Source organism: Trichocoleus sp. DQ-A3 (genome assembly GCF_039961975.1).
Classification (GTDB): domain Bacteria; phylum Cyanobacteriota; class Cyanobacteriia; order Cyanobacteriales; family FACHB-T130; genus FACHB-T130.
On the sequence record NZ_JAMPKC010000031.1, the window covers coordinates 1 to 53,127 of the forward strand.

A 53,127-nucleotide genomic window follows, 5' to 3' on the forward strand; every position below is an offset into this window, starting at 1 on the left:
ATCACCCTACTCTCCAGATTTCAACCCGATTGAGCTTTGGTGGTCACACCTTAAGTCTTTTTTACGACAGTTCTCTCCAACCACAACAAAAATGGTTGATACTTTGCTTGCTAGTGCACTTGATTTAGTCAATCCAAAACACCTACGCAACTGGTTCACAAACTGCTGCTACTGTACTTCATGAACTTGCAATCTGCTGTATAAAAATTTATACTGTCTCAGGAGAACGCTGAATGAATTTACCAGGAACCTCCGTCTCTGTTTGGCTCGACACTACAGAAGGGACAAAATACCCGCAATTGACCAGTGATATTACCGTAGATGTTGCCATTGTAGGCGGCGGCATTACTGGCTTAACCGCTGCGTTGCTATTGAAACGCGCTGGATTAAGGGTTGCAGTAATCGAGGGATCGCAAATTGGCAGTGGTGTCACCGGCTATACGACTGCCCACCTCACCGAAGCTGCTGACGAACGCTACCAAGACCTGATTTCCTCCTTGGGCGACACGGATGCGAAGCTGGTAGCAGAATCCAGTCGTGCGGCGATTGAACGCATTGCTAAGTTTGTGGCAGAAGAGAAGATTGATTGTGATTTTCAGCGAGTGCCGGGATATCTTTACACTGAAAAATCCCAGGATGTGTCTGAAATTGAGTCAGAGGCGGAAGCGGTTAGCAAGTTAGTGATTCCGGCTGCTTTGACCAAGGATGTGCCACTGCCATTTCCGGTAGAAGCGGCGGTGATGTTCCCCAATCAAGCGCAGTTTAACCCGATTCCCTATCTCCAAAGGCTTGCGAAGGCGATTGACGGTGGTGGCAGTTTTATTTTTGAGCAGTCATCTGTTGTCGATATCACCGGAGACAAGCCGAGTCGAGTTTCTACCGAACAGGGGACGGTAACGGCGCTAGATGTGATTATTGCTACTCATACGCCGATTCACAATCTGAACAGTCTCCCGGACTTGTATGTAATGACCACGAAAATTGCCCCGTATCGCTCTTACGTTATTGGAGTGAGATTGCGATCGCCATTACCGCCAGGACTGTTTTGGGATACCGAGGAGCCGTATCACTATACACGCAGCTACAAAGACCTGCTGATTATTGGCGGTGAAGACCACAAGACGGGTGAGGATGTGGATAATGAGGCGTGTTTCGAGCGCTTGGAAGCGTATGCGCGATCGCTCTATGATGTCGCCTCTATCGATTATCGCTGGTCAGCTCAATTGTATGAGCCGGTCGATGGTCTACCCTATATCGGGAAAACCGCAGCGAATTCTAATATCTACGTTGCTACCGGCTATTCTGGCAACGGCATGACCTTCGGCACCGTTGGCGGGATGCTGACAAGCGACTTGATTTTGGGACGGACGAATCCCTGGAGCGACCTTTACGACCCCAATCGCGCGAATATCCTCGCCAGCGCCCAGCGGTTTGTGACGGAGAATCTGGGCGTCGCCAAGCACTTTGTAGCGGATCGGCTTTTTAAATCAGAGGGCAACGAACCCTCGGACGTAGCACCAGGCGAAGGCAAAATTCTTGACATCAACGGGAAGAAATATGCCGTCTACCGCGACGAGACGGATTATCTCTGTTCGCTTTCTCCAGTGTGTACTCACGCTGGATGCATTGTTGACTGGAATAACGCCGAAAAAACTTGGGATTGCCCTTGCCACGGTGGACGTTTCAGCCCTACGGGTGAGGTACTCAATGGCCCACCGATTACGGATCTCGATCAAAAAGAATTGCCCAGTGAATTTACAACGAAAAGTTAACTCCATTCACTTTTCTTTTCCCTCTCCAGATTGATTAAGTCAATCTGGAGGGTTGCTAGCGTGTTGGGTGAATAGAAACCAGAAATCCTCTCTGGATTTCATTTTTTTAGACACAGTTTAAGGACACACTAATGCCAGCAGAACAACAGCTACAACCACCCCAACATCAAGACCATCGACCGGGTAGTGAATCAGAAATGACGCCTAGCCCCAAGGCGGATGATAGTAAATATCAAGGTAGCAACAAATTACGCGATAAAGTGGCACTGATTACCGGCGGTGATAGTGGCATTGGTCGCGCAGTTTCTATCTTTTTTGCCAAAGAAGGCGCTGACGTGGCAATCATGTATCTGAACGAACACGATGATGCCCAAGAAACGAAACGGCTGGTAGAAGAACAAGGGCGCAAATGTATTACGATTCCTGGCGACATTGGTGACGAAAAATTCTGTCAGCAGGCTGTAGAAAATACGGTTGCGGAGCTTGGGAAACTCGATATTCTTGTTAACAACGCTGCCGAACAGCATCCTCAAGAAAGCATCGAAGACATCACTGCCGAACAGCTTGAGCGCACGTTCCGGACTAACATTTTCTCAATGTTTTTCTTGACGAAAGCTGCACTCAAGCACCTCAAAGAAGGCAGCGCGATTATCAACACCACTTCGGTGACAGCTTATAAAGGGAATCAGCAGCTGCTCGATTATTCGTCTACTAAAGGGGCTATTGTTGCCTTTACGCGATCGCTCTCAAAATCTCTGGTGGAAAAGGGAATTCGCGTGAATGGCGTCGCCCCAGGTCCCATCTGGACGCCGCTCATTCCCTCAACTTTCCCAGAGGAAAAAGTTGCCTCTTTTGGTAAACAAGTGCCGATGCAACGGGCTGGACAGCCAGAAGAAGTTGCGCCTAGTTACGTCTTTTTGGCGTCAGACGACTCTTCTTATATGTCCGGTCAGATTTTGCATCCCAACGGTGGCGATGTTGTCAATGCTTAACGCTGAGATGACTACCGATTTTTCTTGAAAGAATAGAAACCCGTTTTCTGGTTAGAGAACGGGTTTTTTGATAGATGTTAGGAGTTAGCAATGGGATGCATCCTAGTGCATGCGCCTATACCTTGAAAGGTGGGTCTTGTGCGTACAAAAGCTGCTCCCCGTAGGCTGAAGAATTTTTAGTTGAGTCTGCGTAGGCAGGCTTTGTTTATGTACACCTACGCTTCTAGTGCGGGGGCGTGTATTTACCTAGTGAAACAAAAAAACTCCCACCACGTAAGTAGTAGGAGTGCAAACGTCAGTTAAGTTTAGAGAGGTATGGCTTTAGAGGTTGAACGTGCTTCCGATTACTTCATCGAAGCTGCCATTTCTTGCTGAATTTTGCTCTTGGCAGCTTTGAATTCGCTAGACATTTGCTCTTTTTGCTCGGTGCTGCAATTGTTGTCAATGGCTGCAAACATCGTGCTTTCTTCTTGACGAATATGATCGCCAACCGCATCCATCAACTGCTTAATTTTTGATTTGAATTCGTCTTTGGAAGAAGCAGGGTTGATCGCTTTAATTTCATCCAACATCCGCTTCATCTCGGCTTGCTCATTGTACAGCTCTTGAGTATTGTCGTCCCCGTAGAAAGAGCGAACTCTGGGATAAACGATTTCTTCTTCGGCTTGAGCGTGTGCCAATAAATCTTTGTAGAGCTGCCCAAAATACTCTTGGAGTTTTTGAGGATCGTCAGTAGCCCCAATTTCTGTAAAGATGGTGTTGGTCTTATTGTGATCCAGGCGGATGAGCGTCTGGATGTTCATATCTTGCTTATCGGTGTTTTGGGTGACGGCGCTACCAAACACACCAGACAAGGCTGCAACAGCGTCTTGAACTCGTGCCCACAGTCCCTGATCTGCGTCTTTTCCAGTCAGTTCGCGGACACCCACGAGTTCTAGCAGTCCTTTGAGTTGTTCCTGGTGAGCGCGGTTCTCAAAGTTAACAGCATTTAAAGGTCCAATCGCCAGTTCAATATCAGCACCCACGACTTGAGCAGCTTTGTGAACTACAATACCGCTCATCGCCTGAGCGTGCTTCAGGAGTTCGTGTTGAACTAATTTCTGGTAGAGAGACAGCTTATCACCAGACATTAATTCTTGGGTCTTCTGAACAAATTCCTGAACTGTCTCGTGGGGTTCAGAGGGAACGCCGTACTGAACAATTACCGTTTCTAGAACACCCAGGTTTTTCTGGTCGTCCTGGAGCATATTCTGCAAGCGATCGCGCACATCTTGATCGGGAGTGGCACCGAGCAGTGTTTGCTCGTTAGAGATGATTAAATTTTGCGTCGCTTTCATGTCTGCCAATTTTTGTGCGATCGCAATGCGCTTTGTATCGTCCAGTGTTGATACCATTTTTGTTCCTTCTTTGAAATATTATGATTTTTGAATCTTTATGAATAATCTCACAATCTCTTAAGGCAATTCATCTTTCCCGCGACTGAATCCAAAAGTATGGTTTATAGAGGAGATAAATACTTTTAACTTATAGATTTTTATTTGGAATTCAAATTATTAAAACTTCTACTTTTGATAGTTTGCAAAATTAGGGTTCTTGAGTATGGTAATGATTCATCTAAATAAGTTTCAAGAATATATCGCTGTAAATGATTTGTGAACGGGAGCTCTCCGGCTTCTCTAAAAAGCTGGAGAGCTGAACCAATGGTATCTCATACCTAAAAGAGGATAGATATACTTTATTCCTTCAATAGAAAACGTAAAGTTACGCGCTCAAGAAAAATTAACTCGTCAATAAAATAAATCTAGGAGGATAGCTTATAGACCCTCCTAGATTTAATTGCTTTATTCCAGCGATGGCAGTTAGCGATCGCACTTATTAACTATAGGGAAGCTACGTTCCAAACCTCCCTACAGAGTTAATTCTGTTCGCGCGCACTACTACTTGCTAGAAGCTGCCATCTGGTCTTGTAGCTTGCTCTTAACAGATTTGAACTCGGTTGCCATTTGTTGTTGCTGCTCGCTGCTGAAATTATCGCGCAGCTTAGCGAACATCTCGTTCTCTTCTTGATTAATGTGATGGTTGGTAGCGTCGCTTAGCTGACGAACTTTCGCTTTGAACTCAGAAGAAGAAGGACTCATCGCCTTAATTTCATCCAGCATCCGAGCTTGCTCAGCTTGCTCATTATACAGATCCTGCGTGTCCTGATAATAGGAGCGCACTGCTGGATAAACAACTTGCTCTTCGGCTTTAGCGTGAGCCATCAAGTCTTTGTAAAGCTGACCGAAGTATTCTTGGATCTTTTGAGCGTCGTTGGAATTCTCAATTTCCATAAACAAGGTCTTCGCCTTGCTGTGATCCATGCGAAGAATTTCACCGATAGTCATATCAGAACGGTCGGAGGTTTGGGTGACAGCACTACCAAATACCCCTGATAATGCGGCAACGGCGTCTTGAACCCGTCCCCACAGTCCTTGATCGGCTTCTTGTCCGGTTAGTTCGCGAACACCCAGAATTTCCAGAATACCTTTCAGTTGCTCTTGGTGAGCGCGGTTCTCAAAGTTAACGGTATTCAAGGGAGTAATGGCAGCTTCAACATCAGCACCAACTACTTGAGCTGCTTTGTGAATCAGTAGACCCGTCATGGTTTGCTTATGCTTAAGCAATTCATGCTGAGATACTTTTTCAAACAAAGTCAGTTCAGAACTTTCCATTAGTTTCTGAGCTTCACCAATTATCTTGGTTGTGGATTCCTTGGGTTCGGCTTTGACACCGTACTGAATAATTACAGTATCGAGAACACCGAGGTTTTTCTGATCGTCATCAAGCATATCTTGTATGCGCTTGCGAAGATCATCATCGGCGAGCGCAGAGATGAACTTTTGCTCGTTAGCAATTAGCAAGTTTTGCAGCGCTTTCATATCTGCCAACTTCATGCCAATCGCTATGCGCTTGGTATCATCTAGTGTCGTTACCATTCTTTTGTTCTCCACTCAATAATCATAGGATCGGAATCTATCTCGAAGATAGTCATCTCTGTCGAGTAGATTCATCTCTCTTTTGAGAGATCCCCCTTATTTATCCTTTTTATAACGTCCAATTTTTATTGGCTCTATCCAAAGATAGAAAAGATTCAAAACATTAGGACTTTTCTTTTTTTTGGTTGGATTAGTATATTCTTATTTTGGTTATTCGGCATCTATCGTAAATCATATTTGAAAAGTTAAAATAGCCTGAACTTTGATGACGGAGATTTGACAAGCTAGTTATTATAAAAACAGCTTCGTGCCACTATCTTAAGAATGAAATATTGAGTTTAAATTTGTGTATAGCCGATCACTTTGTCACCATTCCACCATCAGGCAGATACACTTCTTAATACGGGTCGCTAGATTGACTCAATAACAGACTCAATTAAGACAAGGGCAGGAGACAGGGCGTGACGACGAATAAGGATGCTTCTCTGGGGCAGCAGGCACTTAACAAAGCAGCGGAAATAGGATTATCTAGCCAACTCGATGAAGTAGAAGAATTAGCGGTAGATATCCAGAGCGATCCACTGAAAATGGTTCAGGGACAGGTGGATTCAGTCACCGTTGAAGGTGAAGGTTTGGTGATGAACAAAGACCTCCGGATGGAGGAAATGAAAATGGAAATGCGTGGCATCTCCATCAATCCCCTCAGCGCTGCTTTTGGCAAAATTGAATTAACCAAACCTACTGATGCAACGACCCATGTTGTGTTGACGGAAGCAGACATCAACCGGGCATTCAACTCGGAATTTGTCGGTAGTAAGCTGCAAAGTATGCAGGTATCAGTCAATGGACAACCGATGACTATTGACACTAAAAAGGTAGATTTTCGCCTACCTGGTGAGAACAAAATTGCATTGAGTGCCGACGTGCTGCTACGCGAATCTGGAGAAACCACGCAAATTGCCTTTACAGCAGTGCCCCGAGTTGGTGCAAATGGGCAGAAGGTCAATCTGGAAGACGTTGAGTATACCGAAGGCAAGGAACTCTCCCCGGAACTGACGGCGGCGCTATTAGAAAAATCGAGCGAACTATTGAACCTGAGCAACTTCGATTTGCAAGGAATGTCGCTTCGCATCAAACAATTAAATCTAGAATCGGGAAAAATGACGCTTTTGGCGGAAGCGCGCGTGGAGCAAATTCCTTCAGGCTAGTGATGAACTGTTTGCGGTTCGCTGTTTGCCGTTAATCGAGGGGGTTAAGATCGGCAACCCAAAGCTAATAGCCAACAGCGATCGCTTGCTTTCACTCGTCTAACTCCTAGAATCCATAGAGAAGAACATGACACAAACTCCCAATATCCCGCCGCTGATTGAAAGTGATGAGACCGATTATCAAGATAGCGGGGTGACGAGCACAGTCGCGATCGCAGGACATCCCCTGCATCCACTGATCGTCACCTTTCCCATTGCTTTTTTGACTACACCAGCAGCAGCGGATCTCGCCTACTGGTGGACAAAAGATCTCTTCTGGGCACAAGCCTCCTTTTGGCTAATCGGCATTGGCTTGGCAAGCGGGGTGCTTGCAGCCCTAAGCGGCATGATGGACTTTCTGAGAATTGAACGAGTTCGCAAGCGCAGTGCTGGCTGGGCACACATGGTACTGAATGTCGCCGCCCTAGGGCTGACAATTGCCAACTTTGCACTCCGTTGGGGCAATACCTCTGGAGCCATATTGCCTACGGGGCTTACAATCTCAATTATTGTGGCAACCCTTCTCGGTTTGTCGGGTTGGTACGGAGCCGAGCTAGTCTATCGGCATAAAGTTGCTGTGATCGGCTACGGCGATTCAAATAGATAGAAAAAATAAGCAGGCGACATCCACGTCGCCTGCCAATTAATTTAAAAATTTCCTCTACACTTGTTTAGCATCGCTAAAAGGTAGAAGCCGCAAAAGCTAAATTTTTCTGCGTTATATCAATCCTGGCCCTTGATGACGCTTGTCACCTTCCATCGTCAGCTTCCCTTCTTCATCGTCCTGTAATTCTGAGACAGTTTCAGCGCGTTCGGCAGCCTCGGCTTCTTCTTTGGCTTTTAAGTCTCCAGGTTCGTTCACATACATTTCGGGTTCGATGGCATAGTTATTTAAAAGACCCTCTTTGTCTACCGTGTAGCCATCTGTAGTATCGATACTTCCATCATTTGTTTGATCGTTAGTAGGGGATTTTTCCTCATCATCTTTTCCGGGAGTTGTTTTAAATGCATTCCCCTCTCTTTCTCTACGTGCTGCGGTTTCAGCAGGTACAATCCCCCGATCGTAGTTATCTTCACCAACTCGTTGACTGCTGTCTACGTTATCTGTTTGATTATTCATGACTATTATTCTCCCAACAATATTCAGCTTTAGAAACTAAGAATATAATTTTTGGTATACCTTTATACTCTACCTTGAGTATTAGATCGTCAAAGTATAAAAAATTTATATAAGATTGCGTAATTAATAACAACTAGGATATAAATTAATCTCCTACTTAAGAAGGAAATATTGAACTCTTCTGTGTGCTATGAAGCTCAGTTGGATGCAGAAGCCTGCTCGTTGGCGCGGCTTTAGTCTAAATGTATAGAATACAGAACTGAGAACTGCTTGGAAGTGTAGCCAATGCTTCGAGACGCCAAATATATCAAGCGGATTATCCTCTCGCTGCTGATTATTGTGCCCCTGGGATTGCTCTCCAAGAGATACACTGGGTTCGGTCGCGGCTGGGTCAACGATTTCTCAGGTGATATCTTATACGAAATATTTTGGTGTTTGTTCGGGTTTTTCCTGTTTCCGAGTCGCAAAGCAATCAACCAAATTCCAATTTGGGTATTCGGTATCACCTGTACGATCGAATTTCTGCAACTGTGGCACCAACCTGTTTTAGACTCGATTCGCTCGACTTTTCTGGGCAAACTGTTGCTTGGAACCACCTTTTCTTGGTGGGATTTCCCCCATTATCTGCTCGGTTGCATCATTGGGTGGCTATGGTTACAGCAAATTGTTAGAGGTTACAAAGATAAAACCCCGATTCGCTCGGATAAATAGATAGGATGATTAGATAGGGAGAATTTTCAGTAGTTTTTAGCCTGTGTTTGATGGTTAATCAGAGGTAACTGAATTAACCCGAACGGGATGGCCTAACCTTGATTTAACTTTTGATCTTTCTCGCCAGCTTTTCAGCATCAAGCTGTTTTCTTTCAGCATCAAGCTTAGGGTAATTAGCTGTTCGGATAGTAATATCAGCTCTTGGCTCGTGGCGATTAGCTCCTGACTTTCGCAGATAAGCTCAGACGATCTGCTGAGCAGATAGTCTGTTCTGGTTGTTATATTTTGCTGGGATATCTCAGAATCTTGCTGTTTAGATTCTGCCAAATCTAAAGGATATGGGGGAACTTCAAAACAAGTTGATTTTTGCCACTTCCTGTTGCTCAGTTTGTGTTTTGTCATGCTCTGAATCCAGTTAACGGAGATGTTAGCAGGTATTGTAAAAGACAAAATTTGAACTTACTAGTAGATTTTAAAGGTGAAAGCGATCGCGTAGCACCTGCGTAGCAGGTGCTACGCGATCGCTCGAATTTTTGGACGGGTTGTAGTATCTACTTATCTATATATTAGTTGCTTGGATTGTACCAGCAGCTTTTTCCTTGTGGCGATTAGCGCTTCACTTGTAGCGATTAGCGCTTCACTTGTGGCGATTAGATCCTGACTTTCGCCGATCAGCCTAGATGATTTGCTGAGCAGATAATCTGTTTTAGTTATTATATTTGGCTGATATATTTCAGAATCTTGCTGTCCAGATTCAGCTAAATATAAATTATCTTGATGAATTTTACAGCAAGATAGTTTTTGCCACTTCCTATTGCTAACGTTATATTTTGTCATGTTAGGAATCCAGTTGATGAAGATGCTGGTGTGGTTTTGTAAAAGAGTGAAGTTGGTTCAGTGGATGCCAAAAATCGAGCGCTCGTGTGGCAACCGCGTAGCGGTTGCCACACGAGCATTTAAAATTTAGAATATCGTCGTACTATCTACTCATCTAGCAATTTTAGATCAATTTTTCTGGATGAATTTTTTTCGTCAAAACTTATTGACAATGGATTAAATTCGTAGATTTAGCTTTGCCCTTTCAAATAAAACATATTAGAGACTAATCCAACTAAACTTCTATCTCCAGGCAGAAGTTAATACTAACGATATTTGTATACTACACTACACGAAAACCTGTGTTGAGCGATCGCTATGGTTATGAAATTTATCGTTAACTCGCATGATAGCTACAACCAGATTACCATCACCCCAGCCAGATGAAGAAGCAAGTAAAGGTTAAACCCAATTCAAAAAACTAAAGCATTGAGGAGGCTGAGGACGGTAGCCTCACGGTTCATTTAAAATCGCCACCTGTAGATGGTAAGGCAAATGAAGAGTTAATTCAAATACTCTCTAAAAAATTTAACATATCAAAATCAAGAATTTTTATCAAATCGGGTTTATCGTCAAGAAATAAGCTAGTCGAAATAGACGACGGTTGAACCTAACTAGAAAATCTAGCAATCTTATTGAAGTTGTGAGCCAGCCCTTCAGATACCTGACTGCTCTAAAAAAAGTCGGGTACCTGACCTTCCCGAACCATTCAGTAAGATTCTATAGCAGTTGCTCGGTAAAGGTGTTGTTCTGACTGCACGCGATCGCTATTTTCATTTTCCGTTTAAACTCATCCCCGTTAGCTTTAAATTAACAAAAGATTAATTTTAGAAACTATCTATTGGTAGATTTCAAAAGCTCAAAGTCAAAATCTAAAATTCAAAAGGGAATAACTCAACCTGGTACACTTGAACGAAGAGGTCAACTCAGCATGCCACACGTCTTACTGATCGATGATGAAGAGGCATTACGTGCCAGTCTCAGCTACGCCTTAATTAAAGAAGGCTATCAAGTGACAACCGCAGGGGATGGACAGACTGCACTCAAGTTGTTCCACAAGCAAGTGCCGGATGTGATTATTTTAGACTTGATGCTACCAGGCATTGATGGGATGGAACTCTGCTGGCGCATCCGAGCATTTTCTAATATCCCGATTTTGATGCTGACAGCTAAAGACCAAGATATTGACAAAGTTTGGGGATTAGAAGCGGGTGCAGATGACTATATCACCAAACCCTTCAACACTCGCGAACTTCTGGCACGCATAAAAGCTGTTCTCCGGGGTCGCGCTGTGGGTCAACAGTCTCTACAGGGAGATTAAAAAAATTGAAGTTGCACCTTTGAAAAATTCAAGGAGCTGGTTAGCAATTCATATCCGATGGAATTCAATTTACCGGAAACTGTTAGTTACCTATTTAGCACTCACCGCATTAGGAACTTCTATTCTGGCAAGCTATATTCTGTTCTCTTTCCATGCCTATTTCATGAGGACGAGACAGGCTGATTTAGATGCCTGGACAACAGCCCTCAGCGAGAGTGTTGCTGACGCTTTAGAGGAAAATGATCTTGAGCGGGTAAGAGTGCTAGTGCAACGCTACGGTTCACCGGAAGCAGTCACCCTGCGCGTCTTTGCACCTGATGGTCGCCTGCTATTCACCTCCGCCCCCCAGCTAGATCGGCAAGTCCCTAACTGGTTAGCTGTTGCTGGCGTGAGAGAAGCGCTACAAAATCAGCCGACGCAAGGGGTAGCAAAAGGGATTCTATCCAACGATGACCGAGTGTATGCAGTGCGACCGATATTTCGGAAGGGTCGTCTGCTCGGTGCGCTGCGGATGTCGATCACTTTAGAACAGTTTCAGCGTCAGTTTCGCCGCGTCATTTTCACCGTTCTTGGAACGCTCTTCTTGACGCTCTTGCTTTGTGCGCTGATTAGCGAAAGCCTTGCCCGTAATATTGCCAGACCGATTCAGGCGATGTGCCACTTTGCAATTGAGGTGGGTGGGGGTCATTTAGGTGAGAAGCTGAACATTCATCAAGATGATGAAGTGGGTCAATTAGCCAGTGAATTGAATCGCATGAGCGAACGGCTGGCTTCCTTAGATAAAGAGCGGCGGGCATTCCTCGCAAATGTGTCCCACGAACTGCGGACTCCTGTTAGCAACGTCTATGTCACCCTAGAAGCACTCGCCAATGGAGCGGCTGAGGAGCCGGAGTTACGCGATCGCTTCATCCAGACTGCACAGGATGAAACCCTGCGCCTGTCCAGGCTAATTAAGGATCTGCTGGATTTAGGACGACTCGAAGCTGGCGTAACGCCACTAGAACAGCAACCGCTAAAGCTGCGAGACTTAATCGAACGGGCGGTGCGAGCAATGGAGTCCCGCATGATAGCCAAGGAAGTTGGCATCAGCGTGGAGGTTGCGGATGTTCAAATCCAAGGCGATCCAGAACGACTATTGCAAGCTTTTCTAAATATATTGGACAACGCGATTAAGTTCTCAGTACCAGAGTCTAAAGTGTCTGTCTCAAGCAATACAGAGGGTGCCCAGGTTTCAGTAAAAATTCGCGATCGGGGAACCGGAATCACAGAGAGCGATTTGCCCCGCATTTTTGAACAATTTTATACAGCAGATCCCTCGCGCAAAGGCAGCGGAACGGGTTTGGGGTTAGCGATCGCGCGACGAATTGTGGAAGCACACGGCGGCACGATTACGGCTACTAGCACTCTAGGTCAAGGCGCAACTTTCAGCATTCGCCTTCCCCTCGACACCGCCGCAGAGAAACGAAAGAGTTAATATCCTGTCCGGCTTATCGCTTTATTTATAGTCGGCTTATAGTCGCTTGGAAATTGGGGCGTTGTTCTGTTGGACAAGGGCAACCTGATGCAGGAGTACACCTCATTCTGCTCCCCCTACAAATTGCACTGTCGTGGCGAGGGAGTCTCCTGGACTGGGATTTCCTCCGGAAACTCGATCCGCTTGATCAGCCGTATTGATTCAACAACGTTGAGCGTTATAGCTGATCGTGGGAATTGATAAAAACCAGGTTGAATCGGCGTCGCGACACATAGCCAGCATCTTAAAAGGTGCTTCCCTCCACCGCGAGTTTCCAAATCTGGCAGCTTCAATTCAAAAAATCTATCTATAAATACGAAAAGTCTATCGATAAACCGGGGATTACATCTTGTCTTCGGTGTTTGACTATGGCATTCTGTTAAAACAGTCGTATTCCGACCGATAAACCGGAGATTAAACTAGCTACTGCTCCAACATGATTTGCGTGAAACAAGTGGGGCAGTAGATTCAATGCGGGAATGGAGCCGTATGCATATCAAACTATTGTCTTTAAAGAGTGTTCTTTTTTCTCTGCTAGTTGTTTCCTTAACCTTTACCAGCGCTTGTAGTAACACTTCTGCAAATACTTCAGCAAATACTTCTGCAAATACTTCAGGTAGTTCCTCTGGCAAAAAGGTGATTCGGATTGCGATTGGTACCCAAGACCAAACCATTAACACCGTGACAGGTGGTGCAGTCATCCGAGAAGAAAAGCTGCTGGAGAAGTACCTGCCAAAAACAGGGAAATATCAAAATGTTGAGTACAAAATTGAGTGGTCTAGCTCCACATCAGCCCCACCAATTACCAACAAAATGTTGGCGAATCAAATTGATATCGGCAGCATGGCAGACTTTCCGGCAACGATCAACCTGACGACGTTTCAGAAGAAAGGCAATGGCGTTAAGACTGTTTTAATCTCATCCCTTGCCTACAGCCCTAATGGAGCCGGAAATGCGGTTGTTGTTCCAACCGACACACCTTATAAAAAACTAGCAGACTTGAAGGGGAAAACCATTTCAGTTCCCTTTGGAACCTCGGCGCATGGGATGCTGCTGCGGGCGCTGAAGAATGAGGGCATTGATGCACAGAAAGAAGTGACGTTAGTGAGTCAATCACCAGAAGTAGGTGGCACGAGCCTGAGAAGCCGTCAGATCGATGCTCATGCGGATTTTGTGCCCTATGGTGAGTTATTTCCCTTTAGAGGCTTTGCTCGCAAGATTTACGATGGTGCACAAACAGAAACTCCTACCTTTCATGGAGTTGTAGTGCGATCGGACTTTGCGAAAGAAAATCCCGAAATTGTGGTGGCTTATCTAAAAGCGATGTTGGAGGCGAATCAGCGTTTCCGGGAACAACCAGAAGCCCTTAGTGCGAAGTTAGAAAAGTGGACAGGGGTTGAGAAAGAAATCTTTTATATGTTCCTCGGTCCATCGGGTATTCAAAAGCTCGATCCGAGAATTCAGCCCTACCAAATCACTGCGCTCAAAAATAGCGTAACGACGTTGAAGCAGATTGGAAAATTAGATGCCAGCGTGAACCCAGATGATATTGTAAGTTGGACGGACGATAGTTACCTGAAACAAGCGCTCAATGAGAGCAACATTAGCGAACAGGATGTGGCTAAGTCGGCAGATAATTTGATTCGTGGCAATGATGCACTCACTCAAGAATCGATTCAAGATCCAAAACTAGCAGCTCAGATTTGGGTAGAAGGAGAAGATAAAGTTCTCAGTTTTGCCTCCATCAAGAATATGCTGACAAAGCTGCAACAGCTCAAGTCTGAGGGCAAGACAGCAGCTGTAGCCTTCGTACACGATCGCGACAAAGGTTGGAAATTATTCGCCCAAAATTCTTTCTATGTTCGGAATGGCGACCAGGTATCTGCGTTCTTACTAGAAAAAGATGCACAAACATTTGCTGGTAAAGCTGGAGCAAAGGTTGCAAGCTTCCAGGAGTTGCAACAGCTTTATGCCAAAAATACGCAGTCAAAGGATTTAGCGGTTGCGCGATGAATGAAGGGGAGCGATCGCAACGATAGAACTATGTTGATTCAAATGAGAGGTTTGTAATGGCTGTATCTCCAAAATCAGCACGAAAGACAAAAGGAGAGAAGTACAGTGTACTGAGTAGCAAATTTTTGCAGCAGCGCTCCTTGTCAAAATTAGCGCTTATAAGTCTGGCACTGCTCAAAAGTCGCAATTTAAAGCGAGCCATTTCCATTGTTTTATTCTTTGGGATCTGGCAGCTTTTGTGCGTCACTCAATTCAATTTCTTCATCAATTTTACCTTTTTACCCTCTCCAGTTGAAGTTTGGAATGCAACGGTTGAATTCTTTTCTGGCAATGCGGCTGTGCATATTACTGCCAGTCTTCAACGAGTTTTGCTGGGATTTGGAATTGCGGCTATTCTGGCCGTTAGCTTGGGCATCATGATTGGCTGGTTTCGGCAAATTGAAGATTTGCTTTTCATTCCGTTGGAGTTGCTCAGACCAATTCCCGCCGTCGCCTGGATACCGCTGGCAATTCTCATGTTTCCCAATGCAGAGTCAGGGATGGTATACATCACATTTCTAGGCGCATTCTTCCCAATTTTGATCAGCACAATTCGGGGAGTAGAAAGTACCGATATAGTGCTGCTGCGAGTAGGGCAGTGTTTGGGGGCTAAACAGTGGCACATTTTTAAGGATATTGTGGTGCCAGGAGCGATGCCCAACATTGCCAGCGGTTTGGTTATTGGTATGGGAAATGCCTGGTTTTGTTTGGTAACATCTGAAATTCTGGCGGGTCGGTTTGGGGTGGGTTATCTAACCTGGGAGTCTTATGTTACATCAAATTATCCACCGATCGTGATGGGAATGCTGCTGATTGGTTTGATGGGTTTGGTAAGCACGCTGATTGTCGATCTATTGACGAAGTTGCTGATGCCTTGGCGAGTAACGAAAAAGCAGGGCGTCTAATTGTATCAATGAAAATGAATATTCAAGTTGCCTATTTTTGGAGGTTTAGACGCTGTGGCAACCCTAGCAGAAAAGCATATTAGCGGCTTGGTGAAAGGGTCAGTTGAGGTTAAAGATTTATCCGTTTCCTTCAAGCGACGAGACCAGTACGGGCCTTTGCTGGTTTTAGAATCGACGAGCTTTAAGATTAATCCTGGTGAATTTATCTGCTTGTTGGGACCATCGGGCTGTGGCAAGTCAACGATTCTAAACTTGATTGCGGGTTTTCTGAAGCCAACGAGGGGACAGGTATTGGTAGATGGGAAACCCGTCGAAAGACCGGGCGCAGATCGCGGATTTGTCTTTCAGCAATACTCGCTTTTACCGTGGAAGACTACCTTTCAAAACGTGGAATTTGGTTTGAAAATTCGGGGTATTTCCAGAGTAGAGCGGACTGAATTGGTAAATGATTACTTAAACCGAGTCGGGCTGTATAAGCATCGTCATTCTTATCCTCATCAGCTATCAGGAGGAATGCAACAACGTGCAAGCATTGTGCGGGCGCTTGTAAACTCACCCTCAGTATTGTTGATGGATGAACCGTTTGCAGCCTTGGATGCCCAGACTCGGCACATGATGCAAGAGTTGCTGTTAAACATTTGGAGTGATTTGAAATCTACGGTTATTTTTGTCACCCACGATATTGAAGAAGCTATCTTTTTAAGCGATCGCATTCTGGTTATGGGCGTTCGTCCAGGGCATATCAAAGAAACAGTTGTGGTGAATCTCGATCGACCCCGCCATATAGATACGATGCTTTCACCAGATTTTGTAAATCTCAATCGGCAAGTCTTTGAATTGATTCGCGAAGAAACTCTCAAGAGTATGGAGTTGGGTTGATTGAAGCAAACAGTATTTGTACTGTTAGTACAGCCCAAGTGTGTTGCTTTCGATAGCGGCTTGGCGTGTTTTTTGTTGTCCCTTTTACTAACTGCTTAAGTTCTGAGATTGATGGAGAAATTCGGTTTGAATCCAGCGATCGAGGTTAATTGTCTCTAGTCCTTCATTTCCGGGAACTAGACGCAGTTGGGCAATGTGTTGAGTAATCCAGTCGGGACGAATCATCATCTCGCAGAAAAAACGCCCAGGTTGATTCTGGTGATAGACATTGCTGAGAATTTGGGAGACGATTTCGGCATCCAGGTTTGTCCACTGGCTGATCAGAGAAAGCGCTGAGGGCGTAATAGTATACCAATATTGGGCGGCGCTTAAGGCTTTTAAGTAAGCGATTACAACTTCCGGATACTGTTCTGCTAACTCTGCACTCACCACTACACCATGAAAAGCCGGTAACACATTCAAATTGTCACCTGGTAAATAACGAAACTTGCCTTGACGATAGGCAATATCGTGAAAGGGAGCAAAATGAGCATACCCATCTGCTTGAATGGAATAACCAAAGGGCTGAGTAATGTTGGAGTTCTCTAAGGAAGCAAGCTTAACCTCGTTAAGTAAGTTCGCAGAATTGAGCGATCGCATCACCATCCCATGTGCCGAAGAACTGAAAGGAACCGCAATCACACCTCCTCGTAAGTCTTCGATACTTTGCAGTTTGGACTTATTGGGAACAATTACGGCATTACAGGAACCATCGGGATTCGTTGAAACAAAGCTAACCAGGCGCGTCTGTCGAGTTTCACTACCGGAATTATTTTGCTGGATAGCACTCAGTAACAAGGGATAATCCCCTAAAACGCCAATATCTAATTTTCCGGCGTGCAATCCTTGAATAATCGGCGCTCCTGTGGAAAAATCGCACCAATGAATGCGATACTGCGTGGAACTGTATCGCCCTTCTCTGGGTAAGAAGTGTTCTAGCAAGCCTAAGCGCTGAATCACTAAGCCCGCCGTTACTGTTGGAATCGTGCTGTTTTGAATCCCGATCGCTAGATCAATTGTCTCAGGATGTTGCAGGGAGTTGGAACGAATGATTAGGTTAGGCGATCGCAAACGCACTGGGGTTGAATGAGGGCGAACAGAGGCGTGCTGTTGCTCTTGACCATTCTCAACCAGAGCAATAAATTTTTGCATCGGGTTTGAGTTGCGCGAGCGCCGATTTTGCGATGATGAGTCTGCGATCGCAGATTGGCTTAATCGTTTGGGTAACACTAGGAAAACATTACCGGATAAGGCAAATTCTTGCAGGGGAATTGCAACAAGCATTCCCGATTGACATTCAGACTTAAATTCAAAGTTAGAAGCAAATCCTAAATAATCACCCTGCATCATATAGGTTCGCATCAAACTGAGAGTATCAACAGTTTCAACTTGAGCGAAATCCGAAAAATTTATCCCTAATTCAGTTAGCCGAGATTCAAACACTAAACGGCTAGGGGAGCCAGTATTTAGCATCACCCATCGCTCTTTTTGCAGTTCTTTTAAGCTCAACCAGCTTTGATTCGCTAAAGGATGGTTCGCCGCAACCACTAAAGAATAGTGAATGGGAGCAATTGGGGTTGCTGAAATTTCAGAAAATTCTGCAAAACTAATATCTGAAAATCCTATATCAATCTGACTGCTGGTAATAGCTCGATAGAGAAATTCAGCCGAATCAAATACGACACACTGAGTTTGAATCCCAGGATACTGCTGACGGTACTGGAAGAGAATTTCAGGTAGCCATCCATTAGCGATCGCGGCTGTGCAGCCGATTTTGAGATTGCCAAACTTGCCTTTTTTGATTTCTTCGACTTTGGCAAACAATTGATTTTCAACATCAATCAGTCTTGGCCCTTCCTCCAATAAAAACTGTCCCACCTCGGTTAGCTGAATCTTACGACCAAGACGATAAAACAGGTCAGTTCCTAGTTCAGTTTCCAGGGATTTTATTTTGGCGCTGACCGCAGGCTGAGTCAGATTTAGAGCATCAGCGGCTTCAGTAAAACTGAGATGCCTAGCTACCTCCAGAAATACTTTAACTTGATAAACCTCCACGTTCTCTAATCCCCCAAATTGAAATTTTCATTTTACAGCTTAATGAATGAATAAAGCTAATTTATAAGATCATAAAAAACGCGAATGAATAGATGGTATTTTTGGTTACAAAAAAGCTTGTAACTTTTAATTCTCTTCTCTAATATAAAAAAAGGTAAAAAAGCAGACTTAGTGAATTTATTCGTACAAAGTTATAAAAGTTTTTGCTAACTGAAGAGGAGTCAAGAGTGGATACTCAATGGATGAAGACCGATGTTCTTGTCATCGGTGGTGGTACTGCGGGAACGATGGCAGCCATCAAAGCAAAACAGGCAAATCCTGACGCAGAAGTGCTGATTTTAGAAAAAGCGAATATCCGTCGCAGTGGAGCGATCGCAATGGGTATGGATGGGGTCAATACAGCCGTCATTCCTGGTAATTCTACCCCAGAGCAATATGTTCGCGAAATTACGATTTCCAACGATGGCATTCTCAATCAAAAAGCGGTCTACCAAACTGGGAAATTAGGCTTTGAAGTCATTCAAGAACTGGAAAGCTGGGGCGTCAAGTTCCAAAAAGACATTCACGGTAATTACGACCTGAAGCAAGTGCATCGCGTAGGTAAATATGTGCTACCGATGCCAGAAGGAAAAGACCTCAAACAAATTTTGACCCGACAGGTAAAGCGCCACAAAGCCAAAGTCACAAATCGGGTAATGGCGACTCGCGTTCTAGTCAGGAATGGACGCGCCATTGGAGCGGTAGGCTTTGACGTGCGAAATGGCGATTTTGTCGTAATTCAGGCAAAAGCAGTCGTTCTGTGTACAGGAGCCTGCGGACGCTTAGGTTTACCCGCCTCCGGCTATCTCTACGGCACTTATGAAAACCCCACCAACGCGGGTGACGGCTATTCAATGGCGTATCACGCAGGCGCAGAACTCACCAATATTGAGTGTTTTCAAATTAACCCTCTGATGAAGGACTATAACGGTCCCGCCTGCGCCTATGTCGCCAGTCCGTTTGGAGCTTACACCGCCAATGCTGAAGGACACCGCTTTATCAGTTGCGACTACTGGAGTGGTCAGATGATGCTGGAAATCTGGAAGGAGTTGAATTCTGGTAAAGGCCCAGTTCAACTGAAGATGACCCACTTAGATGAAGACACGATTTCAGAAATTGAGTCGATTCTGTGGTCGAATGAACGACCCAGCCGAGGGCGATTCCACGAAGGGAGAGGGGAAAATTACCGCACGAATGGTGTGGAGATGAATATCTCAGAAATCGGTTTGTGTAGCGGTCACAGTGCTTCTGGAGTCTGGGTTAACGAGAAAGCGGAGACGACTGTCCCAGGATTATATGCAGCGGGAGATATGGCAAGCGTCCCCCACAACTACATGATTGGGGCGTTTGTATTTGGTCGGTTGGCAGGTACAAATGCGGTGGATTATATCGAAGGGTTAGAGCATATTGAACCAGATCCTGACGTTTTAGAGGCAGAAAAACAACGAATTTATGCTCCGTTGAACAACCCGAATGGTGTACCGCACACTCAGGTGGAGTATAAATTACGACGGTTGGTTAATGACTACTTACAGCCGCCCAAAGTAGACCACAAGATGGAAATTGGCTTAAGAAACTTTGTGCGCTATCACGAAAGCTTAGAAATGATGGGCGCACACGATCCACATGAACTAATGCGCTGCATGGAGGTTCACTTTATTCGCGATTGTGCTGAGATGGCAGCACGCGCCTCATTGTATCGAAAAGAAAGCCGTTGGGGACTGTACCATTACCGAGTGGACTACCCTGAAAAGAACAATGAAGAATGGTTCTGCCACGTCAATCTTAAAAAAGAAGAATCAGGCGAGATGGTTTTGTTCAAGCGTCCGGTTGAGCCTTATGTTGTGGACGTTGATATTGAACGAGAAGTTTATGATGTGGCGGTGCGGTAAGTTTGTCGGTTTTTAACAATTAGAGAGAGAGTTATGGCTTTAACAACGCAACGAGTTGACGTACCCGTAATCGTTGATGAATCAAAATGCTTAGAAAAGTGTACAGCTTGCATTGAAGTGTGTCCGCTAGATGTGTTAGCGAAGAACCCAGAAACAGGCAAAGCCTATATGAAATATGACGAGTGCTGGTTTTGCTTGCCTTGTGAGAAAGAGTGTCCCACTAACGCGATTACGGTTAAAATTCCCTTTTTGTTGCGATAGAGGAATAATGATGTCTGCTGATACTGAATTGAACGAATGGTTGGAAATGCTGCGATCGCCCGATGTTAGCGATCGCTTAGTTGCCATCAAAATGCTGCAACATTTGGGTGATGAAGATGCTCTGGAACCGTTAATTATAGCCCTGCAAGATGAGAGCCTTGCTGTGCAAAAGCTAGCAGTGACAGCACTGTGGGAGCTTGCCAATCCCAAGGCAGTTCCGGCTTTAGTGGAATGTCTGGCTTCAACTGATGAGGAGATTCGGGAAGAAGCGCTATCTGCCTTGGGTGAATTAGTCACTCCCGATCATTTGTTGCTGCTGCTAGATGCCCTGCATCAAGATGACGCAAATATGCAACTGAATGTGTTAATTCTGTTGCGGAAGATTCACGATGCTCAATCTTTGCCCTACGTGCTACCGTTCTTCGAGTCGGAAAATCCTGAGTTACGGGAAGCAGCAGTGACAACGCTACGCTATCTCAATCAGGTGGAACGCTGTCAAGAAGCGATCGCCCTGATGTCCGACCCCGATGAGAACGTGCGTCGTTCTGCTGCCCTGACTTTAGGACACTTAGCAGATGCAGAAGTGGTTCCCAGTCTGTGTCAAGCACTCACTACCGATGCAGATTGGCAGGTGCGGCGCAATGCGGCAAAATCGTTGGCACTCCATGCTGATTCTGTGGCAGTTCCATCCTTAGAAACGGCTTTGGCAGATGAGCATTGGCAGGTGCGGAAGTTTACACTTCAGGCTTTGCAGAAAACACCAACTGACCAAACCCTACCTGCTTTAGTTAAAGCACTGGCAGATGAGTATTCGGATGTGCGTCGAGATGCAGCGATCGCACTTGGTATCCTGAAGAACCCAACTGCCCTCAATGCACTCCAGCAATCCCTAGACGATCCAGACAAAGACGTGTGTATTTTCGCACAACGAGCGATTCAGAAAATCCAGGAGTCCACACCACAGACATCCAATGCCTAGCCATCAATCTCCCTTCCGGCAAACTCATTCAATAGACCCAGAAATTGTCACTCCTCCTGACCCAGTGACTGAATCTCGGCAACGAGAAGTTGTCCAGTCTCTCAAACAGGTGATTGAACCCATCCTCAAAAACGACATTGTTAGCTTAGGAATGGTACGAAATCTGCGGGTTGTGGATGACTATATTTATCTACGTCTTTATGTTGGTAAACATCAGCATCAGTTGCAAGCAGACATTCAATCAGCACTTTCGCACCTTACTTGGTGTAAGAAAACTTATATCCAACTCTGCACCATTCCTGGTGTAAGAACGACGCTGGCAATTTCTAGTGGTAAGGGAGGAGTAGGCAAATCCACAACATCTGTTAATTTAGCCGTTGCCTTGAGTTTGCAGGGAGCGAAGGTGGGTTTACTTGATGCTGATGTCTATGGCCCCAACGTTCCCCAGATGTTGGGATTGGGGAAAACAGATGTAAAGGTTATTGATACACCCGACGGTCAAAAGTTTCTTCCCCTAGAAGCACACGGCATCAAAGTCATGTCAGTAGGACTGCTGGCAGAACCCGATCATCCCCTAGCTTGGCGAGGGCCTGTCCTACACAAAATCGTCACTCAGTTCATTCAGGAGGTGGAATGGGGAGAATTGGATTACCTGCTGATTGATTTGCCTCCTGGTACAGGTGATGCTCAAATCACGATTGTGCAAGAAAGTCCGATTTGCGGGGTAATTTTGGTGACGACTCCTCAACAAGTCGCTGTTTCCGATGTACGTCGCAGCGTCCATATGTTTCGTAGTGTCGGCATTCCCGTGCTTGGCATTATCGAGAATATGAGTTATTTAATCTGCGGTCACTGTGGCGATCGCACTCCGATTTTTGGGAGTGGTGGAGGGCAGCAGCTATCGGCAGAACTCCATGCCCCTTTACTAGGACAGGTTCCGATTGACCCTAGTATTTGCATGGGCGGAGATACGGGAACGCCTTTGACGCTGACTCACCCAGATTCCACTGTAGGACAAGTATTTGTACAAATGGCTGGGGCGATCGAGACGACTTTTCGCCCTTGTGAAGTTCTGACTGGATAATTGATTTGGGCATTGCACAATTGAAGCACGATGCAATGTCCACATTGTCAAGCAAACTAAACCCTCAAGAACGAACGACACAACCGTAAACAGAGCGATTGATGATGCAGTTGCGATCATCAATTTTGCGAAATTTCCACGCAACGCTGGCTACCCCGAAAAAGTTGAAGAACACGGCTTAAAACTCTATCGTTCTTCCATCATTATTCTCAGATGAAAAAATGTAACCCTTCCCACACAAGCATTTTAGTTTTACGCAACAACTATATCTAGAATATTAGAAAATAAAGCGATAAACCCAATTCCAGTCAGAGTTAAAAAATCGTCTTAAATTTTTGTTTTCAGAGAGTGACAAGACAGGGATAGCGGCGAGTAAGCTTGTGTTTCGTTTCTTTATTTTTATTTCTCTTGCCGAAGTAGAATTGCAAACAGCCAATCAATGTACATCCATCCTTCAGGTTTAAATGAACGGAATAATGTACATTGACCTTTCCCTAACAACTATTCTCTAGTTACCAAGAGCATCCTTGATGCTATCAACAGCCTTTTCAACAAGACCTTTTGTGTTGTCTACTGCTTCCTTAGTCCGAGCCGCATCTTCATCTGCTCTTTTCTCAATTCGCGCTGCATCTCTGTTGGCTTTACGCTCAATGAGATTCCCATGCCCATCCGTTCCTTCCTCGACTCGGTCGGCATTCTTATTGGCAGTTGCTTTTACCTTGTCTTTGACATCGTCAATGAAATTCTTGCTTCGGTTCAAATCTTCATTGGCTTTTCCTTTAACCTGGTCGCTCGTATCTACAGATGCGATTAGGTTTGCGCTAGGAGCAGCCATTGCTGCGCTGGTCGAGAAAAAGGCACCCTGCCAAACAAACGCGATCGCTGACACGCAAAACAGCGTTGTAGCCAGCCAACGTCCTACAGTTGAAAGTCCTTTCGTAAAATAATTTGGTTGCATAGAACACAATCTCATTAGGTTTAGCAATCCTATATTTACTTCATTTGGCTTATCAGCTAAACCGCTCTCTAGACAGATGTTGCCTTATTACAAATTGTTCAAATAATTCACTCTTCCGATAGATTGAACAAATATCATCCAGCCTGCATACGTTTAAACTTAATATATTAACAACCTAATAATTCTATTTCTATTAGACTACAATACCCCTACTGGTTAACTAACAAAACTCAAGAGATCGAACGACAAGATTTTACTGTAAAGTTTTATTACAAGTAGTGTTAATTCTGTTTTTTCAAGGCAACTGCATCTGGCAGGATTAGCTTATCCGTGTGCTTGAATTTATTTCAGTTGTGAGAAGAAGTACTGCCTTCTGCGGGTGGCGTCGGCTTAGATGCTAATTCAGCAGTGCTATCATTTGCGGATGTAGTCGTTTCCGTGTCTTTTTTAGCTTGCCACAAAAGTGTTTTTATCTTCTGTAAATGCTCAAATGGTAAAACGGTACCCTTCGTAATCTTTAGTTTAGTAGTCCCGCTAGGACTTTCGGAGTGCTTTCGCACTTCCTCCACCAGCTCTTTAAAAATCTCAATCGCCTCGTCAACTTTAGGATTTACTCCTTGAATTTGATTCAAATGTTGGCTGACTTCCTCGAAGTCGCTGGGGTCTAAAGTCGCGTCTCTGGTAAACTTTAGCTCAGTCAATCCTCTGGGACTTTCTGAATGCTTTCTCACTTCTTGTACTAGCTTGTCAAAATCTTTAATTGCTTCATCGATTGGTTGTTGCGGTTTAATACTTCTTGCAGTGACCTCGTTTATCCCAGTTTGAAGTACCGCGACCAATAACCGATCCTGTAGAGCGCGAAAGATCAAAGTACCTGCGGAACCAGCAACTGCGGAGGTTGCTAACAGGATAAAAGCCGTTTCTGGTCGGACAATCGCGATAGCTGGAGGTGCAGCAAGGGCACCAATGAGTAACCGTGCCACTACCCCTAAATCAATCACATTTGTAGAATGAGCATAGGCAAACTTTACTGCTAAATCATCATCGGTCGGCTTATGAGGTAACTCAATATTTCCCTGGAGATTGAGCAGTTCGTAGACTAACCCACCCAGGCTTCCAGCAGCGAGGATTACCCCAAGCATCATCCAAAATTTGCAGTCAGCCAAATTAGGAGTTTCTAAAATTTCTTTTACATTTATCTCCCAGTTGTTGGGTTTAATTTGATTTGAATTTGGAATAGGGCTGGATGTGGGAAGTAGAGTTGGGCGTGGGGAAACGCTTTGACTGTAGGCTGCTGTAGCCGTCAGGCTCGTAGTTAGAAGAATGCTAGAAATAATAATGTTTATGTGCTTCATCTTTTAGTTATTTGCTTCTAATTTGATATGGTTATAGTTAAAAAATGCTATAGCAATCGTATTTGAATTGCGATATGCCAGCGGGTCAGAATCCCTCACCTCTTGCAGGGATGGTTGAAACCGCACCTACACAAATGAAACCTGCCTACGCAAGTTACAAGACTAAATCTTGTCTGTTGTTTTAGAAATCACGAGAGCAGCAGTATAAGCTGATTTTTGAGTTTCTGATCCACTAATGGGAGCTGGCTGAAGGTCTACAAACTTAATATTATAGTTGCTGTCAAAGTTTTGAACTGCTAATGCTGGATTTCCGCCACCAGTGGTCAAAACAAAATCTCCTGTATTTTGACTGTCTTTCCAAATATTTACCACGATTTTTGCTCGTCCCGCCCAAAAACACTGGACATTAATAGGACAGCGCGAATCTTCTGTGATGTCAGTAAATTTCACCCAAATATTTTCATCAGGTAAAATAGCGGTTTCGTTTAAATTTATCTGAAACTCACGATTTACTTGAGTAATAATTAACTGCCCGTTTTGTTGAGCGAGTAATTGGGACGCAGGTGAAGTAATCGGTTCGGTGGCTAGTTGAGCATCTTTTTGTGCTAAAGATAAGGATTGAATACTGAAAATAATTGCACAAGCTAAGACGAGAAGGAATAATCTAATTTTGGGATTCTGCAATTTCATGATTATTGTTCCTTTTCATCTTTTTTAAGAAAATAAAATATTTCGTCTTATTCGGAGGCAAAAAAGTTAGTGACTCGCAGTGAAATAGGTGGATGAACTAGATGCGATCGCGTATTTCCTCCTATCCATTAATCTAGCTCAATATTAAGGATAGTATGCCTTAAAGATATAAGCGATCGCATCACAATAAAGGCTCTGTTGCCCATCGACATCTAGCTGCTCATATATGACAAGATTGGGAAAGTAGTACACAACAGGTATTTTACTTTCAAGCGCTTGACTTTCATAGTTTGAATCAGGCTGAGTGCAGAGGAATGATGCCTTGGTCGAAAATACGGTTATCGGTGCCGATACCGCTAATGATTATTCTGTCTGGATATACATTAAATGCTGCAAAACTTAATTGACTGGCAGAATGCGCCGTCCATTCTGAACGTTCCACCGGGCGGAGTCCTGCCCCTGCCCCACAGATGAGGTAGGTAGTACCATTGATGGGCTGAGTGCGCTCATAATGGTGGTCGTGACCGTTGATGTAAAGTTGCACTCCGTACTTTTTAAATAGTGGCGTCAAGGTTTGTATAAAGGGTTGATTAACCCCGTATGCACCCGATGAATAAATTTGGTGATGACCAACAACTACTTTCCAAGGGGCATTACTGCGAGTGAGTTCTTTTTCTAACCATTTTAGTTGAGTTTCCCAGTCAGCATTCTCATTAGTATCTAAAGCAAAAAATTGTACGGGGTTGCGGCGGAATGTGTAGTAGCGTTGTCCCTGCATATTAAAGCCTGGATAGCGCACTTGGGGTTCTCCGTTATCGGTGCGGATGTCGTGATTGCCAAGAACCGCCTGAAATTTTACTCCGCGCCGCAATAAAGCTTGATAGGGGCGCTCAAAGACATCGACAATTTTCTCGATTTCACCGTTGTTGTAAATATTGTCACCCGCAAGAATTGCTAAATCAAAGGGCTTTAGCGCGTGGTAACGAGCCATTGACGCTGCTACAGCATACTGGCTTGCCGAACCAGTGCCGGTGTCAGCGACGGAGACAAACCGCAGGAGAGGGGATTGTGATGAACTAACGGTTGTCGATTTGGAGCCTAAGTTGGAGGAAGGGGAGGTTTTTGACGTCTCTCCTGGGTTGATATCTTGACTCTGAGCGATTTGGCTGCGGAATTTTCTGACCAAAAAAGCTAAGCCGAAGCCACTGAGGCTACTTAAAATTAGAAAGTCACGGCGTTTAAGGGGCATGGATTACTTGATTAAGAGTTACGTAAGTTGGGCGCAAGTCGATTAAAGCAGAATAGCAAAGTGGTAGATTAGGGCTGTGAAGGCAGCATTCGGTAAAAATTTACCGTAATTGCACCTATTTGCACTGCCCTCAGGGGAAATTCGATGCCAGAAGATCAACCGAAACAGCCAACTTCTTCAGCTAAACCGGCACCCCAAACGCCGACGCCCACGGGGGCAAAAAGCCAATCGGGAAAAGCCCTCCAGCAAATTTGGGCTAGATTCCAACCCGTTCTGAAAGTGCAAAGCCTTAAAACTCTGCGTGGCACAATTCAGCTACTGGAAGGGGTTGTCGAAAAACTGGAGGCAGAACCTACCGAACAGTTACCCTCAAGGACTCCTTCTCCTCCGGAAAAGGTGGTATTTCAACCTACTGAGGGGGTGACAGAGCTGACGCCAGAAGTAACGCCAGAAGTGACGCCAGAAGCACCAGCATTGGCTACAGAGACGTCAGCCCTGGAAACCTCTGCCGACACGCCAGCACCAGAGACACCCCCTGCTGAGGTGGTGCCTTTGCCACCGACGCCGAGTCCTCTAGAGAGGTTCCGTCAGAGTTGGATGCGCTTTGTGATGTTGTGGAATGCGACGCTGGCGAGAATCCGCTCAATTCTGCCGGAATCAATCAGTCAAAAGCTGTCGAATACGGCTTTGTCGGGCGCGATCGCAGGCGTTCTTCTCGTAGTACTCTGGACAACAGCCCCCCTGATACCTGGGAAGCCTCCGACTGACGTGGCGAATCTTCCGCCTTCACAAATCACCACTCCACCGGAATTAAAAGCGCCTGAAGCACCGGAACCCGTGGAAACGGTGACGCCGCCTCCCCCAGTGCTGACTCCAGAGCAAAACCTGATTGCCTCTATCCAAAATCGAGTCACTGAAATTACCAGCCAATATGAAAATGGGCTGATTCAGTCGATTGAAGCTAACTTTCCAGGCAGTTTGCTAATCGTGAAGGTAGGAGATGCTTGGTACAATCTCTCTGTCTCTAAGCAGGACAAATTAGCTTCTGAAATGCTGCAACGTGCTAGAGAACTCGACTTCAGCAAGCTACAACTCGCCGATTCTCAAGGCGACGTGCTAGCCCGTAGTCCAGTCGTGGGAAACACGATGGTGATTGTGAAGCGGCGTCAACTGGCGGCGGGTTAGTTGTTGCGCGGGTGCCGCCAAATCTACCTAAAATACTTTTTCTGGTTATACCTTCGAGGCATCGAGGGTATTTTTGTTTTTGCACTTAACTACCGATTTCCCGCACGCACCGATTGGGGCGGATTGTTAAAGTTCAAACTTTGGGTTGGCAGCATCCAGGTAATCAGCAATCCCTGAAATGCACCTACTGCAACCAACGCCCATAAAAAGCCGGTTTTCCTGATAACTCGTGGTAAAGCGTGCATAAAAATTACCCTAGGTAGCGCCCTGGCACATTCACAATTTTTTAGACCACAAAGATAACTAGAGCAATCTTTGTATGCCTCTACCTAAAGAAGTATATCCCAATAATTACCTACGTGCTGAGACTAAATCTAGAGAGAAACTGCTATTTCACGAGAAATACTGATAATTAAGTAGCCAAAGTTTTAATTATTACAATCATTTTTAGCTAAAAATTATGATTTTTGGGAACTTGGGAAAGCAGCACGGTACACCTTTACGTTGTAATCTATACCTGTAATTGCGGTACCGACGACAACAGCATAAGCTCCTAATTCCAAGGCGTGTTTAGCTTGCTGCGGTGAGGCAATGCCGCCTTCACAAATTGCTGGAACGCTTAGCTGTTCGACTATTTGGGCGAGAAGATCGAAGCCGGGAGGAGCCAGATTTTTCGTTTGGGCAGTGTAACCATAGAGCGTGGTACCGACAATGTCTGCACCAGCCGCAGCAGCAGCGATCGCGCTCTCTATCGTATCCACATCAGCCATCACCGGCTTGCCTAATTCATCGTGAATCCGGGTAATGAGTGTTTCTACTGTTTCCGCGTCTGGGCGATCGCGTAAAGTAGCGTCAATGGCAATAATGTCCGCACCGGCTTGAGCGATCGCTTCCGCGTGTTCAAACTGCGGCGTAATATAGACTTCGTACCCCGGTATCTGTTGTTTCCACAGCCCGATAATCGGTGATTTTAGCCGTTCCCGGACTGCTTTTACATGAGCGGGTGTATCAATTCTGACACCGACAGCTCCGTTGAGGATCGCCGCTTGCGCGATCGCGGCAATTACCGATGGCTCATGTAAAGGCGAGTCAACCGGAGCCTGACAAGATACAATCAGACCTTGACTCAGCGCGTTTAATCCTTGGGAATTTTGGTTCATGGTTTATCGTCAAATGCCATGAACATTGAACAACGAACCATGAGCTTTGAGCAATCCACTTTCAGCCAAGTATGAGAAAGTCATACCTTGGCAAGAGCGAATCTCAAGAGCCAATCTAAAATCTAAAATCGCTATTATGCATCGTCTAGCCGCTACTCCTGGGGGATGGAATCCTGACGCTGAAGGCGTCATTTTTATCGAACAAACCCCTGCCCCGATCGTCCTTCTCACCGCAGCTGACACCGATATTCAAACTCTCGCCGCAGCAGTATCCAAATTGCCAGAGGGATTTCCAGCGCTACGAGTCGTCAATCTCTTGCAGTTGCAGCAACAGCTCAGTATTGATACTTACGCTGAGGAAGTGCTAGAGCAGGCACAGGTAATTATTCTACGGCTACTGGGAGGACGTTCTTACTGGTCTTACGGGTTAGAAGTAGTACGCGAGACAGTGCAGCGAACGGGTGCAGCATTGATTGTCTTGCCAGGAGACGATCGCCCAGATCCTGATTTAATCAGTCATTCTACTGTTTCTCTATCAGTTGTTAACCAGTTGTGGCGCTACCTCATCGAAGGGGGCGGGGAAAATTTCGCCAACGCCCTAAAATTTATTGCTGATGTTTGTCTAGAAGGTCGTTACAATCCACTCCCACCCCAACAAGTTCCTCGCGTGGGGCTTTATCAATGGGAAATGAGGGATGAGGAAGACAATCAGAAAAACCTAACTTCCCAGCCCCCTTCCCTACGAGGGCAGGGGGAGAATGACGCCTCTCTCCTTGCTGGAGAGGGGTTGAAGGAGAAATTAAAGCCAAAAGTTGGAATTTTGTTCTATCGCGCTCATTATTTAGCTGGAAATACAGCAGTCATTGATGCTCTTTGCCAAGCTTTAGCTGCTCGAAAATTAGAACCCGTCCCCGTTTTTGTCTCTTCCCTGCGAGATCCGGATGTCCAGGTAGAGGCGTTGCAATACTTCCAACCCAAAGATGCAGAACCCATACAAGTTTTGCTCAGTACTACCAGCTTTGCGATTAGCTCATTGCCAAGCGCGAATGGTCAAAAATTAACGATTAGCGATGAGCCATTAGCACTCAGCACCTTAGATGTACCAGTGTTGCAGGTAATCCTCAGCGGTGGCACGGTGGAACAGTGGGAATCTGGGTTTCAGGGGCTATCGCCACGGGATATGGCGATGAATGTAGCGCTACCAGAAGTGGATGGGCGGATTATTAGCCGTGCGGTTTCGTTTAAGGCGGTGCAAACCCGGAATCCTCAGTTGGAAACGGATGTGGTGGTTTATGAGCCAGTACGCGATCGCATTGAGTTCGTTGCTGACTTAGCCTCTAATTGGGTAAAACTACGCCAAACGCCACCATCTGAGCGGCGAATTGCCCTAATTTTGGCTAATTATCCCAACCGAGATGGGCGTCTTGCCAATGGTGTTGGGTTGGATACCCCAGCAAGTTGTGTAGAAATCCTCAAGGCGTTGCAGTTGGCTGGGTATCAGGTTGAAGATATCCCAGCAACGGGAGATGAATTGATTGGGCGTTTAACGGCTGGGGTGACGAACGATCCGGAGGGGCGATCGCGCCCAGTCGGGCAATTTGTCTGCGGGGAAGAGTATCAGGAGTATTTTGCGACGTTGCCTGTGGGAGTGCAGAAGGGAATTTGCGATCGCTGGAGTTCGGTTTTGGAGATGAACCGCACTAGCAAAGCCATGCGCGTTAGCGCTTTAGACGCGAAGGGCGCAAAGGAAGAGAGGGAAGAGAGATTTATCGATCTAACGGGTTCCGTTTCAGAATTCCCAATTCCTGGTATTTATCTAGGTAATGTGTTTGTGGGGATTCAACCAGCGCGGGGTTACGATATTGACCCTAGTTTGAATTATCACGCTCCGGATTTGGAACCGCCTCATAGTTATCTCGCTTTCTACTATTGGGTGCGACAACATTTTGGGGCTGATGCAATCGTTCATGTGGGGAAACATGGGAATTTGGAATGGTTGCCGGGGAAAAGTGTTGCTCTGTCTGAAAATTGTTATCCAGAGGTGGCGTTTGGGGCGTTGCCTCATCTTTATCCTTTTATTGTCAATGACCCTGGCGAAGGTTCGCAAGCTAAACGTCGCGCCCAAGCGGTAATTATTGACCATTTAACGCCGCCGATGACTCGCGCTGAACTTTATGGTTCTTTGCAGCAATTGGAAGGATTAATTGACGAGTATTATGAAGCCCAGAGTTTAGATCCGTCGCGCCTGCCAGTGATAAGCGATCGCATCACTCAGCTAATCCTTGAAGAAAACCTCCATCAGGATTTAGGGCTAGAAACTCTTAACAACAGAAGTGAGGAAATCCAAAATTTCCTTACCCGCGCTGATGGGTATCTGTGCGAATTAAAAGAGGCTCAAATTCGAGATGGTTTGCACATTTTTGGGCAATGTCCGCAGGGGCGACAACTCAGAGATTTAATAGTAGCGATCGCTCGTCATCCCGGTACTCATCGTATCGGTTTAACTCGCGCGATCGCCCAAGATTGGGGTTTAGATTTCGACCCCCTGACAGCCGATCCCGCTCAACCGCTTCCTAGCAGCGCGGAACCCCCCCCTGTGAACAGTAGGGGGGGCAACGAGCATACAATTGCAGCCTATCGAACTGTCGGTGACGCAGTTGAAGCATTAGAACAACAAGCAGCTAACTTGGTGGAATATCTATTTACCGCCCCCTCCGTTTCCGCCCCCTCTTGCCCCCTCCCCGTTAACCAACCGGGTTGGGGTGGGGTAGGCACTGCCACGCAAAAAGAACTGGAGTGGATACGCAACTCCCTCCTCCCTTCCCTGCAACAAACCACCCAAGAAATCGCCAACCTATTGCGAGGTTTAGATGGGCGTTTTGTCCCCAGCGGGGCATCTGGCGCACCAACACGAGGACGCCCAGACGTTCTGCCTACGGGTCGCAATTTTTACTCAGTTGATATTCGGGCAATTCCCACAGAAACCGCTTGGCTGGTCGGGCGGAAAGCAGCAGAAGCCTTAATTGAACGATATACGCAAGAAAACGGCGAGTATCCCAAAACACTCGGATTATCCGTATGGGGAACTTCCACGATGCGGACTGGCGGCGATGATTTGGCAGAAGCACTGGCATTGTTAGGAGTACAACCCGTGTGGGATAGTCCGTCGCGGCGGGTGGTGGATTTTGAAATTTTGCCAATTTCTGTCTTAAAGCGTCCTCGCGTCGATGTCACGCTGCGAATCTCTGGCTTTTTCCGCGATGCTTTTCCAAACTTAATCGATCTATTCGATCAAGCAGTGGCAGCAGTCGCAGCGTTGGATGAACCGCCAGAACAAAACCCCTTAGCCGCGCAAGTTAAACAAGAAACCAAGTTATGGGAAGCGGCGGGGTTAAATCAGGAACAAGCAGAAATGCGATCGCGCTATCGCATCTTTGGTTCTAAACCTGGTGCCTACGGTGCGGGATTGCAAGGCTTAATCGAAGCCCAAAACTGGACAGATGACGAAGATTTAGCCCGTGCCTACATCAACTGGAGTAGTTACGCCTACACTAGCACCGCAGATTCCTCGCCTCCCTCGTCAAAAGGAGTTCCAGGAGCTGTTTCTTCTCCTTCCCTGAACAAAAGAGGTTTAGGGGGAATCGCCGCTCCAGAAGCCTTTGAGCAGCGTCTACGCCAGATGCAAATCGTATTGCACAATCAAGATAACCGGGAACACGATTTATTAGATTCAGATGATTACTATCAATTTCAAGGCGGTTTAACAGCAGCAGTTCGGGCAATGAGTGGCAAAAATCCTCAAACTTACTTTGGGGATAATTCCCTTCCTGAAAACCCAAAAGTGCGGCAACTGCGAGAAGAAATTGCGCGAGTATATCGTTCTCGTGTCGTGAATCCAAAATGGATTGCTGGAGTCATGCGCCACGGTTACAAAGGTGCATTTGAAATGGCAGCAACCGTGGATTATCTCTTTGCTTATGATGCCACAGCAAATTGTGTGGAAGATTTCATGTATCAAGGAGTTGCAGAAGCGTACTTATTCGACCAATCTGTGCAGGATTTCATCCAGCAGAAGAATCCTTGGGCATTGCGAGATATGGCAGAACGGTTGCTAGAAGCGAATCAGCGCGGTTTGTGGCAAAACGTCAATCAAGAAATGGTGGATAAGTTGAGAAGCTTAGTTCACCAAGCCGAAGCCGTCATCGAATCTACCACTGCCCCTTAATATAGAAGATAACAACCGCTGCACAGCAGAAGAATCTATGTTACGCGATCTCACTATCCAAAACTATCGCTGCTTCAAGGATTTCTATATCGACGGTTTGGCGCGTGTCAATCTTCTGGTCGGCATGAACAACAGCGGGAAAACCAGTCTACTGGAAGCAGTTTGTCTGTTAGTTAATCAGAATAGCCCCTCGCTTCTTCTGGATTTACTAGATAAGCGAGGTGAGTTTGCTGAACAGCTTTTTATACGTGAATCTGGCGAAGTAATACATCGCTTGAATCGATATCAAATTAGACATATCTTTCATAGCCATCAGTTTCAGCCTGAACAAGACATTCATTTTAAATCGCGGCAAGAAAGCCCCCTTTCCCTTTCACTTAGCATCGGCCTATTTCCTTCAGTTCAGAAGGATTTACATTCTGAGGATGAAGGCATAAGTGAACAAGATGATATTGATACAGATGCTTTTAACCTTGTATTTATTTACATTTCAGACGAGCGAGCTACAAGACAGGATATATCTATCGATGAGGATGGCTCGATTGAATCACGCTCCTTTCAATTACTAAAACAAGCGCCATCCAGTGTCTTTTTAAAGACTAGTATTAAAAGCCTGTTTTTGACAACTGGTATGATGAGCTTTGAGCAATTAGCTGCTTTATGGGACAAAATAACACTCACCCCCAAAGAAAACAGCATAATAGAAGCATTGCAAATTCTGGAGCCAGCTATAGAGCGCATTAATTTCACTAGCCGACAGACTTTTAACAGTGGCATCCTAGTCAAGCTGCGCGGACAGCCTAACCCAATTCCTTTAGGTAGTATGGGTGATGGGATGCGCCGGATTCTAACTCTAGCTATGGCAGCAGTGACAGTTGAAAACGGGTTTTTAATTGTAGATGAGATTGATACAGGTCTTCACTATCAGACGCAAACTGATATGTGGCGTTTAATATTAGAAATATCACAACGGTTGAACATTCAAGTATTTGCTACTACCCATAGTTGGGACTGTATAACTGCATTTCAAGAATCTTTGGCTCAAACAAAAGATAGCTCAATAGGAAAGTTATTTCGCTTAAGCCGGAAGGATGAAAATATACGTGCTGTTGAATACACTCCTGATGAATTATCTATTGCTGTGCGCCAAAGTATTGAGGTGCGTTGATGCCTTTATCACGAAAACCACCTAAACCAAAACCGCAGCAATTATTGGTTGAAGGAAAGAATGACCGACACGTTATTTGGGCTTTGTGCGAACAACATAAACTTCCAGAAACCTTTTCTGTAGAAGTGCCTCAAGAAGATGAAGATCCAGGAATAGAAGCACTTTTGATGAGCTTGCCTTTAAAACTGAAACAAGAAAACTTGCGTACATTAGGAATTGTAGTGGATGCCGATCAAGACTTACTGGCACGATGGCAAGCGGTACGCGATCGCCTGAGTGCAAGTGGCTACAAAGACATTCCCAAATCTCCACCTGCTGAAGGCTGGATTTATGCTCCGCCAGACTTACCACGAGTAGGGGTTTGGCTGATGCCAGATAATCAAATTCCGGGAATTTTAGAAGATTTCGTTGCCCATCTAATCCCACAAAATGATGCCTTGCGTCCGAAAGCAGAAGCAATTTTGCAAGAAATTGAACAGGATTGCCTCAATTGCTATACATTAGTTCACCGTCCCAAAGCCTTGATCCACAGTTGGCTAGCTTGGCAACAAACACCAGGAATGCCTATGGGGCAGGCAATCACAGCACAAGTGCTACGTTACGATTGTGCGATCGCGCTCATCTTTGTTACTTGGTTAAAGCTACTGTTTGAGTTGCCTACTCCGTCATGAGCAAAACGAAAATATTTAAGTTTTGTGCGATCGCTTCCAAATCCATCCCAAGCCCTCATCGAATCGCTTCCGCTGAAAGTCTAAAGCTACAGGAACAGTTAGCAACGGATACACAACTTGAATGCTTGGCTATCTTTGAGAAAGATTTTTCGAGTATTTTAGTAATCTCCTCAGCTGCTTGGGGTCGCCAGAAAAAGTAGCCTTGCATCTGTTCGCATTGGAGATTTTGCAAGAAATCTTTTTGCGCTTCTGTTTCCACGCCTTCCGCAACCAGTCTCAGATTGAGTACCTTTCCTAACGCTGCGATCGCTGTAATGATGGCAGCATCATTGGGGTCGCTTGTCAAGTCCCGAACAAAGGATTTGTCAATTTTTAAGGTATGGAAGGGAAACTTTTTCAAATAAGTCAGAGAAGAATATCCCGTCCCAAAATCATCTAGAGAAATGTAAACTCCTAGCCGATGCAATTCGCTCAAAGTTTTTCGGGTAAATTCTACATTTTGCATCGTGATTGTTTCAGTAATTTCCAACTCCAAAAATTGCGCTTCTAGTCCAGTTTCTTCCAAAACTCGCGTCACCATTTTGACTAAATCGGGTTCCTGAAACTGTCGGGCAGAAAGGTTAACCGCCACTTGTAAGTCGGCAATTCCTGCATCGTGCCAAGCTTTATTTTGAGCGCAGGCAGTCTTTAACACCCATTCCCCAATTGGTACGATGAGTCCGGTTTCTTCCGCTAGGGGAATAAATATTCCTGGAGAAACTAGCCCAAATTTTGGATGTTGCCAGCGCAACAGGGCTTCAACATGGGTAATTTCTCCAGTCGTTGTATTGACTTGAGGTTGGTAGTAAACGACAAATTCTCCCCGTTCTAGAGCATGGTGCAAATCGTTTTCGAGTACCAATAACTCAGAATTCTGAGAATTCATTGCTGGATTATAAAATTGATAGTTATTCCGACCTTGTTCTTTGGCACGATACAAGGCAGCATCGGCGTTTCTCAAAAGCGTTTCAGCATCTGTGCCATCACTGGGATAAAGTGCAATCCCAATACTGCTACTGATATGCAGGGAGTGCCCTTCTAAATAAAATTCTGGCTTTAAAGCTTCCAAGATTTTCTGGGCAATCTTAGCAGCGTCCTCTTTACAACGAATTTGGGGGATCAGTAGGGTAAATTCATCCCCTCCCCAGCGGGCAACGGTGTCATCCTCCCCCAGACAGCCGATCATTCGTTCAGTCACGCTTTGCAACAAGCGATCGCCAAAAGCGTGCCCCAATGTATCGTTAATCGTCTTAAAACGATCCAAATCCAAAAACATTACGGCAAGCGTACTTTGGCTTTGACGTGCATACGCCAAGGACACAGACAGCCGCTCATTGAATAGCATCCGGTTCGGCAAGCCAGTCAGCAGGTCGTGTAACGCTTGATAGCGGATGGTTTCTTCTGCCTGTTGGCGCTCGGTGACATCGCGGAAGCTCCACACTCTACCGACGACTTTTCCCGCAATCCGTTGAGGCTGGGAATAGCGCTCGAAGATTCTTCTATCTTTAAATTCAAGGAGGTCGTAGCTTTCTGCGTCGGGTTCGCCATAGAGTTCCTGAACTTTGGTGATGAAGCTCTCCGGGTTTTTTAGCTGCTCTAGGACAAATGCTAAGGCTTGGTCGCTATTCCGTGCCGCGACGATGGAATCGGGAATGCGCCACATTTGGACAAATTTTTGATTGAAACTGGCTATTTTTCCGACTTTGTCAACTACGAGAATCCCATCAGCAGTTGATTCGAGCGTCGCCTTTAGCAGCGACAGGGATTTTTCCAATTCCTCCTCTGCCCACTTGCGCTCGGCGATCTCGCCCTCCAATTGCGCGATCGCATTGTTTAATTCTGCTGTACGCTCAAGGACTCGTTTTTCTAAGTCTGCGTTGAGCTGTTTGAGAGCGTTTTCTGCTTGCTTGCGATCGCTAATATCGCGGGAGATGGTAGAAAGAAAGTCAACGCTTCCATCCAGCTTCTTGTGGGCAATAATCAGCTGCAAAACTGGAATCTCCCGTTTGTCGCGGGTCAAAAGTGCAGTTTCGCCACACCAGACGCCATCGCGAATCGCACTAGGAATTCCCTCCTCCAAGATGATTTGACCCGCCCATTTCGGGTGGCAACTGGCAACACTGAGGTTTGAGATATCCTCTTCGAGAGGAATTCCGACCAAGCGACGACCTGCCTGGTTAATGTAAAATGCGCGTCCTCGATTGTCCGCACTGCCTACGAAATCACTCGTTGCTTCCAAAATCCCGGCAAGGCGTGTTACTGCTTCCTCTGCTTGCTTGCGTTCTTGAGTAAGAGAGATGGCGGCTGCCGCTGCACGCAGCAGGTTGATTTCCAAAGGTTCCCAAGCACGCGCTTCTATGCAGTTGTCAAAGCCGATAAACCCGAAGAATTCGCCCTTAACCATGATGGGCAAAATTAGGATGGAAAGAATTCCCTGAGGTTCTAAGATAAAACGCTCTGATTCGGGTAATTCAGCGACAATTCCGGCAACAATGTCACCTTTTTCTAGCAAATATGCCCAGCGGGGGAAGAAGTCGTCATAAGAAAGGTTTTGCAGCGCCGGATTGTCAATTTCTGGGCGAACGCCCTCGGCACACCACTCCGCACGCTGACTCATCAGCAAGTTGCCTATTTGCGAACGATGGTTCTCGAATACATAAACGCGACTTGCGCCTGCTGCTTGTCCGAGTTGTACCAATATTTCCGTGTAGCAATTCGTGCTGCCATCAAAAGTCAGCAACCGGCGCTCAACTTCAACCAATGCTGATAAGTAGCGTTCGCGCTGCGCGAGTCTTTCCTCTGCTTGCTTGCGCTTGGTGATATCGCTGAAGGTGCAGATTACTTGTTCAAGGCGACCATCCGCTGCCAACTGAGGTTCGGCATTGACTAATAGCCAGATGCGATCGCCCACACTGGGACGATAAACGCCCATCACGACATTCCGCACAGCTTGACGAGTTGCGATCGCTTGCGACACCGGATGGGTTTCTCCGGGGAACGGTGTACCATCTTCATGAATGACATTCCAATTCAGATCGAAGGAAGTTTTCCCCAGCAGTTGGCTGTCAGTGATACCGAGAAGGTCGATAGCCGCTTGATTGCTCAGCAGGATTTCTGCGTTGGCTCCTTGCAGTAAAACGCCGACGTGAAGCTCCTGTATCAGTGTCCGAAACCGCTCCTCGCTTTCGCGCAGTGCTTCCTCTACCCGCTGACGCTCGACAATCTCGCCCTGAAATTGCCCAATTGCACGCTTTAACTCAGTTGTGCGCTCCTCAACTCTAATTTCTAGTTCTTCTTTCGCTTGTTTGATCGCCAACTCCGCTCGCTGCCGTTCCGTGATATCTTGGGCTACACAAACGATTCCCTGAATTCTATCCGATACGCTTGCGATCGCTGCACAGGAAAACAGCACCGAGATTCTTCTCCCGTCTTTGGACAGGTAAATTTTTTCCGCATCTCGGACAACCCTTTTTTGAGTTAAATCATCCAACTCCGACGCTGTGAAAGGAAATTTTTCATCGGCGAAAATAACTCCTATCGGTTGCCCAATTAATTCCTCTTTGTGATACCCCAAAAGTTCGCAGGTTGCTTTATTAACTGACTGAATCATGGTATCGGGCGTTACCACGATCAGAGATTCCACCATGCTTTCACAAACATTGATTACATCCGCTGTTTTCTGCCGCAAATCCTCAGCCATTTTATTGAAAGCATCAGCTAAGGCGCTCAGCTCATCTTTGGTGGAAACGTCTATTTTTGTCTCTAGCTTGCCCTTGCCTATCTCTACCGCAGCCGCTTTGAGTTTGTTTAGCCGACTCAATATAGACCGCGAGATAGAAAGACCAAGAAGTATAGCGATTAAGACGGTAGATAAACCGACGCCAAATATCATTCTGTCGGTCAAGAGCAGAATTTCATGAATCTTCTTTCTTTCCGTTTCCAACTCTTGCGATTGAGCCTGAATTTTTTGGTTAATAGTTCCTATAAATTGTTGGCTGGTTTTTTCCAGTTCGTTTTCTTTTGCCAGTAACTCTGGAGTTACCTTTCCCTGCTTTTTTAAGCCGATTACCTCATTGGATAATTTTAAAAGTCTCTCACCTGAAGTTTGGATTTCTTCTGGCAATCCTTGTTCAGATGGGAAAAAATAGTTCGCTAATTCTTTATAATCATTCAGAGCCTTGCGATAATTTTCCTGGCTAGTCTCCACCTTTTGATATTTTTGCGTCGATACAATATCTTTTGCAGATAGATTTCTTTCTATTTCTTGGAATTCTAATTCTTTAGTATACAAAACTACTGTATCCGAAACATATTGCAACCGCTCTAACTCATAGTGAAAAGGAATTGTTCTATTAATAACTTCGTTGTACTTTTTTTCAAGATTATTCGTTCCTTTAATTCCGACATATCCAACCACTTCAACAAGTAGAGCAACGGCTAAGTAACCTGTCATCAATTTGTGGCTGATTTTCATCTAAATGGGTTCCTGATGCTAAACCGTCTTGCTACTTGAAATAGTGTTTCAATAATAAATGCTTAGTAACAATTACCTATTCGTGAATTCTGGAATAGGCAAGGTAATGCCAGTTTAGAGAAGTCATCTCTCTGGCATAGAACTGGAAAACCTTAAAAAGACTTCCAAAAATATATGATTTTTTTATAAAAGATTAATAAAAAAGATACTAAAGTTAAATTTTAGACATAAAACTTTTATGAAAAGCCAGAAACCTAGAGGTAGCATTCATCGTTTGTAGAGACGCGGGATATGGAGTCTCTAGAAAATCAACGTCAAGAAGGAGATAGAGAAACTTAATATCCAATCGCTGCGGCATCGCCTAGAGGAAGACCAAAAGCAAAGAGCGATCGCCTCCTTAAGCTTCCCTAATGCATCCCTTCAACAATAAGAGGACAACGCTTAAGAAATTGCCATAGGTTTTGACCGATTTGACCTCTCTCGAACAGTTGCAGTAGAGCCTCTCTGGCTTTGACGCATCGGGATTTCAATCCAAAACTCTGCTCCCTGTCCCGCTTCGGAAATGCAGAGAAGCATTCCTGAATGCTTCTCTACTACAATTTGATAGCTAATTGATAGCCCCAGCCCCGTTCCTTGCCCAACTGGCTTGGTCGTAAAAAACGGATCGAATAGCCGTTTTCTTACCTCTTCCGTCATGCCTAGTCCATTATCAGCAATTCGCACAGCAACACGGTCGGGGTGCAAAACTTGAGTGCTAATCCGAATCGTTGGGGATGGTTCAAGATTACTTATCGATTGTTCATTGTTACGAGCAATGAACGATAAGCCATCAAAGGCTTCTAGGGCATCAATAGCATTGCTAATAATATTCATAAATACCTGATTCATCTGACCCGCATAACACTCAACTAAAGGCAAATTTCCGTATTCTTTAACCACCTCAATAGCGAGATGCTCCGGCTTAGCTTTTAATCGATTTTGCAAGATTAAAAGAGTGCTATCTAATCCCTCGTGAATATCAACTGGCTTCATGTCTGCCTCGTCAAGGCGAGAGAAATTCCGCAAAGAAAGAACAATTTGACGGATACGTTCAGTGCCAATTTTCATCGAAGATAGAATTTTGTCTAAATCTGCAATAATAAAGTCAAGTTCGACAGTTTCTGCCTGCTCTTCGATCTCGGTAATTGGGTTAGGATAGTGTTTTTGGTAAAGCTGCACCAGTCTCAACAAATCTTGTGTATATTCACCCACATACACAAGGTTGCCGTGGATAAAATTAACAGGGTTATTAATTTCATGAGCTACCCCAGCAACCATTTGACCAAGGCTAGACATCTTTTCGGTTTGAATGAGCTGAGCTTGGGTTTGTTGCAAGTTTTGCAAAACTTGCTGAAGTTCTGTTTCTGCCTGCTTGCGTTCGGAAATTTCAATTTCTAAATTTTGGTTTAACTCAATCAGTTCGGCAGTCCGTTCAATTACTTTTTGCTCTAAACAATAGTAAGATTCTGCAAGTTTTGTTGCCATTTGGTTGAACTCACAAGACAGTTTTTCAATTTCATCTCCTGTTTGAATATTTAGACGATAATCTAAATTACCTGCACCAATTTTTGTTGCTCCTAACTGAAGTTTTTTTATAGATAAAATAACTGGGATCAATATTAATATCATCTGCCCAGTAAGAATTATAAGAATCAAACCTGTAGTGGCATATCTAATAATATGGGTTGTCTGTTTAAATTTATTTGATTCTTGCCTTGCTAGGGCATACTGCTGCTGAATATTAGTAACTAGATAATTTAAAGAGAAATCAATATCTTCTTTAAAAGAATTGATGGTTCTGAAATCCTGCTGAGTCTGTTTAAGAGTAGAAGGTGTATCGCGAAGCTCTGTTGCTAGGCGGACGAGAAAACTATGGCGACGGCGAACAACTGTCAGTTCTGAATTTTCTGGCATCAGACTTTCTAAGTCATCCAAGCTAAGGATAAAGTCAGACATCGCCTTGTGATATTTTGCCATGTCTGAGGGGTCGCGGTTGAGGATGAGATAGTTCCTCAGTGCTGCGATCTGGTCTCTTAAAGAAACTTTTAGATTCAAGACTATACTGTCAGCTTGAGCGGCTCTTTCTCGGCTCGTTTCGGTAGATTTTTCTACTTGCTTGAGCCAGTCTTCACTGCCAACCGTAAGGCATAAAATTAGCCCTAATACGGCAATAGAAGATCCAATAAACTTAGTTAATATTTTCATTGCATTCGGCTTTATTTCAACTTGAGGCGCTCTTGGAGCTTTCTAATCGGTGTATAGTCTCGATCTTCTACCAGAGTATATCCAGCCGACTCAGAACCACTGGGATCTAGCAGTCCCTCTGGAGAGTTGACAAATGCTTTCTTGAGGTCGATTACCAGTTGGGATGGAAGCTTACTAGAGACGACAATGGGCGAAAGAGGAATTGGGTCAGATTCCCAAATAATTTTGTATTTTAAAGGGTCGATATTTCCCTCTTTCTGTTGCTGAAGATACGAGCGTTTATCATCCGCGATCGCATCCACCTTTCCTGCTAGTAAATCCGCTTTCACCTTGTCGTGACTACCCGCATACTTGACTGTAGCAAAGTCGCGTTCGGGGTTAATACCAATGTCTTGAAAGTGAGATAAAGGCACTAAGTAACCCGAAGCTGAGGATTTACTGACGAAGGCAAACCTCTTACCTTTTAACTCTTTAATAGTTTTGATACCGCTGGCATTATTAACAACGATCGCGCTTGTATACCAAGGTCGTCCAGTTGTTCTTTCAATGGGCGCAACAATTGGCTTAAGTTGGGGATCTCGAAGATGTGCCTTCACATACGACAGGGGGCCTAGAAAAGCCATTTCTACTTTTCCTGTTACCAGTAAATCTATCGATGTGTCGTAGTCTTTTGTAATCTGAAATTTAACAGGTTTTCCTAATGTCTTGCTTAGATAGTCCGCTAGTGGCTGAAGTTGCTTTTCCTGTTCTGCTGAAACCTGCCACGGAATCACCGCCATATTTATGGTTTTTAGTTCGTCTCCTGTATTCCTAGAACTATCGCTCAGTGGCTGAGAGCTTCGGCTTATTGGGGTTGTGGTACTTTCACTTAGCTGAGTACAGGCTACACAACTGTACGTAACGGTCAAGGCTAGGAGGAAGCAAGTCGCTGCTCGTTTGTAAGAGCGATTCCGTATCCAAGATAGATGTTGTTGCATTCTGTTTAAGGCTATGTTTACCTTTTAAGTCTTTACCGTATTTGGAGAATAATACTGCTTTCCAAAATTATGAAAGTAACACTTCAAAAAATGTTATTTTTTCACATCTTAAGTTAAGTGGTAATATGAGAGATTACTACTTAAATTTTGAGTCTGCTAATTTAGATTCATGCTTTCACTCAATCCTCATTCTCAGGAGGATTGGAGAAAATAAACACTGTGTTTTTACGGGTTTTTAAGATTTTCTTTCTCAAACCCAGAAATCTAGTTTTAAGCGATCGCTCATCTATCCACCCACAGATGCTTCTCAAGGGGGGATTAACTTAGTAACAGGGAAAATTACTCCAAAATCTGGTGATCAAAGGGATTGAGAGGTTCTCCCAGGATTACAGCATTAACCAAAAAGGATTGCCTTAGAAATCCCTTCTGTCGTTTGAAATCGCGGAAAATGTGTCAATTCCCTTGCCTTGGACTTTGTGTTACTGGAATTTCTACAACGAACTCGGTTCCCTCTCCCACTGCTGATACACAACTGATCGACCCTCCATGTTTTTCTGTGACAATCTGATAGCTGATTGCCAATCCTAGCCCGGTGCCCTGACCGATTGGCTTGGTCGTGAAAAATGGGTCAAAAAGTCGCGCCTTGACATTCTCACGGATACCGGGGCCGTTATCTGCAATTCGCACAACAATTTTGTTCGCGTTCAAAACTTCAGTGCAAATCTGGATGGTCGGTAATTGAGAATTAGGAATGGGGAACTCGCTATTAGAACTTGTTTCTCCAGAATCCATGAGCTTTTGACGATTAGAGGGCAACCCTTCTAAAGCATCTATGGCATTGCTCAAGATATTCATAAATACTTGATTCAGTTGTCCTGCATAACACTCTACTTCTGGCAGCGTGCCATATTTCTTAATAACTGTAATTCCTGGAGAATCTGGTTTAGCTTTCAGCCGATTCTGCAAGATTAAGAGGGTGCTATCAATACCCTCGTGAATATCAACCGGCTTCATTTCTGCTTCATCCAGGCGGGAGAAGGTTCGCAAAGAGAGGACAATCTGGCGGATGCGGTCAGCGCCTAACTTCATTGAAGCGACCATTTTGGGCAGGTCTTCAAGAACAAACTCAATGTCTAAAGCCTCAACTTCTTCTTGAATCTCTGGCGCGGGATTGGGATAGTACCGTTGGTAGACTTTCATTAGATTGAGCAAGTCTTGTGTATATTGCTCGGTGTGGATGAGATTGCCGTAGATAAAGTTAACGGGATTATTAATTTCATGCGCCACTCCAGCGACCAGTTGACCCAAACTGGACATTTTTTCAGTCTGAATCAGTTGAGATTGGGTCTTTTTGAGTTCGTGCAAAGTTTGCTGCAACTGCTGGGCTTTTTCTCGTTCCTTCGCTTCCGACTGGCGCAAGGCATCAAGAGCTTGCTTGCGATCGCTAATATCATTGTTAATTTCTAGTCTGGCGGACACCTGACCAAATTCATCTAATTGCAGCGTCCATCGGCTGGCTACCGTGATTTGAGTGCCATCACGCTTAGTGTGAATTAATTCGCCTTCCCAATTCCCTTCACGCAGGGATATCTCTAGAACTTCCTCTTTTGGTAGAGGAAAGACAGTTTGCAAGAAGGTGTGGATGTACTGACCTAGCGTTTCTGCTTTTGTCCAACCATATAGCCGTTCAGCGCCCTGATTCCAATAGCTAATCTTGTCATTCAAATCCCGAATGATAATCGCGTCACTGGCTAAGTCAAGCATCTCCATGTTCTGCCGCAAGGCTTTCTCCGCCTGCTTGCGTTCGGTAACGTCTTCTATGGTGCTGAGGATACCGATTACTTTGCCCATCGCATCGTGAATGGGAACTTTGTTGATGTCTACCCAGAGTTCTTCATTGTTTGGCTGAATCAAGCGTTCGATAATATGCAGTTCCGGGGTATCCGTTGCCATCACGCGACGGTCGTCTTTGCGGTATTTTTCTGCTATTTCTTGCGACCACAAGTCATAATCCGTCTTGCCAATAATGTTTTCTGGATTGCTAATCCCAGTGATTTGACATGAAACCTTATTACAGCCTAAATAGACAGAGTTTCTATCCTTCCAGAAGATATATTGGGGAATATTATCCAAAATCAGTTGCAACAGTTCTGCGCCTTTGCGAATGTCCTCAGCCGCTTTGCGATCGGTGATATCATTGCCAAATTGAATCACATCAACCAATTTGCCTCGCTCGTCAAACCGCTTCAGAACATTCCAATTGATAATCCGTTTTTCTCGATTCTGGATGGTCAAAACTGTTTCATAGTCGCGGACGCCTCCGTGCTTCAGGGTGGATAATAACTGCTCGATACCTCTGTATTCATCGTCAGCATAAAAGATTTCCCACCAGTTGCGTCCAATTAATTCTTCTGCGCAGTAGCCTGTCACCTGCTCAACAGCAGGATTGACAAATGTAATCACCCCATCAAGCTTTAGCCCAACGACCAGTGCTGGTGTAGTCTGAACAATAAATGATGTATAGTCGCGTTCTTTCTGAAGTTCATTTTCTGTCCGATAGCGATCGCTCATCTCCCCATAAATAAGCCTGTAAACCCATAAAGCAATAATAAAATTTAGGAATACACCGCTTAAAAATGTAATTAGAGAGTCACGAGCCTGGTCTTTCGCTTGTTGGTACCGCTCCTTCAACAAATGCTTTTGGTCATTTTCCAAATCATTGACAAGCAGGCGGATGTTATCCATCACTACCTTGCCTTCATTCGTCTTAACTAATTGTTGCGCGGCTTCAAATCCCTTGTTTTTTCGTAATTCGATTGACCGTTTCAATTCAGAAAATTTACTTGCAGTCAGAGATTCCAGAGTGCCGAGCTTCTGCTGTTGATTGAGGTTATTTCCCGCTAATCCCTTGAGAAACTCAACTTGTTGATTAACCTTAGCTGTTGCTGTGTAGTAGGGTTGTAAATAAGCCTCGTCTCCAGTGATTATGTAGCCACGCTGCCCAGTTTCTGCGTCCTTGATTCCGGAAAATACATCATCAAGCTGATTAATGAAGGTAAAGGTATCGTCTACTGAGTTATTCGCTTGCACAAGTTGCGTGATACTCCGGTACGAAATCCCACCAATGCTAACCAGTAGGACAGTTGCCACTCCCAGACCTCCCGCAACCTTGTAGAAGAATTTCCGATGCAAGTGCTTCGTTGAGCTGCCCTCAGTGGGTGCATACACTAGATCAGCTTCATTTTTAGGCAGAATCGCTTTCATCATGGCGTGTTTCGGTGAACTAAGGTTGAGGGTGAACGATAACCAGTAGCAGCTTCCAGACTTAGAAAGCGAAGCTTGATTGCATTTTTCGGATAGCGATGAAAAGCCTATAGTGTTCTCTTGATGAGGATTTTACTTGGGCAAGGGCATCGAGAAAAGATTTTGTAAATCTGATTCCATCCTTGTCTTAAAGGTATATTTGCCTAATAAAGTTCATTCTTTAGACAGATGTTTTCTCTTGGTTTTATTTGTAAGCGCAAGTTGAACAATATCGGCAGAATGAGGCAAATGTTAAGCCTTTTTGCGAGATAGAGTCCAAAAAACTTTTAGAGCCGCGTCATCAAACTCGGCTGCGACCTAATTTCGACTCAAAAAACGTCTAGATGGAAATCTCCGTTTCAGGGTTTTACACATCTTAAACGGGTCTAGAGCGCGATCGCCTTCTTGGTAGGCGGCGATGCAGCGACTCGCACCTGTTTTCTTTGCAAGCGATCGCGCTTTACCAAGCCGATGGTGCCCTCCTGACTCAATTAACTAGCTTAGGAATTTACTGAAATTCTTAATGATTTGGAGAATTTAACTAAATGTAAATTCCTAACAGCAAAACTGCCAAAAATCGAAAAGATACTTCATATCGTTTCTAAAAACAATTCGATAAGCTGAAAGAAGACAGAAAGTTGAGGAAATTATATGACCGCTTTTTCTAGCGCTGGATTAAAGCAACCAGCATGGCAAACAACCGTCACCTTTACGTTGGCTTTCTGGCTTAGCGGAAGCTTGCTTTTGGACTGGGTAATTATGCCCAGTTTGTTTGCAACCGGGATGATGACTCAACCTGGATTTGCAACAGCAGGTTATTCAATTTTCTGGATTTTTAATCGGATTGAATTATTATGTGCAGCCTTAGTGTTAACGGGGCTGTTGGTTCTTCACCGCACTCAGGCTGCTTCTAAGCTGGGAGGGCGCAAAGTAATTTTCTTATCCCTGTTCTTGCTGACAATTGCCATTATTGATACATATTTTTTAACCCCACAAATGAGCGCGCTGGGGCTACAGCTCAATCTTTTTGAACCCGTTGCTGAGATTCCTGCCGGGATGAATCAAATGCACGGGGGCTACTGGACATTAGAAGCGTTGAAGTTGATTGCTAGCGGTACGCTGTTGGGTTTGTGCTATCGCGATCGCGCTTAAACGCCAGTATTTCAATTAAAGCCCATCTCATCCGTCAGACTGAAGTCTGCGGCTAGACAAAAAATTAGCCCTGCCTGCGCGGGCTAATTTTTTAGCGTTGAACTGGCAAATCGAGACGCGGTTTAAAGGTTTCGATTTGCCGCAGCTTTTCGTAGAGTTCCCGTTCTTGGGAAGTGACCGTTTTGGGAACCACAACCTGAATTTCAACTAACTGATCGCCGCGATCGCCTCTACCTGTCGGGTAGCCTTTTCCGGCAAGGCGCAGGCGCTTCCCGTGCCCGACACCGCTAGGAAGCGTCATTTTCACCAAACCATCCAAGGTAGGAACTTCCACGGCTCCCCCCAAGACTGCCTCGCTGGGAGTGACTGGCAATTGGCAGAAAATATCCGAGCCTTCTACTTGAAAGAAGGCGTGGGGCGATACGGTAATTTTGAGGTACAAGTCGCCACCTTCAATGCCCTGACCCTTCAACCGGATGCGTTGCTCGTTGACCATTCCGGGTGGCATATCCACTTCCAGCGATCGCCCATCTTCCAGCCGAATCCGCTCTCGTCCTCCCTGATAAGCTTTTTCGAGGGGCATCGTCAGTCTGGCTTCAACATCGCGCCGACTAGGGCGCGAATTCACGGTGTAAGATGTTTTCGTGTTACCAGGACGGAAGGTATCGGCTGAGGCAACTCGGTTGTTGGAACTAGGTGCCTGAGTAGCTACACGGGTTTCCCGACGTCCTAGCAGCGTATCGACAAAGCTGTTAAAGTCCGGGTAATCGTCATATTTTAATTCTTGCGTGCCGTTGCGACCGTTGGAGCGAGTCCCCCAGGCTTTAGTCCCCTTCGTCCCTTTAGCGCCCTTGAAACCGCTCCGGTTCCAGAAACGGCTGAACTGATCGTATTGCGATCGCTTACCCGGATCGGAAAGAACTTCGTAAGCCTCACCGATATCCTTGAACTTTTCTTCTGCTGTTTTGTCGCCAGGATTTAGATCGGGGTGATACTGCCGAGCTAGCCGCCGATAAACTTTCTTAATTTCGTCGCCGGAGGCATCACGAGCAACGCCCAGCATCTGGTAGTAGTCCCGAAAATTTTGCATAGTTAATTAACGATTAGCTGTTACCGATTAGCTGTTACCGATTAGCTGTTACCGATTAGCTGATTGAGCGTTGGATATTCACAGTTTTAGCAGACTAATCCTCTACTATTTGTGCCAGACCGCTTCAATAGCTAACAGCTAATCGCTAACAGCTATAGCTAATTTACAGCCAATCATCATCATCATCCCAATCATCCTCAGGTTGAACAATTCTCGAAGTCCGGCGGGGAGCCGCGTCACTATCCCGACTATACCGCTGACCGCCTGTAGAGCCGCTATTGCGACGGTCATCGTCATAGCGATCGCGCGAACGGCTACTCTCCGAGCGATCTTGATAGCGGCTACCCTCCGAGCGATCTTGATAGCGGTTACTTTCATAACGATCTTGATAGCGGCTACTCTCATAGCGGTCTTGTGTCGAGTTGCCAAACAAGGAATCGCCTTCACCGGAAAACGTGCGACGGATCGATCCGAAAAAGTCGTCCTCGTCCTCCATTGATTCCATCCGCACCTCTCGGTTCAGCTCGTAGAGAGCATCCTGGAGATCGCTTTGTGCCCGATCCACAGACCGATCGTCATCGCGGGCAATGCTCTGGCGCAGTTCCTGCACCATGTTCTCAATGCGACGCCGCTGACCGGCAGCAAACTGCATTCCATAGGTCAGCGCCACTTCTTTCAGTTGCCGTTCCGCACTGAAAGCCAGTGCTTCGGCGCGGTTGCGCTTCTCCACCCGTTCGCGCCGTTCCCGATCTGTTGAGGCATATTGCTCGGCTTCCTGAATCATCCGGTTAACTTCCGATTCGCTTAAAGTGGAAGCCCCTTGAACGGTGATGCTCTGCTCTCGCCCTGTCGTCCGGTCTAACGCCGTCACCTGTAAAATGCCGTTGGCATCAATATCAAAAGATACCTGAACTTGGGGCACTCCTCGCGGTGCTGGGGGAATGCCAGTGAGCTTAAACCGCCCTAGCGACTTGTTATCAGCCGCCATTTCCCGTTCCCCTTGCAGGACGTGAACTTCCACCAAGGTTTGGTTATTTTCAGCGGTCGAGAAGATATCCGAACGCCGCACGGGTATCGTCGTGTTTCGGGGGATGAGTTTCTTCATCACGCCGCCTATCGTTTCCAATCCTAGTGACAAAGGCGTGACATCCAGCAACAGCACGTCTTTGACTTCACCGGCGAGGATTCCCGCTTGAATTGCGGCACCCACTGCCACGACTTCATCTGGGTTAACGTTCTCGTTCGGTTCCTTGTCAATTAAGCTACGAACCAGCTGTTTCACCAAGGGAATGCGAGTAGAACCCCCCACTAACACCACTTCGTCAATCTTGGAGGGGTTAAGACCAGAATCCACTAAAGCGCGTTTGACGGGTGCCTTCAATCGGCTCACCAAATCCCCACACAATCCTTCAAATTGCGCCCTCGTCAACCTGGTTTCTAAGTGTACGGGACCTTCTTCCGTAGCAGTGAGAAAAGGTAAGTTTATATCCGTGACTGTAACGCCAGACAGCTCAATTTTGGCTTTTTCGGCGGCTTCCGTGAGGCGTTGTAAGGCTTGGCGATCGCGTCTGAGATCTACCCCTTCTTTTTCCAGAAACTGCTCTGCCAGCCAATCCACAATTTTTCGGTCAAAATCGTTCCCGCCCAATTGGGTGTCGCCACTGGTGGCTTTTACCTCAAACACTCCATCCCCCACTTCCAGGATGGAAACGTCAAATGTACCGCCGCCCAAGTCAAACACCAGAATCGTCTGAGTATCCTTGCGATCCAAACCATAAGCCAAAGATGCAGCCGTTGGCTCGTTAAGAATCCGCAATACATCCAACCCGGCGATTCGCCCAGCATCTCGCGTCGCTTGCCGTTGGGAATCATTGAAATAAGCCGGAACTGTAATCACCGCGCCCGTCACCGGTTGTCCCAGATAACGACTCGCCTCATCTGCCAACTTTTGCAGCACCATTGCCGAGATTTCTTCTGGAGCAAATTCCCGCTTCAGTCTGGGGCATTTGACTTTAATATTGCCCTCGTCATCCCGCCGAATCGTGTAGGGAACTTGCTTCGAGGTGGGGCTGAGTTCCGCATACTTGCGTCCGATGTACCGTTTTACCGCATAAAACGTATTCTGCGGGTTTAGAACGGCTTGCCGCCGTGCCATTTGTCCAACTAGGCGTTCCCCGTCTTTGCTGAAGCCTACCACGGAGGGAGTAGTCCTCATGCCTTCCGCATTGGCAATGACAACGGGCTTGCCGCCTTCCATGACAGCTACGACTGAGTTGGTTGTTCCGAGGTCAATGCCGACTACCTTGCCCATGCGATTCGTGTTCTCCTTACCTAACTTAATATACTGAGAACAATTTGCTGGATTTATTCTATCTTGCTGTCAGGAATGAGCAGTATCAGGCAAGAGAGAAACTCAATGATATATCGACTCTTTATTATTTTTGCTGCGAATCATCGCTTCTTGTCCCGCTTTACTGCCGTCGTGGCAGGATGTTTGCTGGCGATTGGCTGTTCGACAACGCTAGTACCCCAAATTCCCCATAGGAACCTGCTGGTTCAGCCCTTAGCTGCCACAACAGCAGCGACTAAGAGCGATTCCTTGTCGGAGGCAATTAACTACGCTAACAGGGCTGCTACCCTGGCTCAAACGGCTAGATCGGCGGCGGACTGGGATGAAGTTGCCCAAACATGGCTAAGCGCGATCGCATCCCTGCAAGCCATACCACCCGACAGTCCCCAACGAGTCTATGCCCAGAAGAAAATTATCGAGTATATGGCTTTTTTGCAGGTAGCCCAACAAAGAGCCGCTGCAACCAGCTTTCAGTTAAAATACCCCACCTTTAACAACCAATTGCTTGATAATCAGCTAGTTCTTTATCTGTCCTACATCGCTGCCCTTGGCCCACCCGATATTTTAATTGTAGGCAGTTCCCGCTCTTTGCAGGGAGTCGATCCCAAACAGATGCAGCAAGCTTTAGCGGGTAAAGGTTTTGGGGGATTGAAAATCTTTAACTTCGGGGTGAATGGTGCGACTGTCCAAGTGATTGATTTGTTGTTGCGGAAAATTTTAACCGAAGAGCAGTTGCCGAAACTCATTGTGTGGGCGGATGGAGTGAGAGCCTTTAACAGTGGGCGTGTAGATCGGACTTATAACTTGATTTTGGCTTCTCCAGGCTACAAGCGCTTATTAACGGGCAATCGCCCCTTAAGTGGTATTACACCCTCTAACCGCCCGGATACACTCTTAACAGCGACCCCACCTCCAAACCTCAACTCAGTTGCTGATACCAACCTAGACGAAATTCCCCAGAACGAAAGCCAGTTTAACATCACCCTTTTGAATTCTCAGCCGTCCAGCGAGACAATACTGGCTCAAAATACTCTAGGAGGATTGACTCCCGACTACTCGGCAGCGGCAATCGACGCCAATGGATTTCTTCCCGTAAATATTCGCTTTAATCCTGCTATTTACTATCGACAAAAGCCGCGAGTTGCAGGCGCTTATGACAGTGATTACAGTGCCTTCCAACTCGGAGGTAAGCAGGAGGCGGCGTTGAATAATTTAATGGTATTTGCCAAGCAGCGTCGGATTCCAGTATTCTTCATCAACCTGCCTTTAAGTAGAGATTATTTAGACCGAACTCGTCTTAGAGCTGAGCAACAATTTAGACCTTATATGGTTCGCCAATCTAGTGCTAAAGGATTCATCTTTCTCGACTTATCCAGACAGTGGACAAACCAAAATGGCTATTTTGCCGATCCCAGCCATTTAAATCGCTATGGTGCGGCTGTCATCGGTCGCCAAATTGCTGCCGATACTAGAATTCCCTGGCCTCGCTAGATAAAATATTGTCCGCATCATTGAATGCTAGAGCTAAACAAAGCTCGCAATGCGGACAATTAGCATCTATTTTTTCCTTATTGTCATTGCTACGATTTGGTACGATTGCACCCTTGCGGTTTAAGTTTTCTCTCCTGATCTCCTAAAACTCCTCGTTCTCATCTAAATCTAAATAAGGATCAGGATTGAAATCTTGTTGTATTGTCACTTCATGCTCATAAAAAGCTTGAGGATTTGGAGGATAACAGAGAATAAATCTAGTCTGTTTAATTTCAATAGCATCTTCAAGCCGAGTTTGAATGGAAATTACTTTTTTTAATAGCCGTTGATAAATGACCAAGCTAGGGCAGATGACAACTAATTCTGTCATTCCAGTGTCGTGATGAGTGATTCTCCACTCACAATGGCTAAACAATGCTTTTAGGGAACCATTTACAGCAGATTGCAAGTTCATGAAGTACAGTAGCAGCAGTTTGTGAACCAGTTGCGTAGGTGTTTTGGATTGACTAAATCAAGTGCACTAGCAAGCAAAGTATCAACCATTTTTGTTGTGGTTGGAGAGAACTGTCGTAAAAAAGACTTAAGGTGTGACCACCAAAGCTCAATCGGGTTGAAATCTGGAGAGTAGGGTGAT

General features: G+C 45.5%; 39 protein-coding genes and 2 pseudogenes. 22 read left to right on the forward strand and 19 right to left on the reverse strand.

Annotated features, from left to right (window positions below; all coding sequences use genetic code 11):
* From NDI44_RS25185 to NDI44_RS25195, 3 genes and pseudogenes are all read left to right on the forward strand, one after another.
* Positions 1–184, forward strand: a pseudogene (locus NDI44_RS25185) (IS630 family transposase); the annotation flags it as partial.
* A 49-nt stretch (positions 185–233) separates the two neighbouring features.
* On the forward strand, positions 234–1,772 hold the full coding sequence (locus tag NDI44_RS25190) for an FAD-dependent oxidoreductase (protein ID WP_190415048.1): 1,539 nt from the start codon (positions 234–236) through the stop codon (positions 1,770–1,772).
* A 131-nt stretch (positions 1,773–1,903) separates the two neighbouring features.
* Entirely contained in the window at positions 1,904–2,764 is an 861-nt protein-coding gene (locus NDI44_RS25195) for an SDR family oxidoreductase (RefSeq protein WP_190415049.1), read from the forward strand.
* Positions 2,765–3,108: 344 nt separating this feature from the next.
* Here the strand turns inward: NDI44_RS25195 and NDI44_RS25200 are convergent, their stop codons facing one another.
* The gene (locus tag NDI44_RS25200) at positions 3,109–4,158 is read right to left on the reverse strand and encodes a hemerythrin domain-containing protein (RefSeq protein WP_190415050.1); all 1,050 of its coding nucleotides are present in this window, start codon (positions 4,156–4,158) and stop codon (positions 3,109–3,111) included.
* A gap of 543 nt (positions 4,159–4,701) precedes the next feature.
* Entirely contained in the window at positions 4,702–5,739 is a 1,038-nt protein-coding gene (locus NDI44_RS25205; protein ID WP_190415051.1) for a hemerythrin domain-containing protein, read from the reverse strand.
* A 461-nt stretch (positions 5,740–6,200) separates the two neighbouring features.
* Between NDI44_RS25205 and NDI44_RS25210 the strand changes: the two genes are divergently transcribed.
* Both NDI44_RS25210 and NDI44_RS25215 read left to right on the forward strand, forming a co-directional pair.
* Positions 6,201–6,947: a DUF2993 domain-containing protein gene (locus NDI44_RS25210; protein WP_339380440.1), complete on the forward strand. Its 747-nt coding sequence runs from the start codon at positions 6,201–6,203 to the stop codon at positions 6,945–6,947.
* A gap of 127 nt (positions 6,948–7,074) precedes the next feature.
* Positions 7,075–7,593 carry a DUF2231 domain-containing protein gene (locus tag NDI44_RS25215; protein ID WP_190415052.1) on the forward strand — a complete coding sequence of 173 codons (519 nt, stop codon included), beginning with the start codon at positions 7,075–7,077 and terminating at the stop codon, positions 7,591–7,593.
* Between the two features lie 111 nt (positions 7,594–7,704).
* Here NDI44_RS25215 and NDI44_RS25220 read toward each other — a convergent pair whose 3' ends face one another.
* Positions 7,705–8,106, reverse strand: a complete 402-nt coding sequence (locus NDI44_RS25220; protein WP_190415053.1) for a hypothetical protein — start codon at positions 8,104–8,106, stop codon at positions 7,705–7,707.
* 285 nt (positions 8,107–8,391) lie between these two features.
* Between NDI44_RS25220 and NDI44_RS25225 the strand changes: the two genes are divergently transcribed.
* Entirely contained in the window at positions 8,392–8,817 is a 426-nt protein-coding gene (locus NDI44_RS25225; protein ID WP_190415054.1) for a DUF2809 domain-containing protein, read from the forward strand.
* A gap of 555 nt (positions 8,818–9,372) precedes the next feature.
* On the opposite strand, the gene NDI44_RS25230 is transcribed toward NDI44_RS25225, so the two are convergent.
* Positions 9,373–9,654: a hypothetical protein gene (locus NDI44_RS25230; RefSeq protein ID WP_190415055.1), complete on the reverse strand. Its 282-nt coding sequence runs from the start codon at positions 9,652–9,654 to the stop codon at positions 9,373–9,375.
* Between the two features lie 467 nt (positions 9,655–10,121).
* Here NDI44_RS25230 and NDI44_RS25235 point away from each other — a divergent pair, with 467 nt between their 5' ends.
* From NDI44_RS25235 to NDI44_RS25260, 6 genes are all read left to right on the forward strand, one after another.
* Complete coding sequence (locus NDI44_RS25235; protein WP_339380796.1) at positions 10,122–10,301, forward strand: DUF167 domain-containing protein; 180 nt, start codon at positions 10,122–10,124, stop codon at positions 10,299–10,301.
* A 323-nt stretch (positions 10,302–10,624) separates the two neighbouring features.
* The gene (locus NDI44_RS25240) at positions 10,625–11,014 is read left to right on the forward strand and encodes a response regulator (protein WP_190415056.1); all 390 of its coding nucleotides are present in this window, start codon (positions 10,625–10,627) and stop codon (positions 11,012–11,014) included.
* A 19-nt stretch (positions 11,015–11,033) separates the two neighbouring features.
* A complete protein-coding gene (locus NDI44_RS25245) occupies positions 11,034–12,488 on the forward strand; it encodes a HAMP domain-containing sensor histidine kinase (RefSeq protein WP_190415057.1) in 1,455 nt (484 codons plus the stop codon).
* Positions 12,489–13,016: 528 nt separating this feature from the next.
* A complete protein-coding gene (locus NDI44_RS25250; RefSeq protein ID WP_190415058.1) occupies positions 13,017–14,540 on the forward strand; it encodes an ABC transporter substrate-binding protein in 1,524 nt (507 codons plus the stop codon).
* 56 nt (positions 14,541–14,596) lie between these two features.
* Entirely contained in the window at positions 14,597–15,484 is an 888-nt protein-coding gene (locus NDI44_RS25255) for an ABC transporter permease (RefSeq protein WP_190415059.1), read from the forward strand.
* Positions 15,485–15,538: 54 nt separating this feature from the next.
* Positions 15,539–16,363, forward strand: a complete 825-nt coding sequence (locus NDI44_RS25260; protein WP_190415060.1) for an ATP-binding cassette domain-containing protein — start codon at positions 15,539–15,541, stop codon at positions 16,361–16,363.
* An 87-nt stretch (positions 16,364–16,450) separates the two neighbouring features.
* Here the strand turns inward: NDI44_RS25260 and NDI44_RS25265 are convergent, their stop codons facing one another.
* A complete protein-coding gene (locus NDI44_RS25265) occupies positions 16,451–18,457 on the reverse strand; it encodes a LysR substrate-binding domain-containing protein (protein WP_190415061.1) in 2,007 nt (668 codons plus the stop codon).
* A 227-nt stretch (positions 18,458–18,684) separates the two neighbouring features.
* Here NDI44_RS25265 and NDI44_RS25270 point away from each other — a divergent pair, with 227 nt between their 5' ends.
* The 4 genes from NDI44_RS25270 to NDI44_RS25285 are packed head-to-tail and all read left to right on the forward strand — an operon-like array spanning position 18,685 to position 22,712.
* Positions 18,685–20,388, forward strand: a complete 1,704-nt coding sequence (locus tag NDI44_RS25270; protein WP_199304970.1) for a fumarate reductase/succinate dehydrogenase flavoprotein subunit — start codon at positions 18,685–18,687, stop codon at positions 20,386–20,388.
* A gap of 33 nt (positions 20,389–20,421) precedes the next feature.
* Positions 20,422–20,649: a ferredoxin family protein gene (locus NDI44_RS25275; RefSeq protein WP_190415062.1), complete on the forward strand. Its 228-nt coding sequence runs from the start codon at positions 20,422–20,424 to the stop codon at positions 20,647–20,649.
* 10 nt (positions 20,650–20,659) lie between these two features.
* Positions 20,660–21,628 carry a HEAT repeat domain-containing protein gene (locus tag NDI44_RS25280; RefSeq protein WP_190415084.1) on the forward strand — a complete coding sequence of 323 codons (969 nt, stop codon included), beginning with the start codon at positions 20,660–20,662 and terminating at the stop codon, positions 21,626–21,628.
* Complete coding sequence (locus NDI44_RS25285) at positions 21,621–22,712, forward strand: Mrp/NBP35 family ATP-binding protein (protein WP_190415063.1); 1,092 nt, start codon at positions 21,621–21,623, stop codon at positions 22,710–22,712. Before NDI44_RS25280 ends, NDI44_RS25285 begins: the two co-directional genes overlap by 8 nt.
* 508 nt (positions 22,713–23,220) lie before the next feature.
* Here the strand turns inward: NDI44_RS25285 and NDI44_RS25290 are convergent.
* From NDI44_RS25290 to NDI44_RS25305, 4 genes are all read right to left on the reverse strand, one after another.
* On the reverse strand, positions 23,221–23,670 hold the full coding sequence (locus NDI44_RS25290; RefSeq protein WP_190415064.1) for a hypothetical protein: 450 nt from the start codon (positions 23,668–23,670) through the stop codon (positions 23,221–23,223).
* A gap of 347 nt (positions 23,671–24,017) precedes the next feature.
* Positions 24,018–25,025, reverse strand: coding sequence for a hypothetical protein (locus tag NDI44_RS25295; protein ID WP_190415065.1), 1,008 nt, complete (start codon positions 25,023–25,025; stop codon positions 24,018–24,020).
* Between the two features lie 162 nt (positions 25,026–25,187).
* Entirely contained in the window at positions 25,188–25,715 is a 528-nt protein-coding gene (locus tag NDI44_RS25300) for a hypothetical protein (RefSeq protein ID WP_190415066.1), read from the reverse strand.
* 295 nt (positions 25,716–26,010) lie between these two features.
* Complete coding sequence (locus NDI44_RS25305) at positions 26,011–26,964, reverse strand: metallophosphoesterase (RefSeq protein ID WP_190415067.1); 954 nt, start codon at positions 26,962–26,964, stop codon at positions 26,011–26,013.
* Between the two features lie 144 nt (positions 26,965–27,108).
* Between NDI44_RS25305 and NDI44_RS25310 the strand changes: the two genes are divergently transcribed.
* Positions 27,109–28,149: a hypothetical protein gene (locus tag NDI44_RS25310; protein ID WP_190415068.1), complete on the forward strand. Its 1,041-nt coding sequence runs from the start codon at positions 27,109–27,111 to the stop codon at positions 28,147–28,149.
* Between the two features lie 89 nt (positions 28,150–28,238).
* Here the strand turns inward: NDI44_RS25310 and NDI44_RS25315 are convergent, their stop codons facing one another.
* Together NDI44_RS25315 and NDI44_RS25320 are read right to left on the reverse strand one after the other, a co-directional pair.
* A complete protein-coding gene (locus NDI44_RS25315) occupies positions 28,239–28,394 on the reverse strand; it encodes a hypothetical protein (protein WP_190415069.1) in 156 nt (51 codons plus the stop codon).
* 213 nt (positions 28,395–28,607) lie between these two features.
* The gene (locus NDI44_RS25320; protein ID WP_190415070.1) at positions 28,608–29,309 is read right to left on the reverse strand and encodes an N-acetylmannosamine-6-phosphate 2-epimerase; all 702 of its coding nucleotides are present in this window, start codon (positions 29,307–29,309) and stop codon (positions 28,608–28,610) included.
* Between the two features lie 136 nt (positions 29,310–29,445).
* Between NDI44_RS25320 and cobN the strand changes: the two genes are divergently transcribed.
* From cobN to NDI44_RS25335, 3 genes are read left to right on the forward strand one after another with little or no spacing between them, the layout of a single operon-like run.
* On the forward strand, positions 29,446–33,534 hold the full coding sequence (gene cobN, locus NDI44_RS25325) for a cobaltochelatase subunit CobN (RefSeq protein WP_190415085.1): 4,089 nt from the start codon (positions 29,446–29,448) through the stop codon (positions 33,532–33,534).
* Positions 33,535–33,571: 37 nt separating this feature from the next.
* Complete coding sequence (locus tag NDI44_RS25330; protein WP_190415071.1) at positions 33,572–34,702, forward strand: AAA family ATPase; 1,131 nt, start codon at positions 33,572–33,574, stop codon at positions 34,700–34,702.
* The gene (locus NDI44_RS25335; RefSeq protein WP_190415072.1) at positions 34,702–35,373 is read left to right on the forward strand and encodes a DUF3226 domain-containing protein; all 672 of its coding nucleotides are present in this window, start codon (positions 34,702–34,704) and stop codon (positions 35,371–35,373) included. Before NDI44_RS25330 ends, NDI44_RS25335 begins: the two co-directional genes overlap by 1 nt.
* 55 nt (positions 35,374–35,428) lie before the next feature.
* Here NDI44_RS25335 and NDI44_RS25340 read toward each other — a convergent pair whose 3' ends face one another.
* The 4 genes from NDI44_RS25340 to NDI44_RS25355 form a co-directional block, all read right to left on the reverse strand.
* A complete protein-coding gene (locus NDI44_RS25340) occupies positions 35,429–39,886 on the reverse strand; it encodes an EAL domain-containing protein (protein WP_348235332.1) in 4,458 nt (1,485 codons plus the stop codon).
* A 441-nt stretch (positions 39,887–40,327) separates the two neighbouring features.
* Positions 40,328–42,130 carry an ATP-binding protein gene (locus tag NDI44_RS25345; RefSeq protein WP_190415074.1) on the reverse strand — a complete coding sequence of 601 codons (1,803 nt, stop codon included), beginning with the start codon at positions 42,128–42,130 and terminating at the stop codon, positions 40,328–40,330.
* Positions 42,131–42,141: 11 nt separating this feature from the next.
* On the reverse strand, positions 42,142–43,107 hold the full coding sequence (locus NDI44_RS25350) for a phosphate/phosphite/phosphonate ABC transporter substrate-binding protein (protein ID WP_190415075.1): 966 nt from the start codon (positions 43,105–43,107) through the stop codon (positions 42,142–42,144).
* A gap of 453 nt (positions 43,108–43,560) precedes the next feature.
* Positions 43,561–46,374, reverse strand: coding sequence for a PAS domain S-box protein (locus tag NDI44_RS25355; protein WP_190415076.1), 2,814 nt, complete (start codon positions 46,372–46,374; stop codon positions 43,561–43,563).
* Positions 46,375–47,061: 687 nt separating this feature from the next.
* Here NDI44_RS25355 and NDI44_RS25360 point away from each other — a divergent pair.
* Positions 47,062–47,562, forward strand: coding sequence for a hypothetical protein (locus NDI44_RS25360; RefSeq protein ID WP_190415077.1), 501 nt, complete (start codon positions 47,062–47,064; stop codon positions 47,560–47,562).
* 91 nt (positions 47,563–47,653) lie between these two features.
* On the opposite strand, the gene NDI44_RS25365 is transcribed toward NDI44_RS25360, so the two are convergent.
* Positions 47,654–48,652 (reverse strand): J domain-containing protein, encoded by a 999-nt coding sequence (locus NDI44_RS25365; protein WP_190415078.1) that lies wholly within the window; start codon positions 48,650–48,652, stop codon positions 47,654–47,656.
* A gap of 163 nt (positions 48,653–48,815) precedes the next feature.
* Positions 48,816–50,963 carry a molecular chaperone DnaK gene (gene dnaK, locus NDI44_RS25370; RefSeq protein WP_190415079.1) on the reverse strand — a complete coding sequence of 716 codons (2,148 nt, stop codon included), beginning with the start codon at positions 50,961–50,963 and terminating at the stop codon, positions 48,816–48,818.
* A gap of 105 nt (positions 50,964–51,068) precedes the next feature.
* Between dnaK and NDI44_RS25375 the strand changes: the two genes are divergently transcribed.
* Positions 51,069–52,493 (forward strand): hypothetical protein, encoded by a 1,425-nt coding sequence (locus tag NDI44_RS25375; RefSeq protein ID WP_190415080.1) that lies wholly within the window; start codon positions 51,069–51,071, stop codon positions 52,491–52,493.
* Positions 52,494–52,635: 142 nt separating this feature from the next.
* Here the strand turns inward: NDI44_RS25375 and NDI44_RS25380 are convergent, their stop codons facing one another.
* Both NDI44_RS25380 and NDI44_RS25385 read right to left on the reverse strand, forming a co-directional pair.
* Positions 52,636–52,947: a hypothetical protein gene (locus tag NDI44_RS25380; protein WP_190415081.1), complete on the reverse strand. Its 312-nt coding sequence runs from the start codon at positions 52,945–52,947 to the stop codon at positions 52,636–52,638.
* Positions 52,944–53,127 (reverse strand): annotated as a pseudogene (locus NDI44_RS25385) (IS630 family transposase); the annotation flags it as partial. The pseudogene NDI44_RS25385 and the gene NDI44_RS25380, both read right to left, overlap by 4 nt.

Excerpts from the sequence above, each read along its gene's own strand:
- NDI44_RS25190 (WP_190415048.1), top strand. The coding sequence starts at position 234 with ATGAATTTACCAGGAACCTCCGTCTCTGTTTGGCTCGACACTACAGAA.
- NDI44_RS25195 (WP_190415049.1), top strand. The coding sequence starts at position 1,904 with ATGCCAGCAGAACAACAGCTACAACCACCCCAACATCAAGACCATCGA.
- NDI44_RS25200 (WP_190415050.1), bottom strand. The coding sequence starts at position 4,158 with ATGGTATCAACACTGGACGATACAAAGCGCATTGCGATCGCACAAAAA.
- NDI44_RS25205 (WP_190415051.1), bottom strand. The coding sequence starts at position 5,739 with ATGGTAACGACACTAGATGATACCAAGCGCATAGCGATTGGCATGAAG.
- NDI44_RS25215 (WP_190415052.1), top strand. The coding sequence starts at position 7,075 with ATGACACAAACTCCCAATATCCCGCCGCTGATTGAAAGTGATGAGACC.
- NDI44_RS25220 (WP_190415053.1), bottom strand. The coding sequence starts at position 8,106 with ATGAATAATCAAACAGATAACGTAGACAGCAGTCAACGAGTTGGTGAA.
- NDI44_RS25225 (WP_190415054.1), top strand. The coding sequence starts at position 8,392 with ATGCTTCGAGACGCCAAATATATCAAGCGGATTATCCTCTCGCTGCTG.
- NDI44_RS25230 (WP_190415055.1), bottom strand. The coding sequence starts at position 9,654 with ATGACAAAATATAACGTTAGCAATAGGAAGTGGCAAAAACTATCTTGC.
- NDI44_RS25240 (WP_190415056.1), top strand. The coding sequence starts at position 10,625 with ATGCCACACGTCTTACTGATCGATGATGAAGAGGCATTACGTGCCAGT.
- NDI44_RS25250 (WP_190415058.1), top strand. The coding sequence starts at position 13,017 with ATGCATATCAAACTATTGTCTTTAAAGAGTGTTCTTTTTTCTCTGCTA.
- NDI44_RS25255 (WP_190415059.1), top strand. The coding sequence starts at position 14,597 with ATGGCTGTATCTCCAAAATCAGCACGAAAGACAAAAGGAGAGAAGTAC.
- NDI44_RS25275 (WP_190415062.1), top strand. The coding sequence starts at position 20,422 with ATGGCTTTAACAACGCAACGAGTTGACGTACCCGTAATCGTTGATGAA.
- NDI44_RS25280 (WP_190415084.1), top strand. The coding sequence starts at position 20,660 with ATGTCTGCTGATACTGAATTGAACGAATGGTTGGAAATGCTGCGATCG.
- NDI44_RS25285 (WP_190415063.1), top strand. The coding sequence starts at position 21,621 with ATGCCTAGCCATCAATCTCCCTTCCGGCAAACTCATTCAATAGACCCA.
- NDI44_RS25290 (WP_190415064.1), bottom strand. The coding sequence starts at position 23,670 with ATGCAACCAAATTATTTTACGAAAGGACTTTCAACTGTAGGACGTTGG.
- NDI44_RS25295 (WP_190415065.1), bottom strand. The coding sequence starts at position 25,025 with ATGAAGCACATAAACATTATTATTTCTAGCATTCTTCTAACTACGAGC.
- NDI44_RS25300 (WP_190415066.1), bottom strand. The coding sequence starts at position 25,715 with ATGAAATTGCAGAATCCCAAAATTAGATTATTCCTTCTCGTCTTAGCT.
- NDI44_RS25305 (WP_190415067.1), bottom strand. The coding sequence starts at position 26,964 with ATGCCCCTTAAACGCCGTGACTTTCTAATTTTAAGTAGCCTCAGTGGC.
- NDI44_RS25310 (WP_190415068.1), top strand. The coding sequence starts at position 27,109 with ATGCCAGAAGATCAACCGAAACAGCCAACTTCTTCAGCTAAACCGGCA.
- NDI44_RS25315 (WP_190415069.1), bottom strand. The coding sequence starts at position 28,394 with ATGCACGCTTTACCACGAGTTATCAGGAAAACCGGCTTTTTATGGGCG.
- NDI44_RS25320 (WP_190415070.1), bottom strand. The coding sequence starts at position 29,309 with ATGAACCAAAATTCCCAAGGATTAAACGCGCTGAGTCAAGGTCTGATT.
- cobN (WP_190415085.1), top strand. The coding sequence starts at position 29,446 with ATGCATCGTCTAGCCGCTACTCCTGGGGGATGGAATCCTGACGCTGAA.
- NDI44_RS25330 (WP_190415071.1), top strand. The coding sequence starts at position 33,572 with ATGTTACGCGATCTCACTATCCAAAACTATCGCTGCTTCAAGGATTTC.
- NDI44_RS25335 (WP_190415072.1), top strand. The coding sequence starts at position 34,702 with ATGCCTTTATCACGAAAACCACCTAAACCAAAACCGCAGCAATTATTG.
- NDI44_RS25340 (WP_348235332.1), bottom strand. The coding sequence starts at position 39,886 with ATGAAAATCAGCCACAAATTGATGACAGGTTACTTAGCCGTTGCTCTA.
- NDI44_RS25345 (WP_190415074.1), bottom strand. The coding sequence starts at position 42,130 with ATGAAAATATTAACTAAGTTTATTGGATCTTCTATTGCCGTATTAGGG.
- NDI44_RS25350 (WP_190415075.1), bottom strand. The coding sequence starts at position 43,107 with ATGCAACAACATCTATCTTGGATACGGAATCGCTCTTACAAACGAGCA.
- NDI44_RS25355 (WP_190415076.1), bottom strand. The coding sequence starts at position 46,374 with ATGATGAAAGCGATTCTGCCTAAAAATGAAGCTGATCTAGTGTATGCA.
- NDI44_RS25360 (WP_190415077.1), top strand. The coding sequence starts at position 47,062 with ATGACCGCTTTTTCTAGCGCTGGATTAAAGCAACCAGCATGGCAAACA.
- NDI44_RS25365 (WP_190415078.1), bottom strand. The coding sequence starts at position 48,652 with ATGCAAAATTTTCGGGACTACTACCAGATGCTGGGCGTTGCTCGTGAT.
- dnaK (WP_190415079.1), bottom strand. The coding sequence starts at position 50,963 with ATGGGCAAGGTAGTCGGCATTGACCTCGGAACAACCAACTCAGTCGTA.
- NDI44_RS25375 (WP_190415080.1), top strand. The coding sequence starts at position 51,069 with ATGATATATCGACTCTTTATTATTTTTGCTGCGAATCATCGCTTCTTG.
- NDI44_RS25380 (WP_190415081.1), bottom strand. The coding sequence starts at position 52,947 with ATGAACTTGCAATCTGCTGTAAATGGTTCCCTAAAAGCATTGTTTAGC.